This is a genomic window from Wolbachia endosymbiont (group B) of Eucosma cana, from assembly GCF_947250645.1.
Classification (GTDB): domain Bacteria; phylum Pseudomonadota; class Alphaproteobacteria; order Rickettsiales; family Anaplasmataceae; genus Wolbachia.
In genome coordinates this window covers 576,713-634,383 of the sequence record NZ_OX366334.1, presented here as the reverse complement: position 1 = coordinate 634,383, position 57,671 = coordinate 576,713, and the positions used below count along the sequence as shown (strand labels likewise).

Genomic DNA, 57,671 nt, shown 5'->3' with positions numbered 1-57,671 from the left:
TCGAATGTGTGCCAAACCTTGATTCATCAAAGAAAAATAGCTCTTTTTCAGGATACTTTCCAATAACTTCATTGAGATTTTTTTTTGAATTCCTCTTGTTTACTTTTATCTTGTACGTTGTGTACTGGTCTTGGTGTAATATATGAAAATTTCATCTTTTGCATATGGCGGTGTACTGTAGATTTGCTAATATTTAAGTCGAACTTTTCCTGTATTCTTATTCTCATTTCTTTAATGGTAATATTAGGGTTTTCTTCTATCCATGCTTCAATTTGCTGTAGTTGAGCCTGATTTAATTTAGTTTTTCTTCGGCGTGATCGAGGAGCAAACAGTTTTTCTTCTCTGCCAAATTTCAAGAGTTTTATCCACGAAGTTAGTGCCTTTCTTGAAATGCAATATATTTTTGCTACAGACGTTATACTGTACTTTTTTGCTGCAATTACAGCGTTTAGTTTTTTTGAAACATATGCATTATTCCTTACTTTCTTCAGCATCTCTTTTGCTGATTTTACTACTTCTTCATCCAATAATTTTGATCTGAGTGCCATTTATACCTAAACTATTTCACTTATTTCATTATGGCTTTTCTTCCATTATTGTCTATCTGTTTCCCGTGTAACGGGAATTGGTATAATTTCTCCTCCAAAAATTTTTTTTCTTTAAGAAAAGATTTCCTCTCAGCTTCTATTTTTTGACCAAATTTTCTTCCTTCCTCGTATAAATTGTGCTTTTCTTGAGTCAACTCAAGCTCTTTGTGAGCAAATTTCTTCTCCACTTTACTAGTGTCAATAATTATTTTATACAAAATCATAAGAGCCAAAGCAGATAATACAACTAAAGCGAGAATTAAAGAACTAGGTGCATTAATAAGCGCTAAAGATGTAAGTAATGTAAGAGTAGCAAGAGAACTAGCTATAAAATAAAATGTATTATATTTATTAAGTAAATTGCTCATCACCCATATACAAAACTTCAGCAGTCTTGTATATATTGATTAAAATTATCTTACCTGTAGAGGAGAACACTTATTACAATTGTACCAGTGATAAACTTTAGTTGATATGCTAACTAAACTCAAAATACAAGGTGGCATCAGACGGGAGTAGAACATCTACTAGAATATCCAAAATCTTCTGAATATGAAGCTTCATCCAGCTCTTTATTTGGTAGTGCTGATAAATCTCCATTACTTATATCTGAAGGAGCAGGGCTATCATTAATTTGTTCAAATACTTCTTCAAGCATCTTTTGTATTTCTTGATCACTTTCTACACAATGCTTAATCAATTCATCAAATCTTTCGCAAATTTCTAGCATAGTACTCCTTGGCATAGTCACATTGTCTTTTTCTCCTATACTCTCTTGAAACAAACTTACCATCTCTGTTATCAAACCCGTACAATCCTTTACAAAGCTGACATAATTTTGATGAGATAATGAAGATTGATCATCTAAACGTGAAATTCCCCTTTTCATAGTAATTTTCTCAGATAGTAACTTTTCGTACTCTTCAGAACAATTTTGATCTTCTTCTAGATCACTTCGCAATTTTTCAAATTCTTTTCTTCCTTGATCAAGATTTCTTTCTAATTCTTTGATCCTATTGAGATACCCAGCTTCTTTCTCTTCCAATTGATTACTTAGTTCTTCTAAATCTACAGTTAGTTTCATCACTTCTTGAGTTTTTTCATCTAACTTTTCTTGTAATCGTCTTTTTTCTTTTTCTAAATCCGACGATTTAAGTATTAAATCATAAGTTTCAGAACTTTCTTTTTGCAACTGCGCTTCTAACTCTGCTATTTTTTTCTCTTTCTTTTCTAAACATGTCATCAATTCTGTTACTTTTTTAGATTCTAATTCATGTGATTGACTTTCTAATCTCTGGATTTGATTATATTTATCATCTAATTCTTTTTTAGTATCATTCAATTCTTGTTCTAACCTTCTATTTTTATTCACTAATTCATCCAGTTTAAGATATGATCGCTTTCTTTGATCAGTTAGTTTTTCTATTTTGACAACTAGAACTTTAGCATATTCTTCCAAGCGTTGCTTTTCTTGCACTAATTCAGCTTTTTCTTTACTTAACTTTTGTATCTCTCTTTGTGCTTTCCTTAACTTCGATTCTAACTCTTCCTTCTCTACTCTTCTCTTTTCAAATTCACTCTCTACCGAATCACTTAGCTGCTTGAGTTTTTGTGTTACTTCAGCCAAAACTTCATCTTTTTCCCTTACCTTTCCATTTAATTCCTCTACCTCTCTCATTTTTTGCTGTAATTGTTCTAATATAGTTTGATTATTTCCAGTTAATCTTGTATTTTCTTTTTCCAATTTATTAATTCTTTCTTTTAAGCTGTCATCTACAACTTGTGCAATTTTGTCTTGCATTTTAGTACTGCCTATTTGAGCTTCTTTGCTGCCAAGCTCAATTTCTTGAGTTGTTTGAATGTTAATATTTCTATTACTATTTTCTATCACAATCTCAGATGATTTATGATTGCCTTTCTCCTTATTTCTAAATTTTATTTGATACAAGAATAAGTTACCTATTTTTACATCTTTATTTGCTTTCAATTGATCATCAGTAACACGATTACGCTCGATAAGTTCTATACCATTAGCATCAATATTAATTATAATAGTGCACTTTTTTCCGTCCTCATCACACCAATTCAGAGTCATTTCGTATGCACCATCAGTTACAACATAGTGCCTTATTCCTTCTTCAGAAACAAAACCGTGCATTCCATTTTTTCCATTGCTATGCAGAGTTGAAAATCCTGAAATTCCATTATCTTGACAGAAATTACTATTCAAAAACTCACTGACTTTGAATTTGTTTTTATTAGCTCCCAATTTAACTTCTGCACAACTACCATATATTGACACTGTTTCAACACCACTTTCAATATACCCATTCAATACTTTTTAGCCTTATCTTGAAGCTCTAGTCTCGCCTCCTTTACATTATTGAAATCTTGGATAACGGCTTTATACACTTCATCTTCATTAAAATTGGCATTGTATTTTATTAAAAAAGATAATATGTGAAAACTAGCTACAGCAGTGTGAATTGATTTATTCTTTTCTTTTATCTTACCGAGCAAAAACAAAAACCTTTGAATGAAGTCATGATAATCATCTTTTTGTTCTTCAATTTTATTATCATATGAATTGCCAAACATTATTACCTCACAACTAAATAATTAGTATAGTAATACGAATGCTAAGTTACATCAATCAATAAACTTACAGTAAATTTTCCATTCTCAGTTATAAGCTCTGCTTCTGTACTCTCAACCCATTCTATCACTTCAGCATTGCAAACTGACTGCAAATCATGCTGAGCAGAATAATTTAACTCATCCTCTTTTACACTCGCTTTTATCATCAACTTTTGTATAAGATGCTTAACTGATACGTTATTATCTGCTTTTATTTTTCTCACAAGGTTTAATATCTGCACGAAATTATCTCCCATTTCCTCAGAATACTTATCATAGATAAGTTCTTCCTTGTTAGGCCAATTACTTTTATTGTGAACGGAGTTATAACTATACAACTGATGATATATTTCCTCTGTAATGTATGGCAAAAATGGTGCAAATAACCTCAAAATAATATTGAGTACATATGCCAAACTCTGTTTTGCACTCATGTTTGCCTCGTTGTCCAATGCATCTCCATATGCACGTTTTTTAACTAACTCTAAGTAATTATCACAAAAATCTTTCCAAAAAAATTCTTCTATTGCGCTCAAAGCTTCGCAGTATTCAAACTGTAATAGGTTGTTCGTCGTTTTTTCTATCACTTTATATAATTTGGACAATATCCACTTATCCATCGTCTCACTGATGGAATTTATGCTCAATGCTTGATGTTTTTCCATAAACATGGAAACAAATTTGCTAGCATTCCAAAGTTTCGTAACAAGTCGTTTGCCAATTTTGAAGATATTTTCAGAGTAGACTGTGTCAACTCCAAGTCTTGAGTTTGCTGCCCAATAGCGTACTACGTCAGCTCCATAGGTTTCAAGCATTACATGAGGAGTGATGATATTACCTTTTGATTTACTCATCTTTTTTTTATCATCAGCCAAACACCAACCACTAATCATGATATTTTTCCACGGCAGTGAATCTGCATGATAATGTGCCTTCAAAATCGTATAAAAAGCCCAAGTTCTTATTATCTCATGGCTTTGGCTGCGCAGATCTGCAGGAAATATCTTATCATACCGATGGCTTGGTAAACCGAGCTCACTGTTTACTGCCAGTGCACTTAGTTGAGGAGTGATCGCACTTGTGGCCCACGTATCCATTACATCTTGGTCTGGGTTAACCTCTTCCTTACTATACCCTTTCGGCAAATCTTTGAGTGGATCTACAGGTAAATCCTTTATTTCAGCTAGAATGATTTTACCCTCTTCCCCTTTACGTTTTGAATACCACACCGGAAATGGCACACCAAAATAACGCTGTCTTGAAATGCACCAATCCCAATTTAGCCCTTCTATCCATACCTCCATGCGTTTACGCATAGACTTTGGATGCCAACTACACTTTTTTACTTTATCTAACACTTGAGCTTTTTGCTCTAAAGTCTTGATAAACCATTGATAAGTTGGTAATATTTCAAGTGATGCACCAGATCTTTCTGCACACTTTACGGAATGAGAAATGTTAGTACTTTCTATCAAAAGGCCCTTTTCAGTTAGGATTTCAATAATTCTCTTTCTTGCTTCTTTAACCTTTAGGCCATTTATTTCATCGTAGATTCCAGCGTCACGCGCTGGGGCGTGTGTCTCCTCTAATGGCTGGATTCCAGTGTCAAGCACTGGAATGTCACTCCCCTTTGTCATCCCAGTGCCTTGACACTGGGATCTATTATTACCATACACTGAATCTAGACTTATCCTACCATCCTGATCGATAATAATTTTCATCGGCAGACCATGCTTTTGCTGCCAATATATGTCGAGCTCATCACCGAATGTACAGCACATAACAAGCCCAGTGCCTTTATCTATTTTGACCTTATCATCAGCTATTATTGGAACTTTTGCCTCTGTAATTGGCACTACGGCTATTTTTCCAATCAGATGGGCATATCGTGCATCTTCTGGATGACAAAAAACTGCAACACATGCTGGGATCAACTCAGGCCGTGTAGTTGCAATCTTAATCTGCTCATTTTCTTCAGTGGAAAAAACTATCTTGTTCAAAAATGACTCAAAGACTTTATCCTCTATTTCCGCTTGCGCAATTGCGGTTTTATCAACTGGGTCCCAAAAAATAGGTTGCATTTTTCTGTATGCATACTCTTTATTATATAGATCAATGAATGACATTTGAGAAAGTGCCACAGCTTCCTTGCTGATCGTGTGGTATTCCAAATCCCAGTCATAGCTAATGCCAACTGATTTAAACAATTCCTTGAATTCTTGCTTTGATTTTTCAATAACCTCATGGCACATCTCTATAAATTTTTCTCTGCCAACTTCTTTTGCACGGGTTTTATAGGTTTGCTCAACTAGCCTTTCAGTCGGAAGGCCATTATCATCAAACCCAATTGGATAAAATACATCTTTTCCCAGCATACGCTGAAACCTTGCAATAAAGTCTGTGTGGCAATAGCTGAATATATGGCCAATATGCAACTTTCCTGATATCGTTGGTGGGGGCGTATCTATAGTGAAAGTGTTACCCTTTTCACTACTCCATTTATAAACTTTACTTCCTTCCCATAATACATTGTATTTGTTTTCAACTTCTCTAAAGCTGTATTTTTCTTCCAACATAAATATTTTTCAGTTTTAAGCTTTAAATTAGCACAATTGAGCAAATACAGCAATTTTAATGTCTGACATTTTAGTTTATAATACAAAATTTCTTGATTTTAGTTTTTTATGTATTACACGATAAATTTTTAGTATTGAGGTTTATTATGCCTGATTTTAAATTTTCTGATTTACAAGATCTTGTTAATGCTCTATATGATCCATACTATCTGCCCTCCAACGAAAAAATAAAACTAGCAGAATTGCTTGAGGACGTGTTGGAACTAGAAGTTAAAAAAAGCTCAGAAGATGCAATAGCTACATTGAAAGATAAAATAAGAAATGAATTAAAAAATGAAATGAAAAGTGAAATGAAACAAAAAATAAATAAACTTGAGCAGCTAGAGGCGGAAAATAAAGACTTACAAACTAAAAAGGATAGAGCTAAACGGTTAAATAGATCCTTAGAATATGCAAGGAAGACAGCTCAGAACGAAAATATAGAATTAAAAGCTGAAAAAAATAAACTAAATACTCAAATCCAGCATTCACAGCAAGAAAAGAAAATATTAGAAGTCAAAAATGAAGCAAATAAACAACTAAAAGAAAAAGCAACATACATCGCTACTGCTAGTACTGGTCTTGCTGTTGGGTTAGTAGTGTATATTACACTTGAACATACAACTAAATTGGACATGTGGTTGATCGTTGTTATAGCAACAGTATCTGCATTCTTAGCTGGTGGTTTAATAATGCAACCTAGCTCTCAAGTAAATGGAACACAAGAACCACAAGGAGTAGCAAGTAAGAATTCAGTGTAGCTTGATATAGTTTTTTTCATTTCACTGCCTTTCCAAATTTGAAGCAGGTTGTTTGAGCCATAGTACAAAGTAAATATAGTAATTTCACACTAAAATTTTTAGTTTTGTTTCTGTGGGTTAGTTGGTACGCGCTTTGCCTTTTAACAAATGTGAAAGCACAATTATTACAAACAACATTCCACCAATAACTGATATAGCACCACCTATAATGAAGCACGTGCGTGCTAACATTGATGAAATACTTGGCAGATCTGCAACTTTTCTTAAGGCACCATATCCACCAAGCCAAACAAGGCCAGTAATATGGAGAAAATGTCCCAAACTGTAAGCGTAAATCTGTAATCTTACTATGGAGCTTTTTATTTCTTTACAGCCCAATTTTGGTAACAGCCAGTAGACAAAATTCATAAAAGCTATAGTAATACCAACCACAGAACCGTGATAATGCGCAGGGATAGTGACATTTCCTTCAATAGTTAGCACTCCAAGCACACCTCCATAAATGAACAATACAAACGAGTGGAGAAGATAATTGCCCTTATCATTGAGTAGAGTTTTTATGTTGCAATACACTAATATTGTTAAAAAGCACGGCAGAACTGCTCCAGCAATTCTCATATGCCAGGTAAAAAACTGTATCAATTCAGCACTATCCGCCGAATAAATAAAGTATATAAACGGCGCACCTACGGTCAAAACTGTGTTTATAAATAGTGGTAAAATGGTAATTTTATTTAGACTAATATAGCGAGCATTCAGTATGATCAAATAAACTAAAAACATTGCTTGAGCAAAGGCAAACTGCAGTAAATGTCCGCCTCCCCAAAAGAGATATTCATAAAATAAATTCTTGTCTGAGTGATATAGACCTGGAGGCATATTTTTATGTGCTAAAACAACACAAAGAAATGATGACACAAGTATAATGACCAGGCCAATTTGTCCGATTGAAAGATATGAGTCTTGTTTATTTGATATGTAGGCTAGAGCTGTATTTATCAATATGCTGGTAATGAAAAGACTGAGTCCAAGTAAAAATAATTTGTTTTGTAATACAGGTATATAGTTACTTTTGATAACTTCAGTATTTGGAACAAATGCAGATATAAACATTAGCAGCATGGAAAGGATTGAGAGAATCCATGAGAAGTTAAACCAATGATTGGTGTTTTTTAAGTTTATGATGAAGAGCAGAGATATTATAGAGCACATCCATACCAAAATTGACAAATTTACGTGTATCACCAGTGCATTATCAAAGATATATTGTGCAGAAGGAATGAGAGAAGAAATAAAAGGCAATCGTAGAAAAATAACAATTATTGACAGCAGTCCAGAACAAGCAAGAGCAAGTACTGCCAAGAATATCCATTGCCTGCAAAGTGAAGCGTTATTTTGTATGTTGAGCATTTATTTTTAGGTACTATAGCATAAGACAATGTACATTTTTCAAATTGATATGCATAGTTTAAATGAATGACATTACAACAATATCTTTCATCGTGAAAATGCTGCGTACATTTCCATTTCATATTATGGTAATATTACTGACAGCGTTAGTCTGAGCTATCGAAATGTGTTTTAATCAATACTTGATAAAAATTATTACAGTAAGAGAATCTTTACATAATGGCATGACATTACGTTAATGCTTTTGATCCACAATTAAGAACATTTTCGTTGTGATTTACGTTTCTAGTATGTATATTAATGAATCTTGTTTTCACTAAATAATGAAAATAATAATTGTCATGATAATGTTATTGTATAGTAACTATACAATGGCAAGCGAACGAATAAGTTTAGTAGATAAAAAATTATCTCAAGGATATGTAGCTCCAATACTTGCAGAAAATAGCGTTATTTTACCAGACAAGCACGGTACCTTATATTCCTTTGATATCGATAACCCAAGAGTTATAAATTGGAAATTATACCTCTCAAGTAGGAAAAAAATTGGTAATATGAGTTTATCGAGCTACAAAGAAAATGTTTTCTTTGTAGTGGATAACATTCTACACACAATAGATGCGAAAACAGGGGAGATTCAATGGGAAAAAGAATTAAGAGCTCCGGCAAGAGGGAAAGCAATAGTAATAAACAATAAGTTGGTAGTATTGACTATTGATAACTATCTACATGTATTTGATATAAAAGATGGCAGCCCCATTTGGGCTTATCAAAATGGTATAAATGAGGTTCGAGGTTTATATTCCATCTCACCAGCAGTCTCTAATGATAAAATAATGGCACCATTTTCAAATGGTGAGTTAATAGCTTTTAATGAAGAAGGTAAAAAACTATGGAGCCAAAAATTAGCTACAAATCTTTTAGATACACAGCTTACAGATGTAACTACTACGCCTAGAGTACACGATAATATCTTAATAGCTACGAGCAACTCTTATATTTATAGCATTGACGTAAACTCAGGAAATATTTTATGGTCAAGGCCACTACAAGTAAAAAGTATATCAAACATTGAGTCATATTATAGCCCTCTTATTCCTGCAGAGAAACAAAAAGAAGGCGGAAGAATTTTCATGGTGACTAAAGATAATAAGGTAATTGGCATCGACATACAAAGTGGAAAAACAGTTTGGACATCTGATTTTATAGAGAATGTGCAATTGTTTGTTCCAATTATGTATGCCCATACGCTTTGGGTAACAAGTAATAAAGGTTCAATATTTGTTTTTCCTGGATCTGAAAGTACAGGAAGGGTAATTAAAATACCTGGTAATGTGTTTCATGCTCCAGTATTTACCCATGGTAAGATGTATATAACGACTGAAGGAAATGGTGTTTATTCTTTAGAAAATAGGTTTGTTTTTTATGACTGATTATGATTTGATTATTATAGGTGGTGGTCCAGGTGGTTACAAATGCGCTATTGCTGCTGCAAAACTTGGACTCAAAGTTGCTTGTATAGACAAAAATAGCATTTTTGGTGGCACGTGTTTGCGAGTTGGGTGTATACCATCAAAAGCATTACTCCATTCCTCTTATCAGTATGCTAGCGCGAAAAATAATCTATCAAAACTTGGCATAAAAGTTAAGGATGTAAGTCTCGATTTGAAAGAAATGCTAGGCTATAAAGACGCTAGAGTTCAAGAACTTGGAAAAGGCATAGAATATCTGTTTAACCTTTACAAAATTACTAAGATCAATGGACTTGGAAAAATTACTTCTTTTGATCAAGACAACCTTGAAGTTTCAGTTGAAGGTAAGGTACTGAAGGCAAAAAATATAGTAATTGCAACTGGTTCTGATGTTAGTTCTCTACCAGGAATTGATATTGATGAGAAAAATATCATTTCATCAACTGGTGCATTGTCTTTAACTGAAGTACCAAAAAAACTTGTTGTAATTGGAGCTGGGGCAATAGGACTTGAAATGTCTTCTGTGTGGAATAGGCTAGGCTCTGAAGTTACTGTAGTAGAGTTTTTTGATAGAATCGCTGCAGCAATGGATAGCGAACTAAGTAAGTCTTTACTTTCTAGTCTACAAAAGCAGGGAATAAAATTTTTACTCAGCACCAAAGTTGAAGAGATAAAACAAAGTAGTAACTCTTTGAGTGTGAAAGTTTGCTCTGTAAAAGATAATCAAATAAACACTATAGAGGCGGATAAGGTATTGGTGGCAGCAGGACGCAAACCATGTACTGATGGTCTTGGTATTGATGAAAAAATGGAAAAAGATAATCGTGGTTTCGTTCAAGTTAACAACAGATATGAAACTAATGTGAAAGGAATATTTGCTATTGGTGATGTGATTGGTGGAGCAATGCTTGCTCACAAAGCTGAGGAAGAAGGGGTGGCAGTTGCAGAGATACTAGCAAGGCAATTGCCTCACGTTGATTATGAAATCATACCGTCAGTCATTTACACCCACCCTGCAGTTTCTTCAATCGGTAAAACTGAAGAAGAACTAAAAAGTGCTGGTCGAAAGTATAAAGTTGGTAAATGTCAATTTGCTGCAAACGGTAGAGCAAAAGTCACTGACGATGCTGAGGGATTCGTGAAAGTTCTGACTTGTAGCAAAGCAGATACAATACTCGGTGTACATATCATAGGAGCATACGCTGATACGCTAATCAATGAAGCAGCGGTTGCAATGGCATATGGTGCAGCAGCAGAGGATATATACAGAATTTGTCACTCTCATCCTGATATAAATGAAGCCTTTAGGGATGCGTGCATCGATGCTTTCTTTAAAAAGTAACTGTGGACCTCGGTTCAATCATTGAAAAATGGTATGATTGGCTAAAGTACAACAGGTCTTACTCACCAAACACTTTGGAGTCATACATGAGGGACCTCAAAGATCTTATAAGTTTCCTAAATACTCACATTGGTGAAGAAGTAAATGTTGGCTCTTTAGAAAAATTAAGCATACCTGAACTGAGAAGTTGGTTTACCTCTCGTTATACAAGAGGTGTAAATGCGAGATCTAACACTCGCGCATTATCAGTAATCAGAAATTTTTTCAAATATATAAAAAACAATTATGAAATAAATAATGAAGCGGTATTTTCTTTATCAAGGCCAATTCAGAGAAGAACTCTACCTAAAGCACTTTCAATATCTAACATAGAAACTCTATTGAAAGAAATGAAATTGCCTGATCTAGGCGAGCCTTGGGTGGTAAAAAGAGAAATTGCAATTGTCGTTCTGCTATATGGTACGGGTTTAAGAATCACTGAAGCATTGAATCTTAAGGTTAGTGATATTAGCAATGAAAGTTTAATAGTAACAGGTAAGGGAGATAAACAAAGGCAGGTATTTATTCTTCCAGTAGTAAAAAAGTGTATACAAAAATATATAAAAGCTTGTCCCCACTTTGACGAAGCGGGACATCTTTTTGTGGGGGTAAGAGGAAAAAAATTGGGAAGAACTTATGTTGCTAATCGTTTGCAAAAAATAAGAAGATTTTTAAACTTACCAGAAATTTTATCTCCACATGCATTTCGCCATAGTTTTGCTACTCATTTGCTTCAGGAAGATATTGATATAAGATCAATACAACAGCTGCTTGGCCATTCAAGCCTTGAAACTACTCAAGTTTACACTCACCTAAATTATCAAGATGTCTTCAATATGTATAAAAACTTTCAGAAGAGTTTGAATAAAAAATCAAAATCTTAACTTCGTCTTAAATCGATAATATTGCCGAACTGAGTGCTTGCAACATCATTCAGTACTATACTTGCTTTATATAAGCAATAGTGACCAGCAGAGAGAAAGCAAAGCGTTTTGCAAAAGGTTGTGAATAGAATAGACAGCAGAATTTAAATTAGAAGCTATGTAAAGAAACAAGTCAAGCAAATAGCAAAAGATCTGGGATCGTACACCTAGGCACTCAATTTTAATTTTTCACTCAAAATCAAGTTTACGACATCAGGGCTAGCTTTTCCTTTGGTAGATTTCATAACTTCACCAACAAAGAATCCATACAATCTTGTTTTACCACCCTTATATTCTTGAACTTTATCTTGGTTGTTATTGATGATTGTATCTATTACCTCTGAGATTTGACATGTGTCAGTTATTTGCTTGAGATCCTGCTCTTCTATAATAAGGGATGCAGGCTTTCCAGTTTCAAACATAATATCAAAAACTTGTTTACCAAGTTTAGCAGAGATCGTTCCATCGACGATAAAGTCGAGGAGTTCGGATAAAGCATCTGCTTTAATTGGAGAGCTAACAATATCAATATTTGTTTTATTTAAACGACCGAAAAGCTCGACGGTTAACCAGGTAACTGCAATCTTTGAATCATGCTTTTTTGCTAATTTTTCAAAATAATCAGCAATTTCTTTATCAGAAGTGATAACGTCTGCATCGTATTCATTTATACCTAATTCCTCTATGTATCGAAGTTTTTTTTGATCTGGCAACTCGGGTAAAGATGATTTAATAGAATCAATTTTGTCTTGGCTTATTTCAACAGGTAGTAAATCAGGTTCAGGGAAATATCTATAGTCACTTGAATCTTCTTTGCTTCTCATCACTTTTGTTTTTCCTAAAGTGACATCAAACAATAAGGTATCTTGACTTATTTCTCCTCCGCTTTCCAAAATTTTGATCTGCCTTTGTGCTTCATAATCTATAGCTTGTACAATATAACGTATTGAATTTAAGTTTTTTATTTCACAACGAGTGCCAAATGTGCTACTGCCCTTTGGGCGAACAGAAACATTTGCATCACAGCGAAGTGACCCCTTTTCCATATCACCATCACATGAACCGATGTAACGCAAAATCTGCCTCAACTTTTTCATGAATTCTGCAGCTTCTGCAGATGAACGAAGATCTGGCTCTGAAACAATTTCCATTAAAGCAACACCTGCACGATTTAAATCTATGTAAGTTTTGCTTTCTTCATGAATACTCTTTCCTGCATCTTGCTCTAAGTGAATTCTTGCGATTCTTATTTCTTTTTCATTATTATTGATAAAAACTTTGCCATTTTTAACTATTGGCTCAAAGAACTGGGTTATTTGATAACCTTGTGGTAAATCGGGATAAAAATAATTTTTCCGGTCAAAGTAAGAGCATTTATTAATTTCTGCAGAAATTGCAAGTCCGGTGCATATTGCTTGCTCTATGCAGCTATAATTTAATATTGGCAATGTACCTGGCATTGCTGCATCAACTAGAGAAACTTGAGTATTGTGCTCAGTGCCAAATTCCGTTAGTGAACTAGAAAATAGCTTTGTCTTAGAAGAAACCTGAGCGTGTACCTCAAGTCCAATTACTGTCTCCCAGTTTTCTTTTGTCATGTATTTTATTCAATTAATAACTTTATATTCTGCAAACTAGCACAAAAAGTCAAATAAAACTCATTTAACCTATGATCCAAGAGCGGTGTATATCAATAATATAAGAGTTACTACAGTTTCTATTGACTAGGCTGTTATATAATAAAGTTAAGTGCTGCCAAAAAATATCTATAGTAGGCCAAAACATAATTTTGATGGCAACTGATTAGCTAACAAATTTATAAACATCAGTATATAGTTCATCAATGCCTGGCTCTTTACTATTTTTAGCAAAATCTTCTGACTTTTTTACTAAATCTCGTATTTCCTTATCAATAGCTTTGCATTCTTCATCAGAAGCGATTTTATTGTCTGTTATATACTGCTTTAAGGTGCTTATAGGATCATGATTTTGCTTCATATCTTCAACTTCTTCTTTTGAGCGATAAGTAGCAGGATCTGACATCGAATGGCCACGATATCTATATGTCTTCATTTCAAGCAAGAGAGGTCCTTTTCCCCCACGTACGTGCTCAGCTATTTCACTTGTTATCTCATAGACAGAGAAAAAATCCATTCCATCAACTTGTTTTCCAGGAATACCAAAACTCTCTCCTCTTTTATATAGTTCAGTTACTAAAGTTGATCTTTGCACAGAAGTTCCCATTGCGTATTCGTTATTTTCTATGATGTAAACCACAGGTAATTTCCATAAAGCTGCCATATTAAATGATTCATATACTTGTCCTTGATTTGCAGCACCGTCACCAAAATATGTGAATACAACGTTATCTTTTTTCTTGTATTTATTAGCAAATGCTATTCCTGTACCAATTGGGACTTGTGCACCTACTATTCCATGTCCACCAAAGAAATTTTTTTCAACATCAAATATGTGCATGGAGCCACCTTTGCCTTTTGAACATCCTGTTTCTTTGCCCGTGAGTTCTGCCATTACAACATTTGGATCAGAATCACATGAGAGCATTAAGCCATGGTCTCTATAGCTTGTGATAAAAGCATCACCAGGTTTTGATGCAGCTTGAGTCCCAACTGCAACTGCTTCTTGCCCTATTGATAAGTGACAGAATCCGCCTATTAATCCCATTCCGTATAATTGTCCTGCTTTTTCCTCAAATCTGCGTATTAGAAGCATTTTTCTGTAGAACCCAATCACTTGCTCTTTAGTGAAATTTCCTGCTTTCATATTGACTTTCTTTTATTAAACTGAGATCATACCAGAAATCTTTAACATTTTGTAACACTATCTATATGGACTACTATCACTGGCTTGAAGCTTTTCACGTTATCTCTGTAATTATGTGGGTGGCAGGTATGCTCTATTTGCCAAGGCTTTATGTTTACCATGCATCTGTAAAACCAGGGTCAGAAAATGACAGCTTACTTCAAATAATGGAGAAGAGACTCCTTAGATATATCATAAACCCTGCAATGCTTTTCTCGCTTAGTTTTGGAATTATGCTAATGATTATTAGGGAAGCATACCGCGAAGGGTGGTTTCATGTAAAAGCGCTAGCATTATTCTTAATGTTTGCTATTCATGGCCTACTTGCAAAACATAGAAAAAATTTTGCAGTGGGCTTGAATAAGAAAACTCACGTTTATTTTCGTGTTTTAAACGAAGCAGTAACAGTGTTAATAATAATTATAGTTATCATGGTTGTTGTAAAACCGTTTTGATTTTCTAGCCTAATGCTGAACCATTGAATGGAGTATAAGAATTGTTACTAAATAGTTTATTCTAGTGTCTCACAGTCTAAGTAAAATGCTTAAGTTATAGATTCTTTGTTTTTGTGTGTTATTCTGATTAACAAGAATTCAAAGTAGCATTATAATGAGTAAGTTAAAAAAACTTAGTGCTGGACTTTCTTTGACAGGCCTGATTGGTGGCGATGATATAGATATGCAAGGGGCAGGAAATAGAAAGAAGAAATATCAATTTTTGGATAAGACGTTCGCATGGATTGATGCGATGATAAATTTTATTTTTAAACGTGAGAGTAATAACATAAATGAAGTCCTAAAAGTCACATGGGGACCACTATTTTTTGGTTTAGTGGTAATATTCATCTTTTTTGGAATAGGTGGTATTTGGTCGGCTATAGCTCCAATTGATGGAGCAGTGCATGCAAGTGGAGAAGTTATTGTCTCTTCAAATAGAAAAATAGTTCAACACTTGGGTGGGGGAATAATAAGCAAAATTTTAGTAAAAGAAGGTCAAACAGTTAAAAAAGATGAGCCTTTAGTTTTATTAAGTGATGTTAACGAAAAGGCAAATTTGAGTATAATTAAAGAAAAACTCTTATCATTTTTGGCAACTGAAGCAAGACTTATTGCAATTAGGGGAGACTTAGATACGCTAGAATTTTCTGATGAGGTTAAAAGATTATCTAACGATGAACTTGTAAATAAAGCGATAAAGAATCAGGTAAAGTTGTTCAACTCTCAGAGAAAGAGTATATTAGGAAAAACTGACATACTGCAACAACGTATAAAGCAGTTAAATGATGAATTAGCAGGGCTAAATTTTCAACTAAATGCAGCCCATAAGCAATATGACTTGATAACTGAGGAGTTAGAAACAAAAAGACAATTACTTGATAGTGGCCATATAAGCAAACCACACATTTTAGCTTTAGAAAAACAGTTTGCTGAAATTGAGGGTAGAGTTGGACATTACCGTTCTGCAATATCTCAAGTACAGCAAAAGATTGGAGAAAATGAGTTAGAGATTATAAATGTGAAGAATGATGCTCAAGAAAGAGCAAATGCTGAGCTTAAGGAAGTTAATACATCTATTGCAGACTTAAAAGAGAGGCTGATGGTTGCTGAAGATTCGTTAGCACGTACAATAATTAAATCACCTCAAGATGGTATAGTTACAGATATAAGATACCACACTGAAGGTGGTGTTATACAATCTGGAGTTCCAATCATGAGTATAGTACCATCAGATGATGATCTAATAATAGATGCTAAAGTTCTAACCAGAAACATAGAAGAGATACTGTCAGCAAAAAAGAAAGATAGCAATATAGTCTCTATCGACGGACTAGAAGGGCTAAAAGTTAAAGTAAGGCTGAGCGCTTATAGTGCACGTCGCTTAAGTTTAATTAACGGTATAGTAAACCATATTTCCCCTGATGCTCTTGATGATCCAAGGATGGGGCGTTATTATTCAGTGCGAGTGGTGATACCAAAATCAGAACTTGCTCAATTTAAAAACGTATACCTATATCCTGGTATGCCAGCAGAAGTATATATAGTTACTCAATCCCGCACTCTTTTATCGTTCTTGTTTACACCTATAATTGCAACATTCGATAGATCTTTCATAGAGAGATAATTTATTTTGCTTTTCTAAAAAATTTGTTTACAGAGTTTGATATGCAAAAAAATTTACACACAAGTAGTGTATTATTTTATAATTATTTTCTATAATATGTAAATCTTTGATTTAAGATGCAAATGCTAACGTAAACATTAAAGGTTAATTAGTAAACTCAGCTGTATAATAGAATTAAAGGAATTAGTAAGATTTTTACCTTAATGAATTATAAATAGGCAAACTTACCTAAAGTTTAATAGTGTCTGTTACTGCTTTTAGGTGTGAGGCTAGAGGGTTATTAGCAATAACAGACACTATTAAACTTATTATAGAACTTCCTTAAAGTAAATACTTAACTTAAAATATTATAATATTTTAACTTAAAATAGATTCATGTAAATGCTTTTTCCTCAAGTTAGTATCGTATTAGTATATTTATTAAATGCTAAAAAAACATTAATCATCATTTACTTTTGATTCAATATTTAGCAAAACACTTGTGTACATTCTATAATCTCTGTTTGCATAGTAAGTGTATATATATTATTATACAGTTAGTTTTACAGCAAAAAATATGGTGAAGTTATTTGCATTATTGATAATGTTTTACTCAAACATATCAATTGCTTCTGCTCCTACTTCTTGGCAATTTGGATTTCCTGCGCCTGCAACTGAGATGATGGAGGCTGTAGTTAAGTTACATTCGTTTGTGATGAGTGTAATGATTGCAATTATGCTTTTTGTATGGGCCCTGCTTGCTTATATAGTATTTCGCTTTCGTAAGGGCAAAGTGAAAAATGTCAGTAAAATAACTCATAATATCTTTGTAGAAATTATCTGGTTTGTTATACCAACGATTATTGTTGGGGTATTGGCTTTTAAAAATGCTGAATTAATTAAACTACAGGAGAAAGTGCCAAAAGCTGACATAACACTAAAAGTTATTGGTCATCAATGGTATTGGAGTTACCAGTACCCAGAATATCAAGGTATTTCATTTGACAGCTATATAAAAGGAAAAGAAGACTTTACCGAAAGAGATTTAAAACTATTCTCTGTTGATAATAACGTTATTTTACCTATCAATACTAATATTCGTTTACAAGTGACAGCAGGAGATGTAATACATAGCTGGGGAATACCGGCTTTTGGTATAAAAATTGATGCAATACCAGGTAGGCTGAATGAAGCATGGTTTAACGTTACAAAGCCCGGTATTTATTATGGGCAATGTTATGAACTATGTGGTCAAGGTCATGGATTTATGCCAATTGTTGTTGAAGCAGTGAGTAAAGAAGATTTTAATAAGTGGATTGAAGATAAAAAATTAGTAAGTTAAGTTTGGAGTATAGATATGAGTGATGTACCAAAAGGTATAAGACGTTGGCTGTTTTCTACTAATCACAAAGATATAGGGACACTATACATTATTTTTTCCATATTAGCTGGAATTATTGGTGGATTATTATCGGTAATTATTCGTACTCAGCTAATGCACATTAATATACTTAACAATAATTACCAGCTATATAACGTAATGATTACAGGGCATGCGGTAATAATGGTGTTTTTTATGATAATGCCAGCCTTAATGGGAGGATTTGGTAATTGGTTCGTACCTCTCATGATTGGTGCACCAGATATGGCATTTCCTCGTATGAATAATTTAAGTTTTTGGTTGTTAGTTTCATCTTTTATTTTGCTTATCCTCTCGGTATTTGCTGGCGAAGGTCCTGGAACAGGATGGACTTTATACCCACCTTTGTCGCAAATTATGTCCCACCCAAGTGCAGGAGTTGATCTTGCTATACTTGCACTTCATATTGCTGGTATGTCATCAATTGTTGGGGCGATCAACTTTATAGTTACCATATTCAATATGCGTGCAAAAGGTATGTCACTAACTAAGATACCACTATTTGTTTGGTCTATTTTACTCACGTCATTTATGTTAATTGTTGCCTTACCGGTACTTGCTGGTGCTATAACTATGCTGCTCACTGATCGTAATATAGGTACCTCCTTTTTTGATCCTGCTGGTGGTGGTGATCCTGTGTTATTTCAACATCTGTTTTGGTTTTTTGGTCATCCAGAAGTTTACATAATTATTTTTCCTGCATTTGGTATCATCAGTCAGATTGTGTCAACTTTTTCTCATAGGCCAGTATTTGGTTATATGGGAATGGTTTATGCCATGATAGGAATAGCAACGTTTGGCTTCATGGTTTGGGCTCACCATATGTTTACTGTTGGGCTTAGCGAGGATGCTGCTATATTTTTTAGCACTAGCACAATTTTCATTGGTGTTATAACTGGTGTAAAAGTCTTTAGTTGGATTGCAACTATGTGGGGTGGAGCGATTGAATTGAAGACACCAATGCTGTTTGCATTAGGTTTTATTTTCATGTTTGTTGGAGGTGGTATAACCGGAATAATTCTTTCTCACGGTGGAATAGATAAGCTTTTGCACGATACCTATTATGTCGTTGCTCACTTTCACTATGTCATGTCGCTTGCTGCATTATTTGGAGCTTTCGCCGGTTTTTATTATTGGATAGGCAAAATGTCAGGTAAGCAATATAACGAGTGTTTAGGAAAGATACACTTTTGGCTCACTTTTATTAGCACCAATGTCACTTTCTTACCCCAGCATTTCCTGGGATTAGCAGGTATGCCAAGGCGTATACCTGATTATCCCGACGCGTTTATCCCTTGGAATTATATATCCTCAATTGGCTCATATATGTCCTTTCTTTCAGTTATGTTTTTTGTATTTATAGTTATACATCTCTTTAAGTGGGGCAAAAAAACTGGAGATAATCCTTGGGAAGGTGACACTTTAGAATGGACGGTATCTTCACCACCGCCTTTTCATACTTTTGAAAAACCACCAGTGATAAAATAGAATGTACACAAGTGTTTTGCTAAATGTTGAATCAACAATACTGGATTTTTGGCATTTGCTGAAGCCAAGGATAATGTACCTTGTAGTGTTTACTGCAATTGCTGGAATGCTTGCTGCACCAGGTAGCATTCATCCTTTCCTTGCACTAATATCTCTTATGTGCATTGCTCTTGGTTCAGGATCTGCAGGTGCAATAAATATGTGGTATGACAGAGATATAGACTTGCTTATGGAGAGAACAAAAAACCGCCCTATACCTTCAGGTAGAGTTTCTGCAGAAAGCGCGCTTGAATTTGGCATAACTCTTGGAATATTGTCAGTATTTATCATGGCAATAGCAGTGAACTATGTTTCTGCTGCTTTGCTTGCAATTAGCATATTATTTTATGTTTTTGTGTATACAATTTGGCTCAAAAGGCGTACTCCGCAGAATATTGTTATTGGTGGTGCAGCAGGTGCTTTTCCTCCAATGATTGGCTGGGCGGTTGTAACTGACTCTGTAAGCTGGGAAAGTTGTATTCTATTTTTAATAATTTTTATGTGGACTCCACCACATTTTTGGGCTCTATCCTTAAATAGATCTGAAGATTATACAAAAGCATCGATTCCAATGTTCAATATCGTTTATGGTCCAGAAAAAACGAGGAAATATATATTAATCTATAGCGTGTTACTCGTATTAACTAGCTTACTTCCAGCACTATTTTTGAAAAAGGCTCTATTTTACCTCAGTATGGCAATGATTGAAGGGTATGTTTTTATTTGGTTTGCTGCATCCGTTATAAGGCTTAAGAGTCATAGCTCGCAGAAAAAAATGTTTTCTTATTCGATTTCTTATCTATTTTCTCTGTTTGCCAGCGTTATTTACTGCTCTATTGATTTGTTTTAACCATGAAAGAACACAAAAACTATCTTTTACTTTCTCTTCTAATAATGCTCGTTGTAGCACTTTTTTTTGTTTCCATAATAAAATTTAAAGGTGCGGCTTAAATTGCCTCTATATCTATAAAAATTGTGATTTTATAGAAGCAACGATATACTTTATTAATTCACTACAGTTAAAGATGAAGAAAAAGGAAGTGACAATATACACAGATGGAGCATGCTCTGGTAACCCAGGGACAGGAGGGTGGGCAGCAATCATATTATTTCAAAATCATAGAAAGAACATCTGTGGTAGAGAAGAAAATACTACAAATAATAGAATGGAGTTAACAGCAGTGATCAATGGACTGAAGGTATTAAAATTTCCTTGTAATATCAGTTTGTATACGGATAGCCTCTATATTAAATACGGTATAACAGAATGGATAAATAAGTGGAAAATGAACGGCTGGAAGACAAGTAATAAGAAGTCAGTAAAAAATATAGAATTATGGAAAGAATTAGACGATGTTGCTTTGCAACATGAGATTAACTGGAAGTGGGTGAAAGCGCATAATGGTGATAAATACAATGAAGAAGCCGACAGCTTAGCAAGAAAAGCAATAATCGATGCTTAAAAAAATAGCTCTATCATTTTCTATAATTTTATTATTTATATTCTGCTTCTTTATCCCTTTTAAAGGGGAAGGTCCTTTAGAAATCAATATTAGTTATATTAATTTTTATATAAAGAAAAAAATATTAAAGATATTTACCAATTCGGATGTCAGCATGGAGAGTACCTCGGTTATTTGGCAGAAAGATGGCAAGCTAGTCATTACAGATTTAAAAATAACAAATCCTGACTTTACCATAGAAGTTCCTGAGCTTTTCGTACACTTTAAGTTAAGTTCCAAAAAGTTCTCTCAGGTTTTAGCTGGTAATGTACACATATATATCAAGAAGGAAGAGACCAGAGGAATAACAACATCTGTAATGACAGATAAGATGAGTAGTACAAAAAATCTGCTGAAGACAATAAGAAAAATTTTTTTCTACTTAAATGCAGACTCAAGGATTGAAATTACTAACATTGCTGTCAATAAAAGCACGGAAGGTGAATTCTTCATTGATAAAGTATATGTAGGAAAGGAGGAAAATTTTAATGTTTTGGATATTCGTGTTCATACAAAAGATAAAAAGGGGATTCTAGATGATTTATCTATTATGATAAAAAATCGCAATAATTTGTTAAATTTGTATGGAACATTTTATAACCTAAAGTTGGGGCTATTTAACGAGTTTTCCACACTAGTTAAAAGTTACAATTTGGACAAAGAAATAGGGTTCAAAGGGAACTTCTCAATGAGAATTAATGGAAAGGATGAAGTTATGGATGGAAACATATACGTGTTAAATACAGAGAGTCACTCAGGTAAAAACTTAGCCTTGACTAATGTAAATGTAAATTTGACATATAGTGATGAAATCATTAGCGTAAAAAACTTTCATTTTAAGTTAAATGATACTTACCTTTCTTTGATTGGCAAAATGAACTTTGGCACAAATCATGCTTTGCTTAGAGTTAATATTAGTAAACTTGTTGCAAAAGATTTATGTACTTATGTACCAGATGGTCTAGTGAACAATGAATTTAGAAAGTGGTATTGTAATAATATTGATGGGAATATTATAAATACAATTATAAGTTTTAACGGTAAAATCGATAGTTTAATAAATGATGATCTGTCAGGTATTGTAATTGTTGCTGATATAGAAAATGGCAGCGTTCAATTTGATGAGGATTTTGAACGAGTAGAGAACTTGAACGGTGAGTTAACTCTCAAGGATAACAATCTCAAAATTATTGTAAATAGAGCTAAGTTTCAGAATTTTACTATCAATAGTGGTCATATTGAAATGAACTCTCTCAATAAAGAAGATTCTGTTCTTACCATTAATGGTCAGGCTGTAAGTGATGCTTATGGGTTATATGAGCCTATAAAATTTAAGCTGGATGATGTGGTAAAATTTGAAAGAGATAAAGTAGGTGGAATAGCAAATTCTATATTCAATTTTCGTATTTTTAATCTAAATGGTGATAGTAAAAAAGTGGACTTCTCAGCAAATTTCTATTCTGAAATTGATAATTTGGTCGTATATAATGAAAGTCTTGGTAAGTATGATATTAAGCTTGATTTCGGCAGAGATTTTATTGATTTAAATGGCAGTGGTATGGTAAATAATACACAGCTGCTATTTGACCTCAAAAGTAGCAATAAAAATGAAAATTTTGCCTGGAGTTTGACTGGAGATTTACCTGCTCAAATACTTAATTTCGGTGATGGTTATATCAATGCAAATATAGAATCAGCGATAAATCAAGATAAGACTGGATATGTTAATGGTAATATAGATTTATCAGAGCTTGAGTTGCGTTCAAGCTACTTAGGATGGAAAAATCATTTTGAAGATCACAATGAAGTTTTATTTTCTACAAGGCTAAAAGGAGCAGGTAAGTTACTAATAGATAAACTAGACGTTGTAGGAAGTGATCTAGACATAAAATTTAGCGGAAGAGTAGAAAATGGAAATCTATATTTAAATTCTAGCAATTTTAAATTACCTGATAATAATTTTAGTATAGAAATTGAATCAGGTAAGGAGAAAGATGCCATAACTATTCACGGTGAGAAAATCAACTTAAGTGATGTGTTAGGTTTACTTGGCAAAGATAGTAATCGATTAAGTAACAAAATAGAAGTTACTATGAATGTTGACAATATAATTATGAAAGAAGGCATTACCATAGAAGATGCCAAGCTGAACGTAACTTGCACTAAAGGTGATTGCAGTGGAAGTCAATTTACAGGAAAGTTTTCAGAGGATAATAGTAGTATATTAGCAGAATACAGTGAAATAGGGCTTGAAATATACGCGGATAATTCAGGTATGCTTTTGCGTTCTTTAGGGATTAGTAAATCAGTTAAAAACGGCAAATTCTCTCTTTATCTATCTTCTAAGAGAGAAAATGGAGGACATTATGGTATGTTATCTATCAGCAATTTCTATATCAAAGATGCTCCATTACTTACTACTTTATTATCAATGTCCTCACTTCCTGGCATTGTAAATGCTATAAAGAACGAAGGTGTGCATTTTTATAAGTTTAATGTACCTTTTTCATATAAAGATGGCACTGTTGAAATTGAAGAATCTTGGCTTGAAGGAGCGGAACTGGGCATTAGTACTAGTGGTACGCTCAATACTAAGGATTATAAGTTCCAGGTTGAAGGACAAGTAATACCGGCATACTCAATTAACAAATCTTTGTTGAAAATCCCTATAATCGGAAAACTTCTGACTGGTGGGAAGAGTAGGGGGATTATTTCAATAGACTACAAAGCAAATGGTGATGATAAAAACAATAACGTATCTGTTAATCCTATCTCTTCTCTCACTCCAAGCTTATTTAAGAGGTTATTAGGAGTATTTGATCGTATTATGACAAAAACTAATAAAAACGTTTTAAAAGGTAGTTTGAAGAAGAAATTTAGCTCAATATGACCAGAAGAAAAGTTATTTATTGATGTTTAGTTAGATGGTAAACGTTAGATACAACAAACAGAGGAAGTTAGATAAAATAATTAAGGGAACAAGAATATAAAGGTTTAACTTGAAGTAACCGGATAAAATCTGAGTCACACTTCCAAGTGCTGGTACCCACGAAAGCAATGCAACTGCACAAATCAGTAGGTGCCTTACAATTTTTGGTGTTTTGTCTTCATTCTCTAATTTGTGATGTGATCTTCTGATAAAAATTGTTATTCTACCTAAATACCAGTTAGCTATTCCACCAAGACTGGATCCCGATACTCCAAAAAGTAATATAAGTAGTGGATTGTAATGTGACCTAAAGCATAACATAGTGTAAAGTACAAAACCTTGATGTATGGGTAAGATAAGTGATGATACTAGGCTATCTATAAACAATAGGAGATAATTTTCCATACCAAGTTATTGTACCATCTTCGTTGTCAGAAATTGTAACCCCCATTTGTTTCAATTGCTCTCTTATTTTGTCCGCAGTATCATAATCTTTATTTTGTTTTGCTACTTTTCTTAAGTCTATCAACCTTTCTATTTCTTGATGACTTACATCACTTGCAAACCACTCTTGATAACTTGACTCAAGAAGACCAATGAACCTTGCGCTTTTAACAAAGTTCTTAGTTAATTTGAGCTTCTCATATTCATTAATTGTCTTATTGATTTCTGTAGCCATTTCATGCAATATGGCTACAGCTTCAGGAATGTTTAAATCGTTTTTCAAAGCCTCTATAAAATCTTTAGAGACTTCTGCATCACTTTCCTCAATACATGTACTACGTAATAACCGATAAAACTTGTTTAAAGTTTCTTGCGACTCAGAGATAACATTTTCTGTCCAATCAAGTGGTTTTCTGTAGTGAGTTTTAAGCAGCGCATAACGTATTACTTCACCCTTTATTCCACTATCTAACAAATCCCTTACTTTGACTATATTAAATAAGGATTTGCTCATTTTCTCTTCATTTACCGTAAGAAAACCGTTGTGTACCCAATATTTTGCAAACTTTGACCCAGCAAATGCAGATTTACTCTGTGCAATTTCATTCTCATGATGAGGAAATTGCAAGTCTATACCGCCACCGTGAATATCAAAATCTTTGCCAAGGTAAGCATATGACATTGCTGAACATTCTATATGCCACCCTGGTCTTCCCTCTCCCCATGGACTATTCCAGTGACTTGAAAGTTTATAGTCAGTTTCGTTTGCAGGTTTCCAAAGTACGAAGTCTCCTGGGTGTTTTTTATTTTCACCCACTTCAACTCTATTACCATGATCCAACTCATCAATTTTTTTCCCTGATAAAACACCGTACTCAGGGTAAGATTCTACACTAAAATATACATGTTTATTTGATTCATAAGCATGACCAGAATGCAGCAAAGATTCAATTAACTCAATAATTTGGTCTATATTTTCTGTTGCTTTTGGTTCATGTGTTGGTTCTACGCAATTTATGCTTCTCATATCTTCATGAAAAGCTTTGGTATAATATGCGCTGATACTTTCTATATTACTACTTTTCTTATTTGCTGCATTGATTATCTTGTCATCGATGTCGGTTATATTACGCACATAAGTAACTTTGCCATAACAAAATTTCAGCAGTCGAAATAATACATCATAAACAACAACAGAACGTGCATTTCCTATATGTGCAGTATCATATACTGTTGGTCCGCAGACGTACATTTTTATATGATCTTTATCGATCGGTGTAAAGGGCTCTTTTTTTTTTGTTAAAGTGTTGTAAAGCTTAACCATATACAAAGCTTTTTAGAAAAGAAAATGCTCCAAATATAAGCTGTGGTCCTTTAACTATTACGACAAGAGTAAGTAATAACCCACACAATGATACTAATACTCCGATTATAGAGAGAAATCCATCTTTGCTCATGATACCCAGTGAAATGAGAGTTGTACCAATTGCAGGAATGAAGTTAGTTAAAGGAAGTGGGATTGCTATCGATAATGCACAAAGCAGCATTATAAATGCTAAAATATTTTCACCAGGACCACGAAAAATGAAAGACATTCTTGGTTTCATGAACTTTTCTATTTTTTTTAATGTAGGTGAAGTTTTCTCTACCACGAGAGCTAGTGTTGACCGTTGAAAAGATTTCCTTTCTAGCCAATTAGGCATCCAAGGAGAATCAAACCCAAATAGAAGCTGCAGTGAAAATAAGATTAAAGGTATAGAAAGAATGGTTGTATAGCCAGGTGGAACAGGTATAGGTACTGATAGCGGTAAAGAGAAGATGATTATTAAAATACCAAAACCACGCTCATGTAAAGCTGTTTTAATATCAAATAATGTTACTTTATCATTATCGTTATTATTAGTATCTGCAACCTCTTTTAGAATATCAGAGGCCAATTTTTTATCTTCAGTCAATTTCACACTTTTTTCCACAGATACCCTTTAATAACAATATAACTTCTAACTAACATAGTTATTGCTATATTTCAATATCGATTATTCATTTCATGCTGTACTTCATTCTTTTATTAAAGTTTTGTAAAGCTTTTAAGAAGAGAAAGTATTCCGGCTATAAGTTTTGGTCCTTTAACTATTACAATAAGGGTAACCAATAACGCACAGAATGAAACTAACACTCCTAACGTAGATAAAAATCCATCTTTACCCATAATGCCGAGTGAAATAAGAGTTATACCAATTGCAGGAAGGAAGTGAGTAAAAGGTAATGGAAGAGCTATTATTATTGCACAAAGCAACATCATAAAAGCTAGAATCTTTTCACCAGGACCACGAAAAATGAAAGACATTCTTGGTTTCATGAACTTTTCTATTTTTTTTAATGTAGGTGAAGTTTTCTCTACCACGAGAGCTAGTGTTGACCGTTGAAAAGATTTCCTTTCTAGCCAATTAGGCATCCAAGGAGAATCAAACCCAAATAGAAGCTGCAGTGAAAATAAGATTAAAGGTATAGAAAGAATGGTTGTATAGCCAGGTGGAACAGGTATAGGTACTGATAGCGGTAAAGAGAAGATGATTATTAAAATACCAAAACCGCGCTCATGTAAAGCTGTTTTGATGTCGAACAATGTTACTTTATCACTATCGTTGTTATTGGTATCTGCAACCTCTTTTAGAATATCAGAGGCCAATTTTTTATCTTCAGTCAATTTCACACTTTTTTCCACAGATACCCTTTAATAACAATATAACTTCTAACTAACATAATTATTACTGTACTTCAATCATACCTCTTCAATTCTTTAGCCTTGTTTAAACAAATGACACGCACTAAAGTGCGTGTCACGAAACATAAGGAAGCTAACGATCTGGTTCATTAGATGACAGTTTCTCTGAATCCTTAAGTTCTTGTTTAAGGTTTTTAATGCCTTTGCCTAAATCACCCATAACTTGTGGTAACCTACCTGCACCAAACAGAACTAAGATTATTATTAAGACTAGAAACAGCTGCCATGGACCTAAACTCATTTGTACCTCCGTTGAAAATATTAACTTTTAGGTATTAAAACTTGACTGAAGCCAAGTGATACATAAATTATATCACTTTTATTGAATTATAAATCAAGAGTTTTTAATTATCTTATAATAGTTTTATCCTAACATTAAGTTTAGTTTAGCTGTAGAGTAAAAGGAAGCTCACTAAAAAATTTTGCTAACGTATCATCTTTAGGTCTGTGGTATATGTAGCTAGGAACTCCTGATTGAATAATTTTACCATTTTTCATCACGTAAATAAAATCTGCAACTTTCAACGCTTCTTGCGGGTCATGAGTTACCATGAGTACAGGAATATTTTTGCTTCTAAAAAGTGACAATATATGGTGCCTTATTCGATATTTGAGCAGTATATCTAAATTAGAAAATGGTTCATCGAGCAAAACAACATCAGGATTTTGCGCCATTACTCTTGCTATTGCAACTAATTGTTGCTGTCCTCCTGATAAAGCATGAGGGTACATGTTTTCATATTTTTCTATATTAAATAGCTTTAAGATTTCCAATGCAGTAAGGTATTTTTCTTTCTTAGAAGTACTGCAAATAGCAAAAGTTATATTTTCTATTACTGTTTTATGAGGAAATAATGCAGAATGCTGAAAAATCAATCCGATATTTCTACGCTCTATAGCAATTGACACTTTGTTACTTGCAACTAATTTATCATTTATAACAATGGTTCCAGATTTTGGATTTTCTATTCCTGCGATTAATTTTAGAATTGTTGACTTGCCACAGCCAGAATGACCTAGTAAACAGGCAACACTTCCTTTCTTCACTTGAATGTTGATGTTGCTTAAAGCAAAGCCATCTTGATTACTATAAAAGTAATTAATATTGTTAACTAGCATTAATCTTTCAATTGGAATCGTATTATTAAATATAACAGTATTACATTCAAGAAATACAGAAATATTTTTTATTATTGTGAATTAATTGTACAGGGTGCCTAGAAAAATGCGAGACTTTTTGCTATAATTTTGCATAAATAGCAGAAGACATGGGACTATAGCTCAGTAGGATAGAGCGTTGGATTCCTAATCCGAAGGCCGTGCGTTCGAATCGCACTAGTCCCACTTAATTTTGATAAAGTGGTTTAACAATCAAGAAATTATAATTGGTTTGAAAAGTGATTCTAGGAGCTAGATTGCATGGTTTCTCAAACTTGAATTTACAGGTTCAACCTTATTTTCTCTCATTTCGCTGTAACTTGGAAGTGTAAAATTTTTTACATGTAATCCAGTTGCCATTACAACTAAAATAGCTAGGACACTGCAAACTAATGCACCAGCTAAAGATGGAACCGTCACAGCAGCAGCAACAAACAATCCTGCAATAACAACTCCAACAACATCACTCCTTAATGAGGTGTAAAAACTCTCCTTACTTTTTTTGTATTTAGTTTCTTTTTCATGTGGTGGAGAAAATTGAGCCTCTACAAAGCCGTTAGCTTTCTTATCATTATTTGGTGTGACAGTTGGGCCAGTCCTTGTTGATACAGGTGCTTCATTTTTGTTATTATTACCATTAGTACTAACTGGAGGCGCTGTTGCTACAGATCTATTACCAACGTTTCCATTACTGCTGCAAGGTTTTGCTCTATTTTCTTTTACATTAGGTGTTTCTGGTGTAATAAAGTTTAAAAGCACCTTAGTAATTTCTTCTTGTGTATTATTTATAGCCAACTCTAAAGCTGCTTGTCTGCTTTTATCATTTACATAACTTAAAAATGCTTCAACTTCTTGAACATTACCTTGGATAATAGCAAGACGCAGAGCGTTAAATTTTTCTTCTTCATTAAATTTACCACTATCCAAGAGTATCTTTATAACATCAGCTTGTTTATTTATTGCAGCTGTACCCAACACAGTTTTGGAAGCAGTATCTTTAAAATCGATTCCGATATTTAAATTTGTGAGTAACTCAACAGTCTTTAAAAATATACTACGATCTTCGGTAATATAAGGTCCTTCTGAACGGACAGCATAATAAAGCAAGGTCCAACCATCTTGGTTTGTTATTTTTATATCTATTTTCTCTTTTTTAAGCTCATTACTAAACTCCTCAGCAGTTATATTAGAATTATTAGTTACAATTTTCCTTATCTTATTGTATGACATAGAAAATTGATCATCTTCATTTTTGTTGCTAAGTTCTGCTCTATCTTCTTCTACATTAGGTGTATTTTGCTCTTCCTTTTCCTTGTTTTCATCAGCAGTTACTTGTTCTTGCTCAGGAAGCTTGAATCCATTTTTAAGGAAAAATTCCCTAACACGTAGGTAGTCATTTTCATATGCAAGTTTTAAAAGTAAATCTCCTAATGAATTGTTCCCTTCGCATTTACTTTGCAAATCAATGTCTTTAAATTTAGCCTTTCTTCTTAACCTATTTTGCAAGCTTTCAAGGGTGATTTTATTGTTGTACCTATTATCATTAATTAAAAAGCTATCTGCATCTAGACATAACTCTCTGATGTCCTCCTTACTGTACAGCATAATTAAACCTACTATTACGATGTTTTATTATATCAATTCCATCAAAATTAGTCAAGTAATCTTGCAGTCTCAAATGGCATGATATATATTGATTTATGATTCTCGAGTAAATGATGGAAGATTTAGCTTATAAGTTAGTGAAAGTAACCGAAGCTGCAGCACTTGCTGCATATAAATTGGCAGGCCTTGGTGATGAAAAAAAGGCCGATCAGGTTGCAGTTGATGCAATGCGTACGGTGCTAAACTCAATGGAAATAAATGGTACAATTGTGATTGGGGAAGGGGAGAGGGACGAAGCACCGATGCTATATATCGGAGAAAAAGTTGGCACAGGAAGTGGCCCTGACATTGACATCGCTGTTGATCCACTTGAGGGCACTACAATTTGCGCTCACTATAAACAAGGGGCAATGTCTGTTCTTGCTGCAACAAAAAAAGGTAATTTTTTACATGCACCTGATGTTTATATGGAAAAGATAGCAGTGGGAAAAAATCTCCCAGAGGGTGTAGTCTCACTAAAAAATAGGATTGAGAAGAATCTGGACAATTTAGCCAAGGCAAAAGGATGTAAAGCAAGTGATCTTATAGTAACTGTACTTAAACGTGAAAGACATGATGAATTAATAGCAAAAATTAGGAAGCTAGGAGCAAAAGTGAAATTAATAGATGATGGTGATGTTGCAGCCATAGTTTCGCTAATAAATGGCAATCACGATATGTATATCGGCACAGGTGGAGCTCCAGAAGGAGTGCTTGCAGCAGCAGCGCTAAGCTCAATCGGTGGGCAGATAGAAGGAAGATTAATATTTGACATGGATCAATTAAAAGAAAGAGCAAAAAATTTGAATATCACTGACCCAGAAAAAATCTACACCGTGAAAGACATGGCAAGAAGTGAATCAGTGTTCATTGCAACTGGAGTAACAAATGGAGAGTTTGTGGATGGAGTAAAGTTTGACCAAGATATTTGTCTGACTCATTCATTAATAATATTGCCTGGTAAAGTAATAAAAATACAAACAAAATCAATATCTTAAACATTTGTCATATGCTGATTATAAAATTTTTATAGAAGGAAGATACTTATAATTGTCTTAAAAAATGAATTTACATATTAATTTTAGCTTTACAACATTTGGCATTAAGTTATAATTAAGCTTATTTCCGTATAAGAGGTGTGAAATGATTGGTCGCATTTTTAATATTTTCAGTAGTGAGGAGAAAAACTCACCGCCTGAAAAAAATAATAATTCTTTCTCTAACAGCACAGAAAGTTTATTAGTCCAATCTACTAAAAAAAATCCTCAATTTGATGATCAAAGTAGAGCTGACGCGTCTCCTCAAATAAATCTTCTTTAGTGAGGATGATGTAAAAAACGTGCTCCAAGACTTCGAAAAATTGGATTATAATGATAGTAAGTGTTTTAACAAAATAGCAGAGAAGTATAAAAAAGAGAGAGGCCTTTTTGACTATGTAGTGTTAAGCAAGCAAAAGGAGATAATCAATATATTAGATAATAAGCTTCCTGATCTCAAAGGACAAGAAGAGTTTAGAAAAAGATTGGGTGAGTATATTTATTCTAGGATTAAAGATGGAATGAGTTATGGAGAAAAGCTCCAAAGTACACTTCAGTTTCTTAAAGGTAAGGTAGAAGAAGTATTATCAGATTTTAAAAATTTGAGATTCGATTTTAAGGATAATAAATGTGAAGACCCTAATGATTATGTAAATTATAATAGCGGCCGGCCGGCAGATCCATTTGATAAAATAGCAAATTATTATCGAAGAAAAAGGGATATTTTTCTTTTTAACTATGCGATATTGAGTCAGCAAGAAGAAATAATGAATATATTAGATAAGAAGTTTACTAATGAAGATCAGAAAAAGAATTTTGAAAATAGGTTAGGTAGATATCTTATTCGAATTGAAGAAGGGATGAATGATGCAAAAGAATTTCTAAAAGAAGATGGTCTAGTAGGCTTTTTTGATGGACGTTATTGGCCAGGCGAAAATGCAGAAGTTAATCATTATGATAATCTTAGTGTAAATATTATTAAACCTGAAAAGAGTTTAGAAACAAGCCATCTTTTCACTGACAAAATTGAAAGGATGAAAAGAAATAAAAATGAGGTAAAAAGAGCAAAAATATACAGCGATGGTAAACTAATTGTAACGATTGAAAAGAATGATAAGCAACAAAGAAATTACTGTTTTGAAGAAAATGCAATATGCAACATCAAAGTTAGGTGGAGTGCAGAAGATGAGAAAGGTAATTCTGTTAACTGCTTTATTAGTTTAAATGTAAATTCTGGTGAATTTGAGATTGAGAAGGCAACTATTAATGATGAAGATGTTGAGCTAGACGAAATTTTGAAATTAGCTAAGCAAAATAAGGATATGCTTATAGAAGGTGAAGCTTTGTACGAATTTTTAGAAAGAGATCTGGAGCACGTACTATGTGAGGAGAAGAAGAATGTACAACCACAGAAAAAAGAAGTTGTTACAACACCTAGCTCCATTCTCCATGATGTGGAACTAGATGAGGTCAGCGAAGAGAAAGATATAATAAACAGAGGCCGTATTCCCTGGTTTTTTGGTAGTTAGATGTATACTACACATTAAACCTAAAGTGCATTATATCACCATCTTGCACTATATAGTCTCTGCCTTCGAAGCGAATTTTGCCTGCATCTTTACATGCTGATTCGCTTCTATATTTTACATAATCTGCAAAGCTTATAGTTTCTGCTTTTATAAAGCCTTTCTCAAAATCAGTGTGAATTACACCTGCTGCTTTGTCAGCTGTTGATCCTATCTTTATTGGCCATGCCCGTGCTTCTTTTGGCCCTACAGTAAAAAAAGTTATCATACTTAGCACTTCATACATAATACGTGCTACTCCATCAAGTCCTGATTCTTGCAAGCCAAATTCTGATAAAAAACTCTGTTTTTCTTCTTCGCTATCAAGATTTGCAATATCTGCTTCGAGTTTTGCTGAAATACAATAAAATTTGCTTTTATTTTCCTCTGCCATTTTCTCTACCTTTTTAGATAATTCATTACCAGTTATAACATTTGTATCCTCAACATTGCAGACGTACATAACAGGCTTTGTTGTTAGCAATTGAAGCAACTTCATTTCATCTTCATCAATATGCTCTAAACTTCTTGCAGGCTTGCCAAGTTTTAAAGTAGCTAATACCTCTTGCATTAATTCAAGTTGTCTCTTTAGCTCTTTATCACCTTGCTTTGCTTTTTTTTCAAGTTGTGGAAGCCTTTTTTCTATGCTATCAATATCAGCTAGAATTAATTCCATTTCCACTACTTCAGCATCTGATATTGGATCTACAGTGCTGTGTACGTGACTGATATCGTCATCCGTAAAGCATCTGAGCAGATGAACAATGGCATCAACTTCTCTGATATGACTCAAAAATTTATTTCCTAGTCCTTCACCCTTGCTTGCACCCTTAACCAGGCCTGCAATATCTACAATTTCTAATTGGTTGTAGATTACCTTCTCTGAACTGGCAATTGCGGCAATTTGTTTCAAACGCTGATCTCGTATTGGCACTTTGCCAACATTTGGCTCGATTGTACAGAAAGGATAGTTTGCAGCTTCGGCTGCACTTGACTCTGTAAGTGCATTAAATAAAGTTGATTTTCCTATGTTTGGCAGTCCAACTATGCCACAATTAAAGCTCATATTCACTATACAAAATTATAATTATTGCATAGTTCAAGAATTTCTGCTATACTTAATTAGTTACTTAATAGCTTAAATTAAGGTAAAGATATGACTATACCTGAGGAACAGAAATTAACAACTTATTTTGAGGCTAGTGCAAGAAAGTTCAAGACTTCAGAAGTAGTTAAGTATAATACTGCAGGTGATGGCAATTGCTTTTTCCATGCAGTGTTTGGTGACAACAGCTCTGGTATATATAAAGCTGAAAGAGCACAAGATATGAGAATGGAATGGCACAAATTTTTAAGTCAATTTACATCTTTAGATGATGTAAGTATGCCAGCTCCTTTAAGAGCTCAGCTAGAAAAGGTTTTTAATATGTTTCTAAACAAGCCAGGGGGTCTAACTGGTAAGTCTGATAAAATAGAGAAGTTGGTTGAGCAAACAAACAGGAAAATTGAAAATGCTGAAGATAATGTGAAGAGGTTAGTAAGTAAAGCTATTAGCAAACTTAATGTGTCGCATAATCAAGCTATGCTTAATTTAAAAGAATATGCTGAGGCTCTTAATGGCCATGGTAAAGATGAGTACGGTGCCCAATATAACAGTGAATTTATTACACATTCATTCCTTAATAACTCTGAACTCTACCAAGCCTATCTAGAAGCAATAAAAGGTCAAAGTTATTTTATTTTCATTGAAGAAGCTAGTATATTAGCTTCTTTAGCTAACATTGAAATTAATGTCCATTGTGAAGTTAGCGGTAGAGAGAAGCAACAAAAGTTTGAACCAAAGCCTGAAATGATAAATGATGATGAAATGAATAAGTTCTTGGGTCGTGATGGTTATAAAATAAATGACGAGTTATGGGGTAGTAAAGAGCGAGAAACAATATATCTTGAAGGAAACCATTACTCTAGAGCTAAAATTGTAACTCAAGAGTTAATAAAACAGCAGCAGGAGCACGAAGACTTTCTATTCGCAAGAGAACTTCAGATAGATGAAATTTTGGAGTATTGTAACCTTTCAAAGGATATCTCTGAGAGAGCAGAGGTTGAGAAGAGGTTTGATAAGTTATTGGCAAAAAATGCTGATGGAAAAATTAGTGATGTTGTAGGGCAGTGCATTAATGATGTACAGCAAAGTATAAAATGCCTTGAGGAGCCAGTCTTATCAAGAAGGTGCAGTGTGGAAGAAGCACATGTAAAGAAAGCATTTCATCAACAACAGCAAATACTTGCACATTAAATTTTCATGGCCCCATATATTTCTACATGGGGCGTTCTATAAAAATTTTTCAATTTATACTGAACAAATTACAAGAGTGTGGTTATGCTTAATTAATGATTTATTGATACTTTTATTGGTACAATAATTTAATATCTAGAGGGGTAAAATTATGAACTTAAATTAACAATTACTAATAGATTTACATGACATCGAAGTCAATACAATTAAAAAGGAAAAAAACTTTGATTTTAGAACTGCTTTAATACAACTCTTCAAGTCTTTATATGAATTATTAGGGAAAAAGCAAAGCACTTCTAAAATAGACTTAGCTAACGCAGCAGAAAGGGAAAGTAAAAGACTAGGATTAGAAGGTAGATATGACTGGAATGAAATTTTTGATTTAGAGAAAGAAGTTACTGAAAAAGCAGAAAAACAAAGTGATAAAGAACAAAAATTAAACAAATTTGACAACTTTTATGTAGGACAGGCAATCAGTAATGGAAGCTGTTTTTTTCGATTCTTTCAGGCAGAGTCTAGAACAGCAAGCAGGAATACAGGTTACTGTAGAGCAGTTAAGGAATGACTGTAAGAGATTTGCACAAGACAATCCTTCAGAGTGGTTTATAAGTAAAATTGGCAATGATTTTGATGAGGTTGAAGGTGAGTTCATAAATCGTGGAATTACGTGTGACCAATATATCAATCGCATTGAAAAGAATGAATTTTGGGGGCGTACCGATATTGAAGGTAGAATACTTTGTGGGAAGTATTATGTAAAGTTGCATGTTGTAGAGAGTAATCCATTGATTATTACTGATAATCAACAAGATCCGTTCTTGCATCAATTAATAGATAGTTTAGGATCAAAAAATGCAGGTGAGTATAACAGGGTAGATTATAATGACAATAGTGTCTTACATATAGTAAATAGTGGACATGCCCATTTTGAACCACTGCTTAATAGATTAGCAAAACAAACGCAAGAACAACTGTTTGCAAAGCAACTTCAAGAGCAAGAAGATCTTATCTACGCACAGCAGCTTCAAGAAAGAGAAGATTATTCACTAGCAATGAAATTTCAAGAACAAGAACAAAAAGATTCTTTGTTTGCACGAGAAGTTCAAGAGCAAGAAGATCTTATCTATGCAAAGTGGCTTCAAGGGCAGGAGGAAAAGTTTGCAAGACAACTTCAAGAGCAACCTCTCGCACAATCTCTTAACCCAAGATGTAGTATGGAGGAAGTAAAAATAGAAGATCAGCAGCAACAAATAATTGTAAAATAATAACTCTATGGTTAATGTGCGAAGATTTAATTGTAATAGTTTAGACTTGATCTGACAGATTAACAAAGTAAGATAAAAATATAAATAAATTTTAAAGGAGTGTCAGATATGAGTAAAACACAAGAAAAAATACTAAAACCAAAGTTGGGGTTGCTAGAACTTGCAAAGCAATTAGGAAATGTATCACAGGCGTGTAAAGTAATGAAGGGATACATTTTACCGCTTCAAAGAGCTGTATGAAACAGGAGGGGAAAAAGCATTATACGAGATAAACAAAAGCAAACCATTACTTGCCAATAGAGTACCAAAGGATACAGAAGAAGCAGTAGTTAGTAGAGTTTCCAGCATATGGACAAGATAAGGTCAATATGGCAAACTCGAAAATTTTAAAAAGAGGTTGAAGGCGCTGGAAGCAAAGGTGGTCCAAGACGGTATAATTTTAACAGAGGAGCAAGTTGCTGCTTTAGAAAAAACTAAGGAACAAAAAGAAGCCAATGGCGAAATTGAGACACAACACCCTGGATACTTAGGTAGTCAAGATACCTATTATGTAGGCAATATCAAAGGTATTGTATCAACAAACTTTTATTGACGCCTACTCTAGAGTGGCTTTCGCTAAGCTTTATACGGAGAAAACTGCTATCACAGCTGCAGATCTTCTCAATATACCATTTTTTGATGAACAGAAAGTTCCATTGCTACGCATTTTAACTGATAGGGGTACAGAGTATTGTGGCAAACCAGGGAATCATGCGTACCAGTTATATTTGGGAGTAGAAAATATTGATCATTCTAGAACCAAAGCTTATTCTCCACAGACTAATGGTATATGTGAAAGGTTTCATAGAACTATGCAAGATGAATGTTACAATATTATCTTCAGGAAAAAGATTTATAGTACTTTGGAGGAGCTTCAGTTAGATTGGCTGCATTCTTACAACAGAATATAATGCACCCATTTGTCTAGACCATTTTTTTCAAAGTGATCCGATTTTTAAAATGAATATGTTGATAAATACGTCGACACACATTTAAAGTATTTATCAATATATTCATTTACTGTTTATGATAATAAAGATCAGCAGGAACTTTATAATGTAGAGTCTGATGTCGCCTTCTATAGTTATACCAAGCAACAAAATCATTTATTATAAGATTTAAATCTCTGATACTATTTGGTCTATAATAATATATAGCTTCTTGCTTTAAAGTTCTCCATAAGCGCTCAACAAATATATTGTCGAAGCAACGTCCTTTATGGTCCATACTGATTTTAATATTAGCACGCTCTAATTCCATAATAAAGTTGTAGCTAGTAAACTGCACCCCCTGATCACTATTAAAAATCTCAGGTTTACCTTGTTTTAGAGCTTCTTTGAGAGTATAAAGGCAAAATCCAGCATCGAGATATGGTGATAATGAATGAGCAATAATATAGCGACTATACAAGTCCATTATTGCCACAAAATAGATAAACTTACCTTCTACCATAATATATGTTATATCAGTAGCCCATACCTGATTAACTCTACAAATAATCAAATCTTTGAGTAAATAAGGATATATTTTATGCTTTTTTTCTTTAATACTTGTATTACATCTTTTTCTACAATACAGCCCACTAATCTTCATTTTTTTCATAATTCTTAAGATTTTTTTGTGATTGACTACTACTCCACTCGCTATGATTTCAGCAGTAATTTTACGATATCCATAACGGCAATCAGAAGCCAAATATACTTCTTGAATCAAATTTGCTACTTCACTTTCGTTATTAATTATAGGCCTATAATATAGGCTAGATCTGCAAATCCCCAATAAATCAGCCTGTTTCCTAATTGACAGATCAGAATCTTTTTCTATAAACCTTACTCTATCTTTTTTGCTTATTTCAGTAATTTTTTTTTCAAATAGCTATTTTCCACTGTCAATTCTCCTATTACTTTATGTAAACTTTCTATTTCTTGCGCTAAGATTCTTTGTTTTCTCGCACTTTCACTTTCTTCAACAAATAGGTCTTTTAACCTTGCCAATACTCTATCACGCCAATCATATAGATTTGTTGATGGTATTTTATATTCACTACATATCTCAGCTGTGCTTTTTTGATTTTTTATTGCTTCCAAAGCTATCTTTGCTTTTAACTCTGGTTCATATTTTTTTGTTGCCATACTTTTACCCCTTTACCTTCCTACTCGGATCAACCATTTTTTTTTGGTCTAGTTTATGGGGTGCATTATAGTTTCCCCAATAGTCAAGATGTCACCCTTACGACAAGCAGGTCTACCATTAACAAATACATCTTCACTCCCGCTCACACAGACATGAATCGGCATACCTGTACAATGATCTCCTATGCAAACAACTGCTTTACTCATATATATCAATTTAAGTCTATTCTTCTTGCTTTTAATTTAATACTACCTTTTGTCATTTCTATACTTGATCCCCCAGCCTTAAGTGTTATTTTGTCCACTACTTCAATCTCTAAATGATGTTTCCCTTTATCATATGTAAACTTCGTCCCATCTTGAAATTTTACACTATTTATTTCTTTTTTATTCTCTGGTGCAGGGTACTTCTCCTGATATATTCCTGGTAATACTACTCCTAATAATAGTTCACCAAGAGGAGAAAATACCATAACTTGTTCATTAATATCTGGAGGAGACCAATCTCTATCTTTTCCTGCTTTGCTTGTTATCCATGGCAACCAACCTGTTAAAAATTCTCCTATTTTAACTCTTACTTTTGCTTTTTCATAATCTATTTCTTTAACTAAGCCTATATGAATAATGTTTGCTAGCTTCCTATTTAGGTCTGAAATCGCGAAACTATGGTCTAACATGCACTTCACCTATCTCAATAACATGTGGCATTATGCCTGTTGACCATACTGATTTACCCGCGTGTACCTCATGAAACCATTCAACTAGCCACACAAGATAAGCATCTAGTTCTGGCCTAAATCCGTCAATTTCCGCAGATATAAATTCTCCCGGTGAAACATTTTTCATATTCCAAGTATTTTTATTGTTCCAAATTTGGGAGAAAAACCCTGGACTTGAAGTCCATCCTTTTAAGAATATAATTTTAAGGTAAAAAGTCTGAAAGAATGTGGAATATTATAGAAAAAGCAGTCACTCTGTATATGAATGTACATATCACATAGTGTGGATAACAAAATATCGATATCCAGTACTAGTTGGAGATATTGGACAGAAAGCTAAAGAAGTTGTACAAGAAGTATGTACAAATAATCAAGTAGAAATTATCAGAGGTAGAGTTGCGTCAACATGTATACGTTTCTGTACCCCCATACTTAAGTATTAGTAAGTTAGTGCAGTTAATAAAAGGAAAAAGTTCCAGAAAAATCCAGCAAAACTTTCCAGAGCTAAAAAAGAGATACTGGGTTGTGGGCAGTAGGCTACTTTGTCAGGACTAGCGGAAATGTAACTGACGAAATGATAAAAAATTATATTGAAAATCACTCTAAAAAAGAAGATAAATTTGGTGACTTTCAAGTCAAAAGTTAGCATTCTATGCTCTCTCTCAATCTTTGGATTTTAATCCATAGTGGTTGAATTACTACTCTCGCAACCTCAGCAGCTAATGTTCTAAGAGCCTGTACGTGATCTCTGAATATTGTAAGATGAGGTATAGCTGATATGAGGTAAACTATGAGGAATACATATCCAAGCGACATAAGTTGTAAAAAATTCGAAAAGATTAGACCAATTTTAGAAAGTGTGCGAGAAAAGACGAAGCCAAGAAAATTGGATTTATATGAGTTATTTTGCGGTGTGCTTTATGTGCTAAAAAGTGGCTGTCAGTTGCGAATGCTGCCAAAAGAGTTTCCAAAATGGCGCAATTGTTACGATTACTTCAAGATATGGAGTAAAAAACCGAATGAAGATAGAAAAAGTGTTCTAGAAATTGTCTTAAAAAAAATTAATTGGAGAGGTTCGTTCCAACAGTGATCAGAATACCAAAACAAGCTTCTGCATCATTGATGCCCAAAATGTAAAAAATACCGATATTGCTGAAGAAAAAGGTTATGATGCTGGCAAGAAAATTTCAGGAATAAAGCGTCATATTGCAGTAGATACGCAAGATTTACCACATGCAATTTATATTACTACAGCTAATATCGGAGATCGTAATGCTGCTGTAGAGATGATTTGTAAAGCAAGGAAAAATCTTTCCGAAGTTCAAAATATACTAGTTGATGCAGGTTATACAGGAGGAAATTTTGCAACTCAAATAAAAACGACTATTGGTGCAATTGTTGAAGTAATAAAACGAAGTGAATTACACACCTTTGTTGTATTGCCAAAAAGGTGGGTTGTAGAGCGTTCTTTTGCTTGGCTGGAAAAGTGTAGACGATTGTGGAAAATTGCGAGCGAAAGCTCAATACTAGCCTATAAATGGTCGTTCTTGCTTTTACTGCTTTGCTTCTCAAAAGATTATGAACAGGCTCTAAGAACTTTTTTAGTCAAGTATTGGTTTTCATTCCAACAGATACAACAACAGGCTATACCAATATTCTCATATGGTTGTTAAACCAAATGGAATTGCCAACAACCCAATTTCCTACTTGATACCTTGCCATCGTGTTACTCGTAAATCTGCCGCTGGAGAGTAGAACGTAAGAATTGCTTATGAATTCACCTTTATGCGGCATAATATCGATTAATCTTTTCTTTAATTTATTTTTCCAACCTTTCAATCATTATCTTTAATCAATTATATTTTGCCATTTTATAGATTAAAAAAATTTAACTTATCCTTTTCAAATAATATTAGCATGACTTACCTTTTTTTGGGGTCTAGTAATTCTCTAGGAATTGTCTTCTTGAATTCTATGGTATTTTGTTTAACATTGACGCATGAATCTGGGATCCAGAAATTTTAAGTAAGCACGCTGAGCTGGTTGGCATAAAAGTAGTTGCTTTATGTTAAAATTAATATTTTTGACTAGATTACATGCAGAGCTGGATCCCAGTGTCACGCATTGGGATGATACCCTTATACTTGACTGGCTATAACACTTAAGAAGTTTAATGCCAGAAACCAGGTTATACAACGGATACTTCATCTGCCTTTTCCTTTATGTTTACCCTTAGTTGAAGACTGAGCTTTTATAAATAGCTCCCAAAATCCTTTTTTATCACCTTCTCTGTGTATCAATTGTGCAAAATGCTTCATTAAACCACTACCCATCATAACCATCTTTGTCCATTTACCTAGCGGCTTTGTTATATCAACTATTTCTAGATCTTCTTTGTAAACTTGAATATCTTTTTGCTTCTCGCTTAGCATTTCCTGTTGTTTCATCAACTCTTTTTGCTTATTTTTTTGATATAATTCATTAAATCTTCTATTTTCTTCCCATTCTTCTTTGAGAACTTTTAGAGGAAATATAATTTTTCTAATGTGATTTTTGTATATTTTTCTCAAAAAGAGAAATACTGCAATTACAGCAAGTAATATTGTACTATATGTAATGATTTGTCCGAACGGCATTTTTATACTCAGCTTATTGGCAAGCGGTATTTACAATTATACCATAACTATAGAAATTTTACAATTTTTTTCTGGATAAAGATAGTAGACTAAAAATTTCTAAAGAACAAAAGCAACGTATTTACGTACAGGCTATCAACTACTACACTCAAAACTGACAAGTGATTAATCATTGGAGAAGGAATCACGGCTCTCTAATGAATAAAGATGGACTGTGTCAAGCTGGTGAGTAAGGTGGAAATTGAATAATTGTTGGTTATCATGCTAGATCTAAAATATAAGTTATAAAATTTTTAATCATTTTGGCTTATAATAATTTCTGAGTTAACCTGAGATTTCCTGAACTGTGGTTTCTTTTACCCATGTTGAATTCTCAGCTTTTATACTCTAATTTAATTCCAGTTTTGACTGTATAGGAGGTCACAATGTCAAACAATATCTATAGCGATCAAGTTAATAATAGTAATTTATATGCCAACAAACTTTTTTATGGTGAAGAGGGTGAGCAAGTCGAAAATCTAAGAGATCAGGTTGCGGGAGAAGAGGATGCTGTGGAATCACAAAAAGAAATTACAAAATTAGAAGAAGAAGTTGATAAGTTAAAAAAACAAGTTCAAGAAGAAAGAAAGAATGTAGAGGCAGAATTTAAAGGTAAGTTAAAAGAAGCTGAGAATGAAGCAAAAGCAGAAGTTGATAAATTAAAAAAACAAGTTCAAGAAGAAAGAGAGAAGGTAGAGGCAGAATTTAAAGATAAGTTAAAAGAAGCTGAGAGTGAAGCAAAAGCAGAAGTTGATAAATTAAAAAAACAAGTTCAAGAAGAAAGAGAGAAGGTAGAACAAACTAAGAATGAAGCTGAGGCAGCAAAAGAGGAAGTTTTGAGGTACAAAATTGAACAGGAGAAAGAAGAAGTGATGCAGAGTAAGATTGAAGGAGTAAAAGAAGAACTTTTAAAGTGTAAAATTAACATGGCAAAAGCAGAGACTGAGTGGTATAAAAAAGCAGCTGAAGAATGTAAAAATGAGAAAAGAATCGGTACAGATAAACCTAGTATTAAGGTAGGGAATGAAAATGATAGAGGCAAACATGTTACCAATGAAGGAGGGAATGAAAATGATAGAGGCAAACATGTTATACCAATTCTCATTGTTGTGGAGTCAAATAGGAAACAGAGCAGAGTTGTTTAATTGTAGAAGTAGCAAGAGAGGTAAGAAATTTGCATAAAGTGCTCTCAAGCAAAGCAATAGTACTGTATATTTTATTGCGCAAAATGTTCTGTTTTATATATAACCAAAGCCTCTCAACAGGATTAAGTTCAGGTGAATATGGAGGTAGGTATATAATCTCAATGTTTTTAGGTACCTTTAAATTTTTTGACTTATGCCAACTAGCACAGTCCATAACAAGAACAGCTTCTCTTGTCCCTAGATATTGCAACATTTGCTCAAGAAATATATTCATGCAATCAGTGTTAACATTTGGTGCAAATAAGCTAAAACTCTCTCCATTTTTAGGATTAACTGCACTGTAGAGATAAAAATTATGCCTACCTAACTTTATTTTAACCCGAGTTCTAGTACCTTTTTTAAACCATCCATGCCCAACTTTCGAATGTGTGCCAAACCTTGATTCATCAAAGAAAAATAGCTCTTTTTCAGGATACTTTCCAATAACTTCATTGAGATTTTTTTTTGAATTCCTCTTGTTTACTTTTATCTTGTACGTTGTGTACTGGTCTTGGTGTAATATATGAAAATTTCATCTTTTGCATATGGCGGTGTACTGTAGATTTGCTAATATTTAAGTCGAACTTTTCCTGTATTCTTATTCTCATTTCTTTAATGGTAATATTAGGGTTTTCTTCTATCCATGCTTCAATTTGCTGTAGTTGAGCCTGATTTAATTTAGTTTTTCTTCGGCGTGATCGAGGAGCAAACAGTTTTTCTTCTCTGCCAAATTTCAAGAGTTTTATCCACGAAGTTAGTGCCTTTCTTGAAATGCAATATATTTTTGCTACAGACGTTATACTGTACTTTTTTGCTGCAATTACAGCGTTTAGTTTTTTTGAAACATATGCATTATTCCTTACTTTCTTCAGCATCTCTTTTGCTGATTTTACTACTTCTTCATCCAATAATTTTGATCTGAGTGCCATTTATACCTAAACTATTTCACTTATTTCATTATGGCTTTTCTTCCATTATTGTCTATCTGTTTCCCGTGTAACGGGAATTGGTATTACCAATGAAGGAGGGAATGAAAGTGGAGAAATTACATCTCGAGAAATAACACCAGATCTTAGCCTGCCAGGAATTTGTGGGCCTCATGCTCATTTGTATAAATCGAATAATAAGATAGGTTGTCAAGGTTTTAATACATCTGATTTATTAAAAGAACTCTATCCTGAGATGTATAGTAATTCTAAAATTTTGCCATATATAGAAAAGGGATCAGAGGGTATTTATAGTGCAGTAAATTTTAAATTTGCCTTTACTGATACTATTAGTTCAGCAGCCAACTTTGGTAATACGAAATGTCTTAAATGTATTGATAGTCCACAAGAGTTAGCTTGTCAGGACGAGAAGGTTAAGAGTTTCTGCCAATCTGGCAATGATTATGCTAATAAAGAATTAAACAAGAATTTTTTTTCTAGAGAATCATGTCCTGATCTCATCAAAGACCCCAGTGGAGCAAGTATTGTGAAAGCAAAACAAGTTGCACCATTGATACTTGTTAATACCTCAGGACAAATGATAGATAAAGAGGGCAATAATACTCAAGTACAATATAATTCATTAAAGCCTTATCTAAAGCTTAATGGTAAAATCAGGGACTGTGGAAATGATCAAAAGTGTAAAGATTATAATGCAATTATGGAGAAAGTTGCATGGGATAGTGATAAGGAAGTACTATTAAAAGCTGTCTTTGATAATGTGCAAAGAACTATAATGCACCCCATAAACTAGACCAAAAAAAAATGGTTGATCCGAGTAGGAAGGTAAAGGGGTAAAAGTATGGCAACAAAAAAATATGAACCAGAGTTAAAAGCAAAGATAGCTTTGGAAGCAATAAAAAATCAAAAAAGCACAGCTGAGATATGTAGTGAATATAAAATACCATCAACAAATCTATATGATTGGCGTGATAGAGTATTGGCAAGGTTAAAAGACCTATTTGTTGAAGAAAGTGAAAGTGCGAGAAAACAAAGAATCTTAGCGCAAGAAATAGAAAGTTTACATAAAGTAATAGGAGAATTGACAGTGGAAAATAGCTATTTGAAAAAAAAATTACTGAAATAAGCAAAAAAGATAGAGTAAGGTTTATAGAAAAAGATTCTGATCTGTCAATTAGGAAACAGGCTGATTTATTGGGGATTTGCAGATCTAGCCTATATTATAGGCCTATAATTAATAACGAAAGTGAAGTAGCAAATTTGATTCAAGAAGTATATTTGGCTTCTGATTGCCGTTATGGATATCGTAAAATTACTGCTGAAATCATAGCGAGTGGAGTAGTAGTCAATCACAAAAAAATCTTAAGAATTATGAAAAAAATGAAGATTAGTGGGCTGTATTGTAGAAAAAGATGTAATACAAGTATTAAAGAAAAAAAGCATAAAATATATCCTTATTTACTCAAAGATTTGATTATTTGTAGAGTTAATCAGGTATGGGCTACTGATATAACATATATTATGGTAGAAGGTAAGTTTATCTATTTTGTGGCAATAATGGACTTGTATAGTCGCTATATTATTGCTCATTCATTATCACCATATCTCGATGCTGGATTTTGCCTTTATACTCTCAAAGAAGCTCTAAAACAAGGTAAACCTGAGATTTTTAATAGTGATCAGGGGGTGCAGTTTACTAGCTACAACTTTATTATGGAATTAGAGCGTGCTAATATTAAAATCAGTATGGACCATAAAGGACGTTGCTTCGACAATATATTTGTTGAGCGCTTATGGAGAACTTTAAAGCAAGAAGCTATATATTATTATAGACCAAATAGTATCAGAGATTTAAATCTTATAATAAATGATTTTGTTGCTTGGTATAACTATAGAAGGCGACATCAGACTCTACATTATAAAGTTCCTGCTGATCTTTATTATCATAAACAGTAAATGAATATATTGATAAATACTTTAAATGTGTGTCGACGTATTTATCAACATATTCATTTTAAAAATCGGATCACTTTGAAAAAAATGGTCTAGACAAATGGGTGCATTATAAACAACTCCTTACTCTTATGATAATGAGGTTAGTTCTTTTCCCATTGATAATGAGTTGATATAAGAGAGAATGTTCTCTGGATTTTTTAGTTCAGAGAACACTTTTGTAGAAAAATAGAGTTGGTGACCTTACTCAAAAAAAAGTAGAGAAGAAGTTTTTGTTGTGAGAATAAATTTAGCAGAGTTTATAATATAATATTTAAGTTATTTATGATAAAAAATAGATTTTTTGCATAACCAGCCAGTCTGGGATTTAGCAAGAAAATCTAGATTCCAGCGTTACGCGCTGAAACTCTTTAAATTCCAGTAGTGCAAGAAATCTAATTTCTACGTATTCAAATATGGAAGTTCTAGTTTGCTGAACAGAACGTTGAGAAGTATCAATAAGAAGCTCCCTTTTGAGTAAACTTTTCTGCAACGGAGTTATCGTAATAACATCCCTTATGTACGTTGCATGAGCAGATTGGTCAAATATACGAAAGAGTTATAATACAGATTTTACTCAAAAAATATTGAAACAATCTCACACATCTTAAACTAAGTTCTCAATTTCTCAAAGAAATCTTTTAATAAAAGAGAACATTTTGTTTCTAATATTCCACCATAAACTTCAGGTATGTGGTTACAGAATTGAAATATTCTAGTGCCGTTTTCAACTCCTCCACCTTTGGGATTGTAAGCCCCGAAGTACAGACGTTTAATTTTTGCAAAAGAGATAGCTTGAGCGCACATCGGGCACGGCTCTAACGTTACGTACATTTCAGCTTCATAAAGCGTGGAAGTTGAAAATGCTTGTCTAATTGTTAACATTTCTGCATGTGCAGTTGGATCATTAGATATATTGTGTGCAGAGGAGATGATATTGTTTCCATTAACTATTACAGCACCTATTGGCACTTCGCCATCTTTCTGAGCAAGTTTTGCTTGCTCTATGGCAAGTTCCATGTATTGGTACTTAAACATTAGGTGCTTGGGTAAATATAATTTTCTTTTCTTGGCTTTTCTAGGTTATAGAATTCACTAAGGACTGTTGTCCTTTTTACAAGGCTATCTATTTCTTGCTTTAAATATTTTTTTATTTCTTCTACCGATTTCAGTTCGTTTATAGCTACAATTACTTCTTCCATTATATCCTCTATAATTTGATCCTCCTCTAATTTATATATTATTTGTTCTACATGCCTATTCAATTCCTCGAAGGTCGCAGATCCATATGTAATGCTATCTTTACTGTTTCTTAGTAACATTTTTTACCTCTCTATTAGAAAATTTATTAAGTTCTATGAAACTCTGTTGTCAATAGCTGCCTTAATAAATGATGTAAAGAGAGGATGAGGAGAAAATGGTCTTGATTGAAATTCTGGATGAAATTGCACACCAATAAACCATGAGTGATTTTTTAGCTCCACTGTCTCTATGCATGTTTTATCTTCTGATATACCACTGCATATCATTCCATTCTCTTCTAAGTTACTTTTATAATCTAAATTAACTATATATCTGTGTCTGTGTCTTTCTGAAATAGTGACACTACTATACACATTTGCCATTTTTGAATTTGGACTTATATTACACTTGTATGTTCCAAGTCTCATGGTTCCACCAAGATCAACGTTCTTACCATCAGCGAGCTTGATGATTGGGTGTTTGCAAGTATAAAATTCTTCAGAGTGTACATCTTCAAGCTTAATAACGTTACGAGCAAATTCAATCACTGCAAGCTGCATACCAAGACATATTCCTAAAAAAGGAATGTTATTTACACGGGCATAGTTTATTGCTAATATTTTACCTTCTATTCCATTATCACCAAATCCTCCTGGAACAAGGACTGAATTAGAGCTTTGTAATTTTTCTCTGATAAACTTTGCATCTATAGATTTTCCATTCTCTTCTCTTGAGTTGACCCAATTTATCTTCACTCTAGCTTTATTACTAATTGCACCATGGTTTAATGCTTCAATCAGTGATTTATATGCGTCAGGAAATTCAGTATATTTTCCTACTATGGAAACGATAACTTCTTGTGTTGGATGTTTCATAGAGTGTACTATTTGGTCCCATTCAGGTAAGCTTGGTTTTGGCTTACTTAAGTGAAAGTGATCCAAAATTTGTGTCCCGAGCCCACATTGATTATACAAGGACGGTAACTCGTATATATGGTTTACATCAGGAGCAGGTATTACGTTAGATAAAGAAACATTGCAAAGATTGGCTATCTTTTCTTTTTGATTATCGGAAATTTCTTTTTCACTGCGACATAATATAATATCTGGTTGTAACCCCGCAGAGTTTAACTCTCGAACTGAATGCTGTGTCGGTTTTGTCTTTAATTCTTGTGCTGCAGTGAGGTATGGTATTAAAGTTAAGTGAATAAGGATAACTTTTTGCTTTCCTAGTTTATAATTAACTTGGCGTATAGCTTCCAAAAACGGTTGGCTTTCAATATCACCTACGGTTCCGCCTATTTCGCATATTACAAAATCTAAATCTTCTGTACCATTAAAAATGAAAGATTTGATTAAATCTGTCACATGAGGAATGATTTGCACAGTTTTGCCTAGATAATCACCACACCTTTCCTTCTTTAATAATTTATTATATACTTTACCAGTTGTTATATTGTCGTCCTTGGTTGCTTTAATTTTAGTAAAACGCTCGTAATGTCCAAGGTCTAAATCAGTTTCAGCACCATCCTCAGTAACAAATACCTCCCCGTGCTGAGCTGGGCTCATTGTTCCAGGATCAATGTTGAGATATGGGTCAAGCTTTCTGATGCGAACATTGAATCCATGAGCTTGAAGAAGTGCTCCCACACTTGAAGCAACTAAACCCTTACCAAGTGATGAAACAACTCCACCTGTAACAAAGATAAACTTGGTTTCTTTCATTAATTTTCAAATGGAACAGAAGTTGATTGGCCTTCTTGCTTCTTTTCTGATATAATTTTCTCTGCAATTGATTTTTTATGTACATCTTTTGAACATAATCCTGATAGTAACAGTGTATTTATAATGAACAGCCCAGCAACTATAGAAGTTATTCTACTGAGTGGATTTTCAGAAGACTTTACCGGAATTATTGAATTCATTCCCTGTTGTGAATTACTAAAGCCACTTAATGAACTACTTCCAGGTGGCTGCAGGAGCACTAAAATTACCAATACAACAACTAATATTATTTGAAGTACACTAAGTACTGTTACTGACATTATGAATAGAGCTAAAAATAAAGATTTTAGGAGCATAAGGATCATAAGTCAAGAATATCTTTACCCGAGTAACTTGACTACTGGAATCCAAGTATGTATTAAACCTTATTTAAATTATGAGCTATCACATTTTAAAATACAAAGATTATGAACCAAAAATGGATGAAAGTTCTTTTATCGCAGATGGTGTGCGTATCATAGGTAACGTTGAAATAGGAAGGAATGCGAGTATCTGGTTTAATTGTGTGATCAGAGGAGATGTTGGATCAATCAAAATAGGTGATGAAACGAATATTCAAGATGGCACCGTAATTCATGTAGATAGAAATCCAGGCGGTGATACGATTATTGGTAGTATGGTGACGGTTGGACATTTTTGTGTGTTACATGCATGCACGATACATGATAAAGCATTTATTGGTATGGGCTCTGTTATAATGGATCATGCGATTGTGGAGTCTGAAGCTATGGTAGCTGCTGGCTCACTGGTAACGCATGGGAAAGTGATAAAAAGTGGTGAAGTATGGGCTGGCAGGCCAGCACAATTCTTCAAAAAAATGTCAGATGAGGAAATTAAACATATTACACAATCTGCACAAAATTATATCATGCTGATGAAAGAATATAAGGCTATATGCTAGGTTGAGAAATCTTCAGCTCTGATGCACATTCTACGTTAACTACTTCAAAAGCTTCTTCAACTATAGAATGCTTATCAATATAAGGCTCAATCACTTTTTCAACTCTAGTTTGCTTATCAATATGCTGATTAATAAAACTACCTCTGACTAGAATATCCTTTATTGGCCAGTTTGTTTCTGTTGGAGTACCTGATAATCTAGCTGCAAATTTTATCGGTGCTGACGTTAGAAAAAGAGATATAGTATTATTTGAATTAAGATAGAAGTTTACATGATCTTTACAATCTTTTAGATTTATATCTCCCGGAAAATCTGATATTTGAGATTGTATATTTGCTTTTATGAAGTTCATCCGGCCGAATTTTTCAGTAAGTATCCCTACCTCTTTTGGAACTTCTAATGGGATGATAATATCATTGCTAATTCCATTTTCTTCTTGAGAAAAAAGTTCAGTGTATGCTCCTTTTTTTCTGTGTTTCTCAAAATACTTAGGAAAATACATATTAAGGTATTCAGAGTGTAGCTCTATACGATTTTTCTGGTCATCCTCTAGAGTAAATGTGTATTTACCACCATTTTGCTTAAGCTCGCACAATTTAAATTTACTAAGGTCAGAGTCTGGAAATGGCTTTTCAATTTCAAAAGCAAGTGTAAGAGTGTGCGTTGTGTGATCAAATTCATTTTTTTCTTGTAGACCATCTTGTAGACTATAGTACTTATTTTTTTCATATTCCTTTTTTTCTCTATTAGCATTAACTTCCTGTTCATTAAAACTTTCAACAGCATAAAAAAATTCTTCTTCATCTAGCTCTTCTCCTGTTAGAGCATCCTCAAACACATCCTGTTCATCCTCTAAATCAATCTCATTACCTTTCGTTTCTATTTTATTCTCTATACTTATTTTTTTTGTATGGTCATTTCCATTGCTAGCAGTTGTTTGATGATGTGTATCGTTAGTTTGAAAAAATCTCTTTACTTTTGATATTAAGCTAATCCATGAAAGTCTGACTTGATTAAGTAGCCATTTAAAACTCTTCATTGTTTTACCTCAACCTAATTACTAAAAATTGTAACAGAATAAATTAAATATGTCAATAAGATACACAAATTGTACTAACTGGGAATTAGTGGCAGCACTTAACATCTGTGTAAATTTTGACATAGGCGTTTTCTGCATTTTAACCAAATCAGTAAAGAGAACACCATTGATATTCTCCTTTTAGAAGCAACTTGAATAAAACTGATAAAGTTTGAATTAAAGTGTGATTAGGAAAGTGAGTGATGAGAACTCTTTATTTGGACTTCTTTTGATTCATCTATTTTAGTATTAGGTCTTAGTGTTGTGTGTGTAGCACCACCAGCTACGAGTGCAGATGCTGTAGCTATGATAATTATTGCTAACATACTTAGTCTAGTTGTGTGCTGAAGTATAGTATTTGCTATCAGTCCAACAGCAAGACCAACACCAATAACAGCAGTGTACAACATTATCGAATTTGAATCAGATACGTAATTTGTGAGCTCTTTGGAACACTCTTTTGCTAATCCTTTTACTGCTCTCTTGAGTTTGTTTTGATCTTCTTCTGTTCCAGTACCTGATTTTAGTCTCTTACATAACTCTTGTATTTTTTCACCTTGTACTTCTGCCAGCTTTTTTAGCTCCGTAGACAATTTCTCTATTTTTGTTCCTTTCAATTCTACTATTATTTTCTTGAAACATGGCATCATTATTTGCTCTGTTTCTTCTTCTACTTGATTTTTTAATGCTATTATTTTATTCAATTGTTCTTCTGATATTTCAGTGTCTTTTTTTAGTTCCACTGTAACCTTTGTTTTTTCTAGCTCCGATATTACGTTCATTAATGCGTGAAATGCACTCCATAGCTTTTCACCAGAATTCTGACTCCGTTTTGGTAACATAGGCTGACTACTTTTGAACTTTTTTGGTGATATAGGCTGATTTTTACCATCTTTAAGCTTTTTTGAGTTTTCACCAGCACTTACTTTAACCATAATAAACCTCGCATATTAAATAATGCTATTACATAATATCTTTAAAGCTTAAGGTCAAATAGTATCTTTACATAATATAACTTATAAACAGAAAATTTTAGTGTAAATTGACATATTTACTTTGTGCTATGGTTTGAGATAGAATAACAACTTGCTTCAAATATGGAAAGGCAGTACAACTCTATAATCAAGTTACTGAACTCTCATTTACTCCTCTTTTTTTGTAAAACAATCTACAATTTATTAGAAGATCTTCAGATAGACGTTGATCATTGGTTGCGTTTTTACAGTGAGACAAGACCTCATTCTAGTAAATATTGTTATGGCGATGTAGACTTTCCTGAATAGAAAACATATTGCTTTTTAGAAAAATATTGGTAGCATTACATTAAGAGACTGATATTAGTTTTCAATTTTTCTGTTAGTTAATTCTTGCTTGCTAGGTTAAGTTGTGTCTGGTAACCATAATGGCAAATCTTGTTAATTTGAGGCGTGGATTTTAGCCTCTTTCATCCTTACATTAGTTACATATTCTTTCGCAGAGGGCTAATGAATTTATTAGTAAAATTCAGTAATTTATAACTGACAATGAGAGCTGTTAATTAGCAACTCACTTTAAATAAGTTACTCAACTGTGACAGATTTAGCTAAATTTCTCGGGCAATCTACATCTAACCCTTTTTTTTCTGCAATAGAATAAGCAAGAAATTGCATAGCAACACTGTAGATAATTGGAGAAACAAAATTGTCAACTTCTGGAAGTTGCACCACATCTATGCAAATTCCCTTTAAGAGCGGTGCTCCTTGCTTATCACTAAAGGCAATTACTTTACCTTTTCTTGCAATAATCTCTTGTATATTGGATAGCGTTTTAAAGAATAAATTATCGTAAGGAATAATTGCGATAACAAGTACAGTAGAGTCTATCAAAGCGATAGAACCGTGCTTCATTTCTCCCGCTGCAATACCAATTGTGTTGATATATGAAAGCTCTTTTATCTTCAATGCACCTTCCATTGCAACTCCATATGAGCTTCCTCTCCCAATTATAATTATATTATTGTGCTCTAATATACTGCCTGATATATGTTGTATTTCCATCACATTCAAAACATGCTCTACATGTTCGGGAATGGAATTAATAGCACCGCTTAGTTCCTTTATCCTCTCTCTACCCAGTATACCTTTTATTTTTCCAAGCTCTACAGCAAAGCATGCTAAAATTGCAAGCTGCGTAGAAAAGGTTTTTGTCGAAGCAACACCAATCTCAGGTCCAGCAAGAGTATGCAATACAATATCTGAGGCTTTTTCTATGCTGCTATTAAATGTATTAATTATGCTAATGATCATTTGTTTCTGCAATCTCGCATAACGTAGTGCTTCCATAGTATCTGCAGTTTCACCAGATTGAGAAATGAATAAGCCAATACTACCTTCTTCGAGCTTGACGCTGCTATACCTAAATTCTGACGAGATTTCTAGATATACCCGAATTTGAGCAATACTTTCCAGCCAACACTTTGCTATTAGTCCAGCAAAATAGGATGAACCGCATCCAACTATAGTAATGTAACCTAGTTCAGAAAATAATTCTTTGTTGATTTCTTTATATTGTTTATAAAATTGATTTATTGTTTTGTTTAATGCATACGGTTGCTCAAAAATTTCTTTTAGCATAAAGCTAGGGTAACCATTTTTACTAATTAGAAAATTTCTTGGACTGCTATTTTCTGTTCTGCGTTTAACTTGTATACCATTATTATATATACTGAATTCGTTAGATTTTATTACTGCAATATCATTATCTTCTAAATGCAATATTTTTTCTACAAATGAATTCAAAGTATTAGTATCAGAAGCAGCAAACACTTTATTACAGTTATATCCTATTGCTAAAGGCAAATTTCTTTTTGCAACAAATAAAGTATCTGGATATTCTGCAAATAATAAAGCCAAAGCAAGTGAACCTTGTAAATTGTTTAGACACTGTAATATAGAATCAACTGGTGATAACCCTTCATCAAGATATGAAGTTAATATGTTTGGTATCACTTCTGTATCAGTATCGGTGTGGAAAGATACTCCCTTTTCCTCCAGATCCTTTTTTAATATATTGTAATTTTCAATTATGCCATTATGAGCAACAACAACATTATTTATATAAATGGGATGAGCATTTTTAAGATTTGGAGCTCCATGTGTAGCCCAACGAGTATGTGCTATACCAACTTTGCTACTAGATATCTTGCTCTCATGAACAACTTCACACAATCTTTCAACTTTACCTTCTGATTTTTTTACTTCTATCTTACCTCTATTATTTATAATTGCTATACCTGAAGAGTCATAACCTCTGTATTCCAATTTTTGCAACGCGGTTAGTAAAGTTGGTATTACTGAATCACCGCTACTTACTATACCTAATATTCCACACACTTCTTAAATTATGAAGCATTTTTGTCTTTTTTACTTTCCTCTAGTTTATTTTTCTTGCCATTCTTTTCAACTTTGCTTTTTTCAATAGATTTAGCTACTGGCTTTTGAATTTCTTTATTTAAGATTTCAGATATAGCAGACTTTAGGATTTTTATTTCAATTTTTGGTGCTATTTCTAGTATTAGTTGTGCATTTACTTCGTCAACTTTGTTTACTTCACCTATTATTCCACTAGAAGTAATAACCGTATCACCACGTTTTATTTGATCTATCATCCTTCTATGTTCTTTTAGTTTTTTGTGATTGGGGCGAATAATGAGAAAATAAAATACTACAAATATTAAAATGAGTGGAATAAAGCTAGCAACAGATGCTGATACATTGTTAGTCGCATCTGCCGCAAAAACCTCAGAAATGAACATATTTAATCCCAATTATTAACGATAAAGTTAAATAGATTAAGCAGCAATTACAATATCATGTCAAGTCTCTGAAAGAAATTAATTCAAATTAATAAGAAACTTAAGGAATTTTAAGGTGTTTCTGCTGTAATGGCGGGAGTGATGAGACTTGAACTCACGACCTCATGCGTGACAGGCATGCGCTCTAACCAACTGAGCTACACCCCCCATTGCTTTTTAACGTTTGCAATCTTAAAGCTAATCAACGTGTTGCTACTTGTCAATATTTTTTGTTTGCGCTTTTTTGTCTTTTTTATTACTATGTAAATAACTTAATTTCACACATGGCTTATGCAAGTAGTCCCGTTAGGGTTATGCCATGGAGGATAAACTATTTGGAGGAGTAAATATGACAAATTTGCCTAAAGTCACTATACGTGATTTAGCTGAATCTGGTGTGCATTTTGGCCATAAAGTTAGTCGCTGGAATGCGAAAATGGCCCCATATATATATGGTGTACATCAACAGAATCGTATACACATAATAGACTTACGAAAAACATTACCATTGTTAGAGGCGGCGATGAAAGCTTTATACGATGTTGCATCTCAAGATGGTCGCATTTTATTTGTTGGTACGAAATTTCAAGCTTTAGATATTGTTGCAAGTGAAGCGGTTCGTTGTGGTCAATATTATGTAAATGATCGATGGCTTGGTGGTATGCTTACTAATTGGAACACTGTTTCTTCTTCGATAAAAACTTTGATACAATATGAGAAAATATTAAATGATGAAGATAGTATCTTAACAAAAAAAGAATTAGGAAATATTGAAAAGAAAAGAAAAAAGCTTGATAAAGAATTGGGTGGCATTAGAGAAATGGGAGCAGTTCCTGATATTTTATTCATTATTGATACTAACAAAGAGCATATAGCGGTTAAAGAGGCTAAAAAATTAGGTATTCCTGTAGTTGGAGTACTTGATACCAATTCTGACCCAGATGATATTGCCTATCCTATACCAGGAAATGATGATTCAAGAAAATCAATAGAGCTCTACTGTAAATTAGCTGCTGATTCTATATTAGCTGGAATAGAGTCTAGTTTGACAAGGTCTAGAGTTAAGGATGATGAGCTTATTCAAGAAAAAGAAGGGGGTATTGTGCAAACTAAAAAGAAGCGTATGAAGGATGAAACAGAAAGGGAGGTAATAGTAAGTAAATGAAGATGGATTCAAGTAGTATAAGGGAATTACGCGATAGAACAGGGCTTGGCTTAAGCGATTGTAAGAAAGCGTTAGAAGAGTGTGATGGTGATATTAAGAAAGCCGTTGATAGGTTACGTACAATAGGATTTGCTAAAGCTGACAAAAAGTCTGATAGAGTAGCTTCAGATGGGCTTATTGCTATGTGCTTGGCTAAAAATTATGGTGTATTGGTTAAAGTTAATTGTGAAACTGATTTTGTTGCTAGAAATGAGAAGTTCATAGCATTAGTTTCAAATTTAGCATCAATTGCTTGTCAAGAACGTTGTACTAGTCTTGATGAGTTAAAAAATGCCAAATATGAAGATGTTGGTACAGTGCAGGAAGCTATTATGAGTGGTACATCGGTTCTTGGTGAGAAGTTAGAGTTAAGCAATCTTTGCTACCTAGAGACTGAGGATGGGATTATTGCTGGCTATGTACATGGTGATATGCATGGCTTAGGTAAGATTGGTGCTTTAGTAGCATTGCAATCATCTGGTGATAAACAAGAGATTGGAAAGCAAATAGCTATGCATGTAGTTGCTATGAAACCTGAAGCTTTATCTATAGATGATTTAGATCAAGAAAAATTAAACAATGAGCGTTCTATAATTGAGGAGCAAGTAAAGAGCTTAAATAAACCTGAAGAGGTAGCGAAAAAAATAGTAGATGGACGAATGGCTAAATACTATGAAGAAGTTGTTCTGCTAGAGCAGAAGTTTATAAAAGATGATAAAATGAAGATTGCTGATTTTATAGAATCAAGTGCTGTTAAATTAGCTAATTATAAGTTACTTACTTTGGATGATGCAAATAAGTAACAAAACTTCAGAAGTAAAATACCCCAGAGTGTTATTCAAAATCTCTGGGGAGGCTTTGATGGGATCAAAGCTATTTGGCCATGATATGGAAGTGATAGATAAACTATCCAAAGACATAGTTGAAGTTTGTAATCTCGGAGTTCAAGTTTGTATTGTTGTTGGTGGTGGGAATATTTTTCGTGGTGCATCAGCATCTTTAAGTGGCTGTGAAAGAGCAAGCAGTGATTATATTGGAATGCTTGGCACTGTCATTAATGCTTTAATTTTGCAGAATTTTTTAGAAAAAAGCTCTATAGTTTCTAGGGTATTATCTGCTATACCTATGACTACCATATGTGAGCCTTATATAAGAAGGAAGGCTATTCATCATTTAGAAAAAGGTAGAGTTGTCATTTTTGCAGCAGGTACAGGTAACCCATTTTTTACCACAGATACAGCTGCAGCTCTACGTGCTGTTGAAATGAATTGTGATGTTATTCTAAAAGGTACGCAAGTAAGAGGTGTATATTCTGCTGATCCAAAAAAAAATGAGGATGCTGTGATGTATGATAGGCTTTCTTATACAGATTTGCTAACTCGTGATTTAAAAGTTATGGATGCATCAGCAATTTCACTTGCTCGTGAGAATTCTATCCCGATTATAGTTTTTTCTTTAAAAAGAGAAAAAATGGTCGATATTATTAAGGGTCAAGGTACTTATACTATAGTCTCAGATTATAAACATTAGGTAATTTATGTTAAACGAAATAAAAGCTAAAACAAAAGAAAGAATGCTAAAAACTATTCAGTCTTTTCATGATGATATGAAAGGTGTACGTACTGGTAGAGCTAACTCATCATTACTTGATGGTATAGTTG

At 33.5% G+C, this 57,671-nt stretch carries 53 protein-coding genes, 2 tRNA genes and 6 pseudogenes (2 of these 61 running past the window's edge); 29 read left to right on the top strand and 32 right to left on the bottom strand.

Going from position 1 to position 57,671, the window contains the following annotated elements; all coding sequences use genetic code 11:
* The 5 genes from OOK99_RS03075 to OOK99_RS03055 all read right to left on the bottom strand — a co-directional run.
* A protein-coding gene (locus tag OOK99_RS03075) for an IS630 family transposase (RefSeq protein WP_264719384.1) occupies positions 1 to 548 on the bottom strand; the annotation gives its coding sequence in 2 pieces (ribosomal slippage) (positions 1 to 85 and positions 87 to 548; 1,011 coding nt in all); it reaches 464 nt to the left of the window's first position.
* 20 nt (positions 549 to 568) lie between these two features.
* Positions 569 to 955: a hypothetical protein gene (locus OOK99_RS03070; RefSeq protein ID WP_264720155.1), complete on the bottom strand. Its 387-nt coding sequence runs from the start codon at positions 953 to 955 to the stop codon at positions 569 to 571.
* A 137-nt stretch (positions 956 to 1,092) separates the two neighbouring features.
* Positions 1,093 to 2,922 carry a coiled-coil domain-containing protein gene (locus OOK99_RS03065; protein ID WP_264720153.1) on the bottom strand — a complete coding sequence of 610 codons (1,830 nt, stop codon included), beginning with the start codon at positions 2,920 to 2,922 and terminating at the stop codon, positions 1,093 to 1,095.
* Complete coding sequence (locus OOK99_RS03060; RefSeq protein WP_264720152.1) at positions 2,919 to 3,185, bottom strand: hypothetical protein; 267 nt, start codon at positions 3,183 to 3,185, stop codon at positions 2,919 to 2,921. The genes OOK99_RS03065 and OOK99_RS03060 overlap by 4 nt, the downstream gene beginning before the upstream one ends.
* 41 nt (positions 3,186 to 3,226) lie before the next feature.
* The gene (locus OOK99_RS03055; RefSeq protein ID WP_264720151.1) at positions 3,227 to 5,800 is read right to left on the bottom strand and encodes a valine--tRNA ligase; all 2,574 of its coding nucleotides are present in this window, start codon (positions 5,798 to 5,800) and stop codon (positions 3,227 to 3,229) included.
* A gap of 146 nt (positions 5,801 to 5,946) precedes the next feature.
* Between OOK99_RS03055 and OOK99_RS03050 the strand changes: the two genes are divergently transcribed.
* Positions 5,947 to 6,600 (top strand): hypothetical protein, encoded by a 654-nt coding sequence (locus tag OOK99_RS03050; protein ID WP_264720150.1) that lies wholly within the window; start codon positions 5,947 to 5,949, stop codon positions 6,598 to 6,600.
* Positions 6,601 to 6,717: 117 nt separating this feature from the next.
* Here OOK99_RS03050 and OOK99_RS03045 read toward each other — a convergent pair whose 3' ends face one another.
* Positions 6,718 to 8,010, bottom strand: coding sequence for a cbb3-type cytochrome c oxidase subunit I (locus OOK99_RS03045; protein WP_456201579.1), 1,293 nt, complete (start codon positions 8,008 to 8,010; stop codon positions 6,718 to 6,720).
* Positions 8,011 to 8,333: 323 nt separating this feature from the next.
* On the opposite strand from OOK99_RS03045, the gene OOK99_RS03035 reads away from it, so the two are divergent.
* The 3 genes from OOK99_RS03035 to OOK99_RS03025 are packed head-to-tail and all read left to right on the top strand — an operon-like array spanning position 8,334 to position 11,747.
* The gene (locus OOK99_RS03035) at positions 8,334 to 9,443 is read left to right on the top strand and encodes an outer membrane protein assembly factor BamB family protein (RefSeq protein ID WP_264720148.1); all 1,110 of its coding nucleotides are present in this window, start codon (positions 8,334 to 8,336) and stop codon (positions 9,441 to 9,443) included.
* Entirely contained in the window at positions 9,436 to 10,824 is a 1,389-nt protein-coding gene (gene lpdA, locus OOK99_RS03030) for a dihydrolipoyl dehydrogenase (protein ID WP_264720147.1), read from the top strand. Before OOK99_RS03035 ends, lpdA begins: the two co-directional genes overlap by 8 nt.
* A 2-nt stretch (positions 10,825 to 10,826) precedes the next feature.
* On the top strand, positions 10,827 to 11,747 hold the full coding sequence (locus OOK99_RS03025; protein WP_264336740.1) for a tyrosine-type recombinase/integrase: 921 nt from the start codon (positions 10,827 to 10,829) through the stop codon (positions 11,745 to 11,747).
* A gap of 206 nt (positions 11,748 to 11,953) precedes the next feature.
* Here the strand turns inward: OOK99_RS03025 and gatB are convergent, their stop codons facing one another.
* Both gatB and pdhA read right to left on the bottom strand, forming a co-directional pair.
* Complete coding sequence (gene gatB / locus OOK99_RS03020) at positions 11,954 to 13,384, bottom strand: Asp-tRNA(Asn)/Glu-tRNA(Gln) amidotransferase subunit GatB (protein ID WP_264720146.1); 1,431 nt, start codon at positions 13,382 to 13,384, stop codon at positions 11,954 to 11,956.
* A gap of 205 nt (positions 13,385 to 13,589) precedes the next feature.
* Positions 13,590 to 14,570 carry a pyruvate dehydrogenase (acetyl-transferring) E1 component subunit alpha gene (gene pdhA / locus OOK99_RS03015; RefSeq protein ID WP_264720145.1) on the bottom strand — a complete coding sequence of 327 codons (981 nt, stop codon included), beginning with the start codon at positions 14,568 to 14,570 and terminating at the stop codon, positions 13,590 to 13,592.
* A gap of 65 nt (positions 14,571 to 14,635) precedes the next feature.
* Here pdhA and hemJ point away from each other — a divergent pair, with 65 nt between their 5' ends.
* From hemJ to OOK99_RS02980, 7 genes are all read left to right on the top strand, one after another.
* On the top strand, positions 14,636 to 15,064 hold the full coding sequence (gene hemJ, locus OOK99_RS03010) for a protoporphyrinogen oxidase HemJ (RefSeq protein ID WP_264336743.1): 429 nt from the start codon (positions 14,636 to 14,638) through the stop codon (positions 15,062 to 15,064).
* A gap of 154 nt (positions 15,065 to 15,218) precedes the next feature.
* Positions 15,219 to 16,730 (top strand): HlyD family type I secretion periplasmic adaptor subunit, encoded by a 1,512-nt coding sequence (locus OOK99_RS03005; protein WP_264720143.1) that lies wholly within the window; start codon positions 15,219 to 15,221, stop codon positions 16,728 to 16,730.
* Positions 16,731 to 17,286: 556 nt separating this feature from the next.
* Positions 17,287 to 18,051, top strand: coding sequence for a cytochrome c oxidase subunit II (gene coxB, locus OOK99_RS03000; RefSeq protein WP_264720142.1), 765 nt, complete (start codon positions 17,287 to 17,289; stop codon positions 18,049 to 18,051).
* 15 nt (positions 18,052 to 18,066) lie between these two features.
* Complete coding sequence (gene ctaD, locus OOK99_RS02995; RefSeq protein WP_139686463.1) at positions 18,067 to 19,617, top strand: cytochrome c oxidase subunit I; 1,551 nt, start codon at positions 18,067 to 18,069, stop codon at positions 19,615 to 19,617.
* A gap of 1 nt (position 19,618) precedes the next feature.
* Positions 19,619 to 20,506, top strand: a complete 888-nt coding sequence (locus tag OOK99_RS02990; RefSeq protein WP_264336746.1) for a heme o synthase — start codon at positions 19,619 to 19,621, stop codon at positions 20,504 to 20,506.
* A gap of 175 nt (positions 20,507 to 20,681) precedes the next feature.
* Positions 20,682 to 21,119: a ribonuclease HI gene (rnhA, locus tag OOK99_RS02985; protein WP_264720141.1), complete on the top strand. Its 438-nt coding sequence runs from the start codon at positions 20,682 to 20,684 to the stop codon at positions 21,117 to 21,119.
* Positions 21,112 to 24,048 carry a DUF3971 domain-containing protein gene (locus OOK99_RS02980; protein ID WP_264720140.1) on the top strand — a complete coding sequence of 979 codons (2,937 nt, stop codon included), beginning with the start codon at positions 21,112 to 21,114 and terminating at the stop codon, positions 24,046 to 24,048. The genes rnhA and OOK99_RS02980 overlap by 8 nt, the downstream gene beginning before the upstream one ends.
* A 30-nt stretch (positions 24,049 to 24,078) precedes the next feature.
* Here OOK99_RS02980 and OOK99_RS07050 read toward each other — a convergent pair whose 3' ends face one another.
* The 6 genes from OOK99_RS07050 to OOK99_RS02955 form a co-directional block, all read right to left on the bottom strand.
* The gene (locus OOK99_RS07050; RefSeq protein ID WP_319606761.1) at positions 24,079 to 24,492 is read right to left on the bottom strand and encodes a YqaA family protein; all 414 of its coding nucleotides are present in this window, start codon (positions 24,490 to 24,492) and stop codon (positions 24,079 to 24,081) included.
* Positions 24,461 to 25,855 carry a cysteine--tRNA ligase gene (gene cysS, locus OOK99_RS02975; protein WP_264720138.1) on the bottom strand — a complete coding sequence of 465 codons (1,395 nt, stop codon included), beginning with the start codon at positions 25,853 to 25,855 and terminating at the stop codon, positions 24,461 to 24,463. Before cysS ends, OOK99_RS07050 begins: the two co-directional genes overlap by 32 nt.
* Positions 25,848 to 26,504, bottom strand: a complete 657-nt coding sequence (locus OOK99_RS02970) for an exopolysaccharide biosynthesis protein (protein ID WP_006013843.1) — start codon at positions 26,502 to 26,504, stop codon at positions 25,848 to 25,850. The genes cysS and OOK99_RS02970 overlap by 8 nt, the downstream gene beginning before the upstream one ends.
* A 95-nt stretch (positions 26,505 to 26,599) precedes the next feature.
* The gene (locus tag OOK99_RS02965) at positions 26,600 to 27,256 is read right to left on the bottom strand and encodes an exopolysaccharide biosynthesis protein (protein WP_264720136.1); all 657 of its coding nucleotides are present in this window, start codon (positions 27,254 to 27,256) and stop codon (positions 26,600 to 26,602) included.
* Positions 27,257 to 27,389: 133 nt separating this feature from the next.
* On the bottom strand, positions 27,390 to 27,557 hold the full coding sequence (tatA, locus tag OOK99_RS02960) for a twin-arginine translocase TatA (protein ID WP_006013840.1): 168 nt from the start codon (positions 27,555 to 27,557) through the stop codon (positions 27,390 to 27,392).
* A gap of 140 nt (positions 27,558 to 27,697) precedes the next feature.
* Positions 27,698 to 28,435, bottom strand: a complete 738-nt coding sequence (locus OOK99_RS02955) for an ABC transporter ATP-binding protein (protein WP_264720133.1) — start codon at positions 28,433 to 28,435, stop codon at positions 27,698 to 27,700.
* 151 nt (positions 28,436 to 28,586) lie between these two features.
* Here OOK99_RS02955 and OOK99_RS02950 point away from each other — a divergent pair.
* A tRNA-Arg gene (locus OOK99_RS02950) sits at positions 28,587 to 28,660 on the top strand.
* A gap of 66 nt (positions 28,661 to 28,726) precedes the next feature.
* Here the strand turns inward: OOK99_RS02950 and OOK99_RS02945 are convergent.
* Positions 28,727 to 30,079, bottom strand: a complete 1,353-nt coding sequence (locus tag OOK99_RS02945; protein ID WP_264720132.1) for an ankyrin repeat domain-containing protein — start codon at positions 30,077 to 30,079, stop codon at positions 28,727 to 28,729.
* A 113-nt stretch (positions 30,080 to 30,192) separates the two neighbouring features.
* Here OOK99_RS02945 and glpX point away from each other — a divergent pair, with 113 nt between their 5' ends.
* The 3 genes from glpX to OOK99_RS02930 all read left to right on the top strand — a co-directional run bounded on the left by glpX (position 30,193) and on the right by OOK99_RS02930 (position 32,684).
* The gene (glpX, locus tag OOK99_RS02940; protein ID WP_264720232.1) at positions 30,193 to 31,116 is read left to right on the top strand and encodes a class II fructose-bisphosphatase; all 924 of its coding nucleotides are present in this window, start codon (positions 30,193 to 30,195) and stop codon (positions 31,114 to 31,116) included.
* Positions 31,117 to 31,261: 145 nt separating this feature from the next.
* Positions 31,262 to 31,438: a hypothetical protein gene (locus tag OOK99_RS02935; protein ID WP_264720130.1), complete on the top strand. Its 177-nt coding sequence runs from the start codon at positions 31,262 to 31,264 to the stop codon at positions 31,436 to 31,438.
* A gap of 19 nt (positions 31,439 to 31,457) precedes the next feature.
* Complete coding sequence (locus OOK99_RS02930; RefSeq protein ID WP_264720128.1) at positions 31,458 to 32,684, top strand: hypothetical protein; 1,227 nt, start codon at positions 31,458 to 31,460, stop codon at positions 32,682 to 32,684.
* Positions 32,685 to 32,691: 7 nt separating this feature from the next.
* Here OOK99_RS02930 and ychF read toward each other — a convergent pair whose 3' ends face one another.
* Complete coding sequence (gene ychF / locus OOK99_RS02925; protein WP_063630449.1) at positions 32,692 to 33,786, bottom strand: redox-regulated ATPase YchF; 1,095 nt, start codon at positions 33,784 to 33,786, stop codon at positions 32,692 to 32,694.
* Positions 33,787 to 33,876: 90 nt separating this feature from the next.
* Between ychF and OOK99_RS02920 the strand changes: the two genes are divergently transcribed.
* The 3 genes and pseudogenes from OOK99_RS02920 to OOK99_RS02910 form a co-directional block, all read left to right on the top strand.
* Entirely contained in the window at positions 33,877 to 35,016 is a 1,140-nt protein-coding gene (locus tag OOK99_RS02920) for a hypothetical protein (protein ID WP_264720127.1), read from the top strand.
* Positions 35,017 to 35,495: 479 nt separating this feature from the next.
* Positions 35,496 to 36,281 carry a hypothetical protein gene (locus OOK99_RS02915; RefSeq protein ID WP_264720126.1) on the top strand — a complete coding sequence of 262 codons (786 nt, stop codon included), beginning with the start codon at positions 35,496 to 35,498 and terminating at the stop codon, positions 36,279 to 36,281.
* Positions 36,282 to 36,389: 108 nt separating this feature from the next.
* Positions 36,390 to 37,222, top strand: a pseudogene (locus OOK99_RS02910) (helix-turn-helix domain-containing protein); the annotation flags it as partial.
* A 115-nt stretch (positions 37,223 to 37,337) separates the two neighbouring features.
* Here OOK99_RS02910 and OOK99_RS02905 read toward each other — a convergent pair.
* The 4 genes and pseudogenes from OOK99_RS02905 to OOK99_RS02890 form a co-directional block, all read right to left on the bottom strand.
* Positions 37,338 to 38,452, bottom strand: a protein-coding gene (locus tag OOK99_RS02905; RefSeq protein WP_214303219.1) for an IS3-like element ISWpi17 family transposase whose coding sequence is annotated in 2 segments (ribosomal slippage) — positions 37,338 to 38,179 and positions 38,179 to 38,452 — 1,116 coding nt in all. Because the reading frame shifts where the segments join, the coding sequence is not laid out codon by codon here.
* A 48-nt stretch (positions 38,453 to 38,500) separates the two neighbouring features.
* Positions 38,501 to 38,617, bottom strand: coding sequence for a PAAR domain-containing protein (locus OOK99_RS02900; RefSeq protein ID WP_264720125.1), 117 nt, complete (start codon positions 38,615 to 38,617; stop codon positions 38,501 to 38,503).
* A gap of 47 nt (positions 38,618 to 38,664) precedes the next feature.
* The gene (locus tag OOK99_RS02895) at positions 38,665 to 39,129 is read right to left on the bottom strand and encodes a phage baseplate assembly protein V (RefSeq protein ID WP_264720123.1); all 465 of its coding nucleotides are present in this window, start codon (positions 39,127 to 39,129) and stop codon (positions 38,665 to 38,667) included.
* Positions 39,116 to 39,316: pseudogene (locus OOK99_RS02890) on the bottom strand (hypothetical protein); the annotation flags it as partial. The pseudogene OOK99_RS02890 and the gene OOK99_RS02895, both read right to left, overlap by 14 nt.
* A gap of 82 nt (positions 39,317 to 39,398) precedes the next feature.
* Here OOK99_RS02890 and tnpA point away from each other — a divergent pair.
* Together tnpA and OOK99_RS02880 are read left to right on the top strand one after the other, a co-directional pair.
* Positions 39,399 to 39,817: pseudogene (gene tnpA, locus OOK99_RS02885) on the top strand (IS200/IS605 family transposase).
* A gap of 144 nt (positions 39,818 to 39,961) precedes the next feature.
* Positions 39,962 to 40,708 (top strand): annotated as a pseudogene (locus OOK99_RS02880) (IS5 family transposase).
* 667 nt (positions 40,709 to 41,375) lie between these two features.
* On the opposite strand, the gene OOK99_RS02875 reads toward OOK99_RS02880, so the two are convergent.
* A complete protein-coding gene (locus OOK99_RS02875; RefSeq protein ID WP_143689087.1) occupies positions 41,376 to 41,807 on the bottom strand; it encodes a hypothetical protein in 432 nt (143 codons plus the stop codon).
* 425 nt (positions 41,808 to 42,232) lie between these two features.
* Here OOK99_RS02875 and OOK99_RS02870 point away from each other — a divergent pair, with 425 nt between their 5' ends.
* Positions 42,233 to 42,991 carry a hypothetical protein gene (locus tag OOK99_RS02870; protein WP_264720121.1) on the top strand — a complete coding sequence of 253 codons (759 nt, stop codon included), beginning with the start codon at positions 42,233 to 42,235 and terminating at the stop codon, positions 42,989 to 42,991.
* Here OOK99_RS02870 and OOK99_RS02865 read toward each other — a convergent pair.
* Positions 42,948 to 43,959 (bottom strand): IS630 family transposase gene (locus OOK99_RS02865; RefSeq protein WP_264719384.1). Its coding sequence is split into 2 segments (ribosomal slippage): positions 42,948 to 43,496 and positions 43,498 to 43,959, totalling 1,011 coding nucleotides; the frame shifts between segments, so codons are not numbered across the junction. The two genes, OOK99_RS02870 and OOK99_RS02865, sit on opposite strands and share 44 nt — an antisense overlap.
* Positions 43,960 to 44,137: 178 nt before the next feature.
* On the opposite strand from OOK99_RS02865, the gene OOK99_RS02860 reads away from it, so the two are divergent.
* Together OOK99_RS02860 and OOK99_RS02855 are read left to right on the top strand one after the other, a co-directional pair.
* On the top strand, positions 44,138 to 44,770 hold the full coding sequence (locus OOK99_RS02860; RefSeq protein WP_264720120.1) for a hypothetical protein: 633 nt from the start codon (positions 44,138 to 44,140) through the stop codon (positions 44,768 to 44,770).
* Positions 44,771 to 44,818: 48 nt separating this feature from the next.
* Positions 44,819 to 45,933, top strand: a protein-coding gene (locus OOK99_RS02855; RefSeq protein ID WP_214303219.1) for an IS3-like element ISWpi17 family transposase whose coding sequence is annotated in 2 segments (ribosomal slippage) — positions 44,819 to 45,092 and positions 45,092 to 45,933 — 1,116 coding nt in all. Because the reading frame shifts where the segments join, the coding sequence is not laid out codon by codon here.
* A gap of 433 nt (positions 45,934 to 46,366) precedes the next feature.
* Here OOK99_RS02855 and OOK99_RS07140 read toward each other — a convergent pair.
* From OOK99_RS07140 to secG, 5 genes and pseudogenes are all read right to left on the bottom strand, one after another.
* Positions 46,367 to 46,508, bottom strand: a pseudogene (locus OOK99_RS07140) (IS3 family transposase); the annotation flags it as partial.
* A 73-nt stretch (positions 46,509 to 46,581) separates the two neighbouring features.
* Complete coding sequence (locus OOK99_RS02850; protein ID WP_010404879.1) at positions 46,582 to 46,989, bottom strand: nucleoside deaminase; 408 nt, start codon at positions 46,987 to 46,989, stop codon at positions 46,582 to 46,584.
* 17 nt (positions 46,990 to 47,006) lie between these two features.
* Positions 47,007 to 47,291, bottom strand: a complete 285-nt coding sequence (locus OOK99_RS02845; RefSeq protein ID WP_264336759.1) for a hypothetical protein — start codon at positions 47,289 to 47,291, stop codon at positions 47,007 to 47,009.
* Positions 47,292 to 47,324: 33 nt separating this feature from the next.
* Complete coding sequence (locus OOK99_RS02840; RefSeq protein WP_264720119.1) at positions 47,325 to 48,935, bottom strand: CTP synthase; 1,611 nt, start codon at positions 48,933 to 48,935, stop codon at positions 47,325 to 47,327.
* Positions 48,935 to 49,255, bottom strand: coding sequence for a preprotein translocase subunit SecG (gene secG / locus OOK99_RS02835; RefSeq protein ID WP_007302593.1), 321 nt, complete (start codon positions 49,253 to 49,255; stop codon positions 48,935 to 48,937). Before secG ends, OOK99_RS02840 begins: the two co-directional genes overlap by 1 nt.
* A gap of 116 nt (positions 49,256 to 49,371) precedes the next feature.
* On the opposite strand from secG, the gene OOK99_RS02830 reads away from it, so the two are divergent.
* Complete coding sequence (locus tag OOK99_RS02830) at positions 49,372 to 49,896, top strand: gamma carbonic anhydrase family protein (protein WP_015588396.1); 525 nt, start codon at positions 49,372 to 49,374, stop codon at positions 49,894 to 49,896.
* Here the strand turns inward: OOK99_RS02830 and OOK99_RS02825 are convergent.
* Entirely contained in the window at positions 49,886 to 50,935 is a 1,050-nt protein-coding gene (locus OOK99_RS02825; RefSeq protein WP_264720118.1) for a hypothetical protein, read from the bottom strand. The two genes, OOK99_RS02830 and OOK99_RS02825, sit on opposite strands and share 11 nt — an antisense overlap.
* 227 nt (positions 50,936 to 51,162) lie before the next feature.
* Positions 51,163 to 51,909, bottom strand: a complete 747-nt coding sequence (locus OOK99_RS02820) for a hypothetical protein (RefSeq protein WP_264720117.1) — start codon at positions 51,907 to 51,909, stop codon at positions 51,163 to 51,165.
* A 213-nt stretch (positions 51,910 to 52,122) separates the two neighbouring features.
* Between OOK99_RS02820 and OOK99_RS02815 the strand changes: the two are divergent.
* A pseudogene (locus tag OOK99_RS02815) lies at positions 52,123 to 52,276 on the top strand (IS481 family transposase); the annotation flags it as partial.
* A gap of 257 nt (positions 52,277 to 52,533) precedes the next feature.
* On the opposite strand, the gene glmS reads toward OOK99_RS02815, so the two are convergent.
* The 3 genes from glmS to OOK99_RS02800 form a co-directional block, all read right to left on the bottom strand.
* On the bottom strand, positions 52,534 to 54,345 hold the full coding sequence (gene glmS / locus OOK99_RS02810) for a glutamine--fructose-6-phosphate transaminase (isomerizing) (protein WP_010407205.1): 1,812 nt from the start codon (positions 54,343 to 54,345) through the stop codon (positions 52,534 to 52,536).
* 8 nt (positions 54,346 to 54,353) lie between these two features.
* The gene (gene yajC / locus OOK99_RS02805; RefSeq protein ID WP_006012489.1) at positions 54,354 to 54,767 is read right to left on the bottom strand and encodes a preprotein translocase subunit YajC; all 414 of its coding nucleotides are present in this window, start codon (positions 54,765 to 54,767) and stop codon (positions 54,354 to 54,356) included.
* A 130-nt stretch (positions 54,768 to 54,897) separates the two neighbouring features.
* A tRNA-Asp gene (locus OOK99_RS02800) sits at positions 54,898 to 54,974 on the bottom strand.
* A 181-nt stretch (positions 54,975 to 55,155) separates the two neighbouring features.
* Here OOK99_RS02800 and rpsB point away from each other — a divergent pair.
* The 4 genes in view from rpsB to frr are tightly spaced (at most 7 nt apart) and all read left to right on the top strand, a layout consistent with a single transcriptional unit that may run on beyond the window.
* Positions 55,156 to 55,971 carry a 30S ribosomal protein S2 gene (gene rpsB, locus OOK99_RS02795; RefSeq protein WP_026092703.1) on the top strand — a complete coding sequence of 272 codons (816 nt, stop codon included), beginning with the start codon at positions 55,156 to 55,158 and terminating at the stop codon, positions 55,969 to 55,971.
* The gene (gene tsf, locus OOK99_RS02790) at positions 55,968 to 56,813 is read left to right on the top strand and encodes a translation elongation factor Ts (RefSeq protein WP_264720115.1); all 846 of its coding nucleotides are present in this window, start codon (positions 55,968 to 55,970) and stop codon (positions 56,811 to 56,813) included. The genes rpsB and tsf overlap by 4 nt, the downstream gene beginning before the upstream one ends.
* Positions 56,797 to 57,540, top strand: coding sequence for a UMP kinase (gene pyrH, locus OOK99_RS02785; RefSeq protein WP_264336766.1), 744 nt, complete (start codon positions 56,797 to 56,799; stop codon positions 57,538 to 57,540). Before tsf ends, pyrH begins: the two co-directional genes overlap by 17 nt.
* A gap of 7 nt (positions 57,541 to 57,547) precedes the next feature.
* Positions 57,548 to 57,671, top strand: partial view of a ribosome recycling factor gene (frr, locus tag OOK99_RS02780; RefSeq protein WP_015588404.1) — the beginning only. It continues 434 nt past the right edge of the window; only the first 124 of its 558 coding nucleotides appear in the window; its start codon is at positions 57,548 to 57,550; the stop codon falls past the right edge of the window.

Excerpts from the sequence above, each read along its gene's own strand:
- rpsB (WP_026092703.1), top strand. The coding sequence starts at position 55,156 with ATGACAAATTTGCCTAAAGTCACTATACGTGATTTAGCTGAATCTGGT.
- OOK99_RS03070 (WP_264720155.1), bottom strand. The coding sequence starts at position 955 with ATGAGCAATTTACTTAATAAATATAATACATTTTATTTTATAGCTAGT.
- yajC (WP_006012489.1), bottom strand. The coding sequence starts at position 54,767 with ATGTTCATTTCTGAGGTTTTTGCGGCAGATGCGACTAACAATGTATCA.
- OOK99_RS03035 (WP_264720148.1), top strand. The coding sequence starts at position 8,334 with ATGAAAATAATAATTGTCATGATAATGTTATTGTATAGTAACTATACA.
- pdhA (WP_264720145.1), bottom strand. The coding sequence starts at position 14,570 with ATGAAAGCAGGAAATTTCACTAAAGAGCAAGTGATTGGGTTCTACAGA.
- secG (WP_007302593.1), bottom strand. The coding sequence starts at position 49,255 with ATGTCAGTAACAGTACTTAGTGTACTTCAAATAATATTAGTTGTTGTA.
- OOK99_RS02875 (WP_143689087.1), bottom strand. The coding sequence starts at position 41,807 with ATGCCGTTCGGACAAATCATTACATATAGTACAATATTACTTGCTGTA.
- OOK99_RS02825 (WP_264720118.1), bottom strand. The coding sequence starts at position 50,935 with ATGAAGAGTTTTAAATGGCTACTTAATCAAGTCAGACTTTCATGGATT.
- OOK99_RS02820 (WP_264720117.1), bottom strand. The coding sequence starts at position 51,909 with ATGGTTAAAGTAAGTGCTGGTGAAAACTCAAAAAAGCTTAAAGATGGT.
- hemJ (WP_264336743.1), top strand. The coding sequence starts at position 14,636 with ATGGACTACTATCACTGGCTTGAAGCTTTTCACGTTATCTCTGTAATT.
- OOK99_RS02845 (WP_264336759.1), bottom strand. The coding sequence starts at position 47,291 with ATGTTACTAAGAAACAGTAAAGATAGCATTACATATGGATCTGCGACC.
- OOK99_RS03060 (WP_264720152.1), bottom strand. The coding sequence starts at position 3,185 with ATGTTTGGCAATTCATATGATAATAAAATTGAAGAACAAAAAGATGAT.
- OOK99_RS02990 (WP_264336746.1), top strand. The coding sequence starts at position 19,619 with ATGTACACAAGTGTTTTGCTAAATGTTGAATCAACAATACTGGATTTT.
- OOK99_RS02920 (WP_264720127.1), top strand. The coding sequence starts at position 33,877 with ATGACTATACCTGAGGAACAGAAATTAACAACTTATTTTGAGGCTAGT.
- OOK99_RS02870 (WP_264720121.1), top strand. The coding sequence starts at position 42,233 with ATGTCAAACAATATCTATAGCGATCAAGTTAATAATAGTAATTTATAT.
- OOK99_RS03050 (WP_264720150.1), top strand. The coding sequence starts at position 5,947 with ATGCCTGATTTTAAATTTTCTGATTTACAAGATCTTGTTAATGCTCTA.
- tatA (WP_006013840.1), bottom strand. The coding sequence starts at position 27,557 with ATGAGTTTAGGTCCATGGCAGCTGTTTCTAGTCTTAATAATAATCTTA.
- OOK99_RS03045 (WP_456201579.1), bottom strand. The coding sequence starts at position 8,010 with ATGCTCAACATACAAAATAACGCTTCACTTTGCAGGCAATGGATATTC.
- glpX (WP_264720232.1), top strand. The coding sequence starts at position 30,193 with ATGGAAGATTTAGCTTATAAGTTAGTGAAAGTAACCGAAGCTGCAGCA.
- pyrH (WP_264336766.1), top strand. The coding sequence starts at position 56,797 with ATGATGCAAATAAGTAACAAAACTTCAGAAGTAAAATACCCCAGAGTG.
- OOK99_RS02980 (WP_264720140.1), top strand. The coding sequence starts at position 21,112 with ATGCTTAAAAAAATAGCTCTATCATTTTCTATAATTTTATTATTTATA.
- OOK99_RS02935 (WP_264720130.1), top strand. The coding sequence starts at position 31,262 with ATGATTGGTCGCATTTTTAATATTTTCAGTAGTGAGGAGAAAAACTCA.
- cysS (WP_264720138.1), bottom strand. The coding sequence starts at position 25,855 with ATGGTTAAGCTTTACAACACTTTAACAAAAAAAAAAGAGCCCTTTACA.
- ctaD (WP_139686463.1), top strand. The coding sequence starts at position 18,067 with ATGAGTGATGTACCAAAAGGTATAAGACGTTGGCTGTTTTCTACTAAT.
- OOK99_RS07050 (WP_319606761.1), bottom strand. The coding sequence starts at position 24,492 with ATGGAAAATTATCTCCTATTGTTTATAGATAGCCTAGTATCATCACTT.
- OOK99_RS02900 (WP_264720125.1), bottom strand. The coding sequence starts at position 38,617 with ATGCCGATTCATGTCTGTGTGAGCGGGAGTGAAGATGTATTTGTTAAT.
- rnhA (WP_264720141.1), top strand. The coding sequence starts at position 20,682 with ATGAAGAAAAAGGAAGTGACAATATACACAGATGGAGCATGCTCTGGT.
- OOK99_RS02915 (WP_264720126.1), top strand. The coding sequence starts at position 35,496 with ATGGAAGCTGTTTTTTTCGATTCTTTCAGGCAGAGTCTAGAACAGCAA.
- OOK99_RS02840 (WP_264720119.1), bottom strand. The coding sequence starts at position 48,935 with ATGAAAGAAACCAAGTTTATCTTTGTTACAGGTGGAGTTGTTTCATCA.
- gatB (WP_264720146.1), bottom strand. The coding sequence starts at position 13,384 with ATGACAAAAGAAAACTGGGAGACAGTAATTGGACTTGAGGTACACGCT.
- lpdA (WP_264720147.1), top strand. The coding sequence starts at position 9,436 with ATGACTGATTATGATTTGATTATTATAGGTGGTGGTCCAGGTGGTTAC.
- OOK99_RS03005 (WP_264720143.1), top strand. The coding sequence starts at position 15,219 with ATGAGTAAGTTAAAAAAACTTAGTGCTGGACTTTCTTTGACAGGCCTG.
- OOK99_RS02895 (WP_264720123.1), bottom strand. The coding sequence starts at position 39,129 with ATGTTAGACCATAGTTTCGCGATTTCAGACCTAAATAGGAAGCTAGCA.
- tsf (WP_264720115.1), top strand. The coding sequence starts at position 55,968 with ATGAAGATGGATTCAAGTAGTATAAGGGAATTACGCGATAGAACAGGG.
- OOK99_RS02830 (WP_015588396.1), top strand. The coding sequence starts at position 49,372 with ATGAGCTATCACATTTTAAAATACAAAGATTATGAACCAAAAATGGAT.
- OOK99_RS02945 (WP_264720132.1), bottom strand. The coding sequence starts at position 30,079 with ATGCTGTACAGTAAGGAGGACATCAGAGAGTTATGTCTAGATGCAGAT.
- OOK99_RS02955 (WP_264720133.1), bottom strand. The coding sequence starts at position 28,435 with ATGCTAGTTAACAATATTAATTACTTTTATAGTAATCAAGATGGCTTT.
- OOK99_RS03055 (WP_264720151.1), bottom strand. The coding sequence starts at position 5,800 with ATGTTGGAAGAAAAATACAGCTTTAGAGAAGTTGAAAACAAATACAAT.
- coxB (WP_264720142.1), top strand. The coding sequence starts at position 17,287 with ATGGTGAAGTTATTTGCATTATTGATAATGTTTTACTCAAACATATCA.
- ychF (WP_063630449.1), bottom strand. The coding sequence starts at position 33,786 with ATGAGCTTTAATTGTGGCATAGTTGGACTGCCAAACATAGGAAAATCA.
- OOK99_RS02850 (WP_010404879.1), bottom strand. The coding sequence starts at position 46,989 with ATGGAACTTGCCATAGAGCAAGCAAAACTTGCTCAGAAAGATGGCGAA.